This is a genomic window from Acetivibrio ethanolgignens, from assembly GCF_001461035.1.
In the GTDB taxonomy this organism is placed as follows: domain Bacteria; phylum Bacillota; class Clostridia; order Lachnospirales; family Lachnospiraceae; genus Velocimicrobium; species Velocimicrobium ethanolgignens.
The window spans coordinates 1-42211 of the sequence record NZ_LNAM01000149.1; the positions used below are offsets into that span (position 1 = coordinate 1).

Annotated in this window: 38 protein-coding genes and 1 other annotated feature; of the genes, 32 read left to right on the forward strand and 6 right to left on the reverse strand. The window is 42.4% G+C overall.

The features are described from left to right. Positions 1–196 precede the first annotated feature (196 nt). From ASU35_RS07875 to ASU35_RS07975, 21 genes are all read left to right on the forward strand, one after another. Positions 197–709, forward strand: a complete 513-nt coding sequence (locus ASU35_RS07875) for a nitroreductase family protein (RefSeq protein ID WP_058352483.1) — start codon at positions 197–199, stop codon at positions 707–709. A gap of 282 nt (positions 710–991) precedes the next feature. Beyond that, positions 992–1585, forward strand: a complete 594-nt coding sequence (locus ASU35_RS07880; protein ID WP_058352484.1) for a GNAT family N-acetyltransferase — start codon at positions 992–994, stop codon at positions 1583–1585. A 209-nt stretch (positions 1586–1794) separates the two neighbouring features. Continuing rightward, on the forward strand, positions 1795–2058 hold the full coding sequence (locus tag ASU35_RS07885; RefSeq protein WP_058352485.1) for a YabP/YqfC family sporulation protein: 264 nt from the start codon (positions 1795–1797) through the stop codon (positions 2056–2058). Positions 2059–2074: 16 nt separating this feature from the next. After that, the gene (gene yqfD / locus ASU35_RS07890; protein WP_058352486.1) at positions 2075–3307 is read left to right on the forward strand and encodes a sporulation protein YqfD; all 1233 of its coding nucleotides are present in this window, start codon (positions 2075–2077) and stop codon (positions 3305–3307) included. After that, a complete protein-coding gene (locus tag ASU35_RS07895) occupies positions 3282–4301 on the forward strand; it encodes a PhoH family protein (protein ID WP_058352487.1) in 1020 nt (339 codons plus the stop codon). Before yqfD ends, ASU35_RS07895 begins: the two co-directional genes overlap by 26 nt. Beyond that, on the forward strand, positions 4298–5515 hold the full coding sequence (locus ASU35_RS07900; RefSeq protein WP_058352488.1) for an HDIG domain-containing metalloprotein: 1218 nt from the start codon (positions 4298–4300) through the stop codon (positions 5513–5515). The genes ASU35_RS07895 and ASU35_RS07900 overlap by 4 nt, the downstream gene beginning before the upstream one ends. After that, positions 5512–6009 (forward strand): rRNA maturation RNase YbeY, encoded by a 498-nt coding sequence (ybeY, locus tag ASU35_RS07905; protein WP_058352489.1) that lies wholly within the window; start codon positions 5512–5514, stop codon positions 6007–6009. The genes ASU35_RS07900 and ybeY overlap by 4 nt, the downstream gene beginning before the upstream one ends. A gap of 25 nt (positions 6010–6034) precedes the next feature. Then, positions 6035–7117, forward strand: a complete 1083-nt coding sequence (locus ASU35_RS07910) for a DUF3048 domain-containing protein (protein ID WP_058352490.1) — start codon at positions 6035–6037, stop codon at positions 7115–7117. Positions 7118–7180: 63 nt separating this feature from the next. After that, the gene (locus ASU35_RS07915) at positions 7181–7783 is read left to right on the forward strand and encodes a BofC C-terminal domain-containing protein (RefSeq protein ID WP_058352491.1); all 603 of its coding nucleotides are present in this window, start codon (positions 7181–7183) and stop codon (positions 7781–7783) included. A 12-nt stretch (positions 7784–7795) separates the two neighbouring features. Further along, the gene (locus ASU35_RS07920) at positions 7796–8980 is read left to right on the forward strand and encodes an aminoacetone oxidase family FAD-binding enzyme (RefSeq protein ID WP_058352492.1); all 1185 of its coding nucleotides are present in this window, start codon (positions 7796–7798) and stop codon (positions 8978–8980) included. Between the two features lie 22 nt (positions 8981–9002). Next, complete coding sequence (locus tag ASU35_RS07925) at positions 9003–10634, forward strand: NAD(P)/FAD-dependent oxidoreductase (RefSeq protein WP_058352493.1); 1632 nt, start codon at positions 9003–9005, stop codon at positions 10632–10634. Further along, positions 10618–11454: a glutamate 5-kinase gene (gene proB, locus ASU35_RS07930; RefSeq protein ID WP_242861231.1), complete on the forward strand. Its 837-nt coding sequence runs from the start codon at positions 10618–10620 to the stop codon at positions 11452–11454. The genes ASU35_RS07925 and proB overlap by 17 nt, the downstream gene beginning before the upstream one ends. Next, complete coding sequence (locus ASU35_RS07935; protein WP_058352495.1) at positions 11454–11675, forward strand: DUF896 domain-containing protein; 222 nt, start codon at positions 11454–11456, stop codon at positions 11673–11675. Before proB ends, ASU35_RS07935 begins: the two co-directional genes overlap by 1 nt. A gap of 6 nt (positions 11676–11681) precedes the next feature. Next, positions 11682–12257: a 5-formyltetrahydrofolate cyclo-ligase gene (locus ASU35_RS07940; RefSeq protein ID WP_058352496.1), complete on the forward strand. Its 576-nt coding sequence runs from the start codon at positions 11682–11684 to the stop codon at positions 12255–12257. A gap of 58 nt (positions 12258–12315) precedes the next feature. Then, on the forward strand, positions 12316–13206 hold the full coding sequence (locus tag ASU35_RS07945; protein WP_058352497.1) for a M14 family zinc carboxypeptidase: 891 nt from the start codon (positions 12316–12318) through the stop codon (positions 13204–13206). A gap of 118 nt (positions 13207–13324) precedes the next feature. Then, complete coding sequence (locus ASU35_RS07950; protein WP_058352498.1) at positions 13325–14785, forward strand: AAA family ATPase; 1461 nt, start codon at positions 13325–13327, stop codon at positions 14783–14785. Positions 14786–14788: 3 nt separating this feature from the next. After that, the gene (gene miaB, locus ASU35_RS07955; protein WP_058352499.1) at positions 14789–16231 is read left to right on the forward strand and encodes a tRNA (N6-isopentenyl adenosine(37)-C2)-methylthiotransferase MiaB; all 1443 of its coding nucleotides are present in this window, start codon (positions 14789–14791) and stop codon (positions 16229–16231) included. Then, entirely contained in the window at positions 16228–17241 is a 1014-nt protein-coding gene (locus ASU35_RS07960) for a S66 family peptidase (RefSeq protein ID WP_058352500.1), read from the forward strand. The genes miaB and ASU35_RS07960 overlap by 4 nt, the downstream gene beginning before the upstream one ends. A 17-nt stretch (positions 17242–17258) precedes the next feature. Further along, positions 17259–17933: a response regulator transcription factor gene (locus tag ASU35_RS07965; RefSeq protein ID WP_058352518.1), complete on the forward strand. Its 675-nt coding sequence runs from the start codon at positions 17259–17261 to the stop codon at positions 17931–17933. Next, a complete protein-coding gene (locus tag ASU35_RS07970) occupies positions 17930–19327 on the forward strand; it encodes a sensor histidine kinase (RefSeq protein WP_058352501.1) in 1398 nt (465 codons plus the stop codon). The genes ASU35_RS07965 and ASU35_RS07970 overlap by 4 nt, the downstream gene beginning before the upstream one ends. Before the next feature lie 69 nt (positions 19328–19396). Beyond that, on the forward strand, positions 19397–19996 hold the full coding sequence (locus tag ASU35_RS07975) for a PepSY domain-containing protein (protein WP_058352502.1): 600 nt from the start codon (positions 19397–19399) through the stop codon (positions 19994–19996). 45 nt (positions 19997–20041) lie between these two features. Here ASU35_RS07975 and ASU35_RS07980 read toward each other — a convergent pair whose 3' ends face one another. From ASU35_RS07980 to ASU35_RS07990, 3 genes are read right to left on the reverse strand one after another with little or no spacing between them, the layout of a single operon-like run. Next, on the reverse strand, positions 20042–20815 hold the full coding sequence (locus ASU35_RS07980; protein WP_058352503.1) for an ABC transporter ATP-binding protein: 774 nt from the start codon (positions 20813–20815) through the stop codon (positions 20042–20044). Further along, positions 20793–21671 (reverse strand): ABC transporter permease, encoded by an 879-nt coding sequence (locus ASU35_RS07985; RefSeq protein ID WP_058352504.1) that lies wholly within the window; start codon positions 21669–21671, stop codon positions 20793–20795. The genes ASU35_RS07980 and ASU35_RS07985 overlap by 23 nt, the downstream gene beginning before the upstream one ends. A gap of 27 nt (positions 21672–21698) precedes the next feature. After that, positions 21699–22703: an ABC transporter substrate-binding protein gene (locus tag ASU35_RS07990; protein WP_058352505.1), complete on the reverse strand. Its 1005-nt coding sequence runs from the start codon at positions 22701–22703 to the stop codon at positions 21699–21701. 71 nt (positions 22704–22774) lie between these two features. Continuing rightward, positions 22775–23020: a binding site (T-box leader), on the reverse strand. Positions 23021–23161: 141 nt separating this feature from the next. Between ASU35_RS07990 and ASU35_RS07995 the strand changes: the two genes are divergently transcribed. From ASU35_RS07995 to ASU35_RS08035, 11 genes are all read left to right on the forward strand, one after another. Next, on the forward strand, positions 23162–26344 hold the full coding sequence (locus ASU35_RS07995) for a DEAD/DEAH box helicase (RefSeq protein ID WP_058352506.1): 3183 nt from the start codon (positions 23162–23164) through the stop codon (positions 26342–26344). A 246-nt stretch (positions 26345–26590) separates the two neighbouring features. Further along, positions 26591–26845, forward strand: a complete 255-nt coding sequence (locus tag ASU35_RS08000) for a hypothetical protein (RefSeq protein ID WP_147525404.1) — start codon at positions 26591–26593, stop codon at positions 26843–26845. 268 nt (positions 26846–27113) lie between these two features. Next, positions 27114–27257, forward strand: a complete 144-nt coding sequence (locus ASU35_RS19215) for a hypothetical protein (protein ID WP_156059384.1) — start codon at positions 27114–27116, stop codon at positions 27255–27257. Positions 27258–27453: 196 nt separating this feature from the next. Next, positions 27454–27720: a hypothetical protein gene (locus ASU35_RS08005; RefSeq protein WP_058352508.1), complete on the forward strand. Its 267-nt coding sequence runs from the start codon at positions 27454–27456 to the stop codon at positions 27718–27720. A gap of 31 nt (positions 27721–27751) precedes the next feature. Further along, positions 27752–28249 (forward strand): tyrosine-type recombinase/integrase, encoded by a 498-nt coding sequence (locus tag ASU35_RS08010; RefSeq protein WP_058352509.1) that lies wholly within the window; start codon positions 27752–27754, stop codon positions 28247–28249. 51 nt (positions 28250–28300) lie between these two features. Then, the gene (locus ASU35_RS08015; RefSeq protein WP_058352510.1) at positions 28301–28594 is read left to right on the forward strand and encodes a hypothetical protein; all 294 of its coding nucleotides are present in this window, start codon (positions 28301–28303) and stop codon (positions 28592–28594) included. 557 nt (positions 28595–29151) lie between these two features. Next, positions 29152–29724: a tetratricopeptide repeat protein gene (locus tag ASU35_RS19720; RefSeq protein ID WP_058352511.1), complete on the forward strand. Its 573-nt coding sequence runs from the start codon at positions 29152–29154 to the stop codon at positions 29722–29724. Beyond that, a complete protein-coding gene (locus tag ASU35_RS20705; protein ID WP_423229976.1) occupies positions 29678–29818 on the forward strand; it encodes a helix-turn-helix transcriptional regulator in 141 nt (46 codons plus the stop codon). Before ASU35_RS19720 ends, ASU35_RS20705 begins: the two co-directional genes overlap by 47 nt. A 74-nt stretch (positions 29819–29892) precedes the next feature. Continuing rightward, on the forward strand, positions 29893–36765 hold the full coding sequence (locus ASU35_RS08025; protein WP_058352512.1) for an InlB B-repeat-containing protein: 6873 nt from the start codon (positions 29893–29895) through the stop codon (positions 36763–36765). 86 nt (positions 36766–36851) lie between these two features. Next, entirely contained in the window at positions 36852–37757 is a 906-nt protein-coding gene (locus tag ASU35_RS08030; protein ID WP_058352513.1) for a hypothetical protein, read from the forward strand. 207 nt (positions 37758–37964) lie between these two features. Beyond that, entirely contained in the window at positions 37965–38858 is an 894-nt protein-coding gene (locus tag ASU35_RS08035; protein WP_058352514.1) for a Fic family protein, read from the forward strand. 72 nt (positions 38859–38930) lie between these two features. Here ASU35_RS08035 and ASU35_RS08040 read toward each other — a convergent pair whose 3' ends face one another. From ASU35_RS08040 to tyrS, 3 genes are read right to left on the reverse strand one after another with little or no spacing between them, the layout of a single operon-like run. Continuing rightward, on the reverse strand, positions 38931–40037 hold the full coding sequence (locus ASU35_RS08040; protein ID WP_058352515.1) for a DUF362 domain-containing protein: 1107 nt from the start codon (positions 40035–40037) through the stop codon (positions 38931–38933). A gap of 15 nt (positions 40038–40052) precedes the next feature. Further along, positions 40053–40901, reverse strand: a complete 849-nt coding sequence (locus tag ASU35_RS08045; protein WP_058352516.1) for a hypothetical protein — start codon at positions 40899–40901, stop codon at positions 40053–40055. 13 nt (positions 40902–40914) lie between these two features. Beyond that, complete coding sequence (gene tyrS / locus ASU35_RS08050) at positions 40915–42147, reverse strand: tyrosine--tRNA ligase (protein ID WP_058352517.1); 1233 nt, start codon at positions 42145–42147, stop codon at positions 40915–40917. Between the last annotated feature and the right edge of the window lie 64 nt (positions 42148–42211).

The following is a 42211-nucleotide window of genomic DNA, read 5'->3' on the forward strand; positions in this document are numbered from 1 at the left end:
CAGAAAACGAGGTAAAAGTCAGTAAAATTAAGTGTTTTAGCTTAATCAGCAGACACTACCTAAAAAGTGCATTCTTGCCTTTTGAAGAGATTTCTTTATAATTATAGCTGAGGTTAACCTAAAGTTCAACAGTATGCAAAAGAGTTGCTTATATTTTATTTTAAAAGCTTTGGAAGCTTTGGAATGGAGGATTTCTATGTCATTTTTAGAGACAGCAAAACAGAGATATTCAGTTCGCAAGTATATGGATAAGCCAGTGGAAAAGGAAAAGGTGGAACAGATTTTAGAGGCAGCCCATGTGGCGCCTACGGCAGCCAACAGGCAGCCGGTGAAGCTCCTTGTGGTGCAGAGCGAGGAAGGGCTCTCTAAGGTAGGGAAAGCAGCTAATATTTATGAAGCTCCTTTGGCGGTTATTGTATGTGCCGACCACAGTAAGGCATGGACCAGGCCTTTCGATGGCAAAAAGACCACCGATATTGATGCCGCGATTTTAACAGATCATATGATGCTGGAAGCGACGGAATTAGGCTTGGGAACTTGCTGGATCTGTTACTTTAAGCCGGAGGCTGTGAAGGAGGAATTTGGATTGCCGGAGCATCTGGAACCGGTTAATATTCTGGCAGTTGGATATGCCGATGAAGAGCCGGTGGACAGCGACCGCCATGGAAAAATGCGGATGCCGGTGGATGAGCTGGCAGAGCATCGCTAAAAATTCTGCTTTTATAAGAGGAAGAATATGGTTGGAAAGCATTAAAGATTAGAGAATACCGGAATAGGATGATGAAAGGAAATCCTCCCTTTTTGTGTATGATGCAAAAGGGGAGGATGTTTTGCCTTCTTGACGAACAGAAGTATGGACAATATAATTTTGATAATATGATTTACGGATAATAAAGATAGAGATAGAATTAGGAAGAACGCATTAATATGAATTTAATAAAAAAGTGAGAAAAGCGTGCTAACAAGAGAAAAACAAAGATAAATATGGGGGATGAAGGTTATGAAAAACAATGATTTTGAAATAAGAGTTGCAACAGAAGAAGATGCCAGAGAACTCTTAGAAATGTATTCCTATTATGTCACCAGCACGGCCATTACCTTTGAATACGAAGTCCCTTCTGTAGAGGAATTTGCAGGAAGAATCTGCCATGTCCTGGAAAAATATCCGTATCTTGTGGCGGCGTCAGAAGGAAAAATCGTGGGTTATGCCTATGTAAGTCCTTTTAAGGCGAGAGCCGCATATGACTGGGCAGTGGAGACCTCTATTTATGTACATAAAGATAAAAAAGCCATGGGAATCGGAAAAGGGCTTTATGAGGAACTGGAAAAGATTTTAAAAAAGCAGAATATCTTAAATCTGGAAGCCTGCATTGCTTACCCGGATACAGAGGATGAATATCTGACAAAGGACAGTGTGAAATTCCATGAAAAACTTGGATACCGTATGGTGGGGGAATTCCATCAATGCGGTTATAAATTCAACCGCTGGTATAATATGGTCTGGATGGAGAAGCACATCGGGGAGCATAAGGAAGGGCAGGAGCCGGTTAAGAGATTTGGTGAAGTCAGAAGTGAATTTTTCTAATTCAACCGCCAGTTGAAACCCCTAAAAAACCACGTTATTGTATCTGGAAAGAAAGGCTGCTATAGTTAGCTCATAAGCTTATAAAATCGAATGCATTCTGGAAGGAGTTCTCAATTTTGAGAATCCGGCAGGAAATGGAATGTTTGACACAGTACACATTTTTTTACGACAGCATATAATATTAAGAGTATCCTGTTTTGGGAGGCTTTATGGAAAAGATTTCCGATATGATACCATTACCAGGAGATATTCTAGCAGGAGCACCGATTCTGACTGTTGTTGGACACAGAGAGCTTTTTCTGGAGAACTATAAAAATATTATCGAATATACTGGAGATACGATACGGATACAGACAAAAACAGGAAGAATACATATTGAAGGGAAGGCCTTGAATATTAATTATTATACAGAAGATATTATGAAAATTACAGGGACGGTCTATCAGATAAGCTACGGAAATCCGAAACCATGAAATAAGAGGTGACAGGGTGTTAAAGCGATTTGTAACCTGGTGTCTTGGATATGTATGTGTTATTATTTACGGATACTTTCCAGAACGCTTTTTAAATCTGTGCAATGCCAGAAAAATAAAACTTTGGAATGTGGGCAGGACAGAGAAGGGATATATTCTGTCTATGTCGGTTAAAGACTATAAAAAGCTTCGGCCGATTGTAAGAAAAACGAAGACAAGACCCTGGATTTTAAAAAAAAGAGGGCTTCCCTTTGTACTAAAAAGGCTTCGGCCGAGAGTGGGACTCTGGGCGGGAGCTCTTTTGTTTGCAGCACTGATTTATGGATATTCCCAGTTTATCTGGTCAGTGGAGATATCGGGTCAGTACAGCCATACCAGCGTAGAGCTTAAAAAGTATCTAAAATCTCTGGAGGTATATCCAGGGACAAGAAAGGCTTTGCTTGACTGTACTGGAATTGAAGAATCCTTGCGAAAGGAATATAAGGATATCGGCTGGGTTTCAGCAGAAATCCGGGGAAGCAAAATGCTGATACGAATCCGGGAGACAAATCTTGCGAAGGAAAAAAAGAAAGAAGGAGCTCCAGCTCATCTGATTGCTCCAGCATCAGGGGAGATAGCCTCTGTTATTGTCAGAAAGGGAACCTTGACCGTACGAAAGGGAGATAAGGTAGAAGCAGGAGATATTCTTATTAATGGTGTCGTTGACATTGTGGGAGACAATGAGCTTCTTTTGCGAAAGGAAGCGGTAGAGGCAGACGGTGATATTTATTTAAACACCTGGATTTCTTATCATCAGGAATATCCTTTGAAGTATAAAAGGAAGGAATATACGGGAAAAATAAAGAAAAAATATACTATCCGGTGCCTGGGCTATGAAATTTCTTTCGATAATCCATTAAAATCTTTGGAAAATTGGACACAGTATGATATAATAGGTAAAAGGAGCATTTTGTATTCGCCGGTAGAGCTTGTGACAACGGAGTATCGGGAGTATAGAAAAAAAGATGCCGTCTATTCTGAAAAAGAGATTACGCAGATGGCAAAGGACTGGTTTACTGTTTATCTTAAAGAGCTTGAAGAGAAAAAAATAAAGGTTTTAGATAACCAGGTAAAGCTTACAGTGACGGCGGATAAATGTATTGCTGCTGGCTCCTTATATGTATCAGAGCCGGTACAGACCTATCGGAAAATTACAGACAATGAGTGGAGGAATATAGAAACCGATGAGTATAGTAGAAACAATAATTGATATACCAGCAGAGCATGAAAGAAATGTGTTTGGTGACATTGATGCTTATTTAAAGCTGATAGAAAGGACTTTAAATGTAACTCTTGTTTCAAGGGATGGACAGCTTAAGGTTCTAGGGGACGGTATTCGTGTTGCTAAGGCAAAAAGCGTATTTGAGACACTTTTAGAGCTTTCTAAACGGGGAACCCAGATACAGGAGCAGAATGTAAGCTATGCACTCTCTCTGTGTTTTGAGGACAAGGAAAATTCCCTTCTTTCAATAGATGAGGATTTAATCTGCCATACGATTCAGGGCAAGCCAATCAAGCCAAAGACTCTGGGACAGAAAAAATATGTTGATTTAATCCGGGAAAAGATGATTGTATTTGGAATCGGACCAGCTGGTACCGGAAAGACTTATCTGGCTATGGCTATGGGCATTAAGGCCTTTAAGAATGACGAGGTCAGCCGGATTATTCTGACTCGTCCAGCCATTGAAGCAGGAGAAAAGCTGGGCTTTCTGCCGGGAGACTTGCAAAGTAAGGTAGACCCTTATTTGCGGCCCTTATATGATGCCCTGTATCAGATTATGGGACCGGATAGTTATGCCAAAAATGCAGAAAAGGGGCTAATCGAGGTGGCTCCATTGGCTTATATGCGAGGACGTACTCTAGACAATGCCTTTATTATTCTGGATGAGGCACAGAATACCACACCAGCCCAGATGAAGATGTTTTTGACCCGTATTGGCTTTGGCTCCAAGGTTATCATCACTGGTGACCTGACCCAGAAGGATTTACCAGGGAATACAGGCTCCGGTCTTGAAGAGGCAATTAAGGTTTTAAATAAAATAGAGGATATTGGCTTTGCATATCTGACCAGCCAGGATGTGGTGCGGCATCCTCTGGTACAGAAAATCGTCAAGGCCTATGATGCTTACGAGTCTAAGGAGCTTAAGAAAAAAGAGAGAAGAGCCGTTGAAAATAAAAGGAAATATAAGAGGACAGAGAGATGAGGCTTAAAAAAGAACTATTCAGCATTTTTCTGATTTTAGCAACCCTTTTGGGAATGGCTGGCTTTGCTTTGACGAAGGATACGGTATGGACAGAGCTTATTAAGCCGTATGGTATGACGATGGCTTTGCTTTTTGTATTTACCAGCTTTTTGCGAAATGATAAGCTTTCAGATATTTGGAACAGAAACCAGATGCTTCTCGGGTGTATCTGTTATCTGTTTTCTGTATTACTAATCAGTCTTTTGCCGGAAGCCTATCTTTTTAACTGGTGGATTGCCGGACCGGTAGTTGCGGCATTGTATATTCATTTATATTTTGGACTTGCAATGCAGGGCATTTTGACGCTTCTTTTGTGCGGGCTGTATGGCTACAGCATTGAAAATTTAATATTTTATGGAATCATTGGAACGATTCTTTGTGTACTGACAAGATATATGACAACTCTGATAAGTTTTTTCTATGTCCTGATTATAGCACTTTCGTCGAATCTGACTTTAATTTTTATTATGAATAATCTGGCATGGAAGCAGTCGACCAGTAAAAGTGCAATATATTCACTGTTTTCTACTTTGGTTGTAGTAGCTGCTGCTTATTTACTGCATCATGGTGTGAAGGAAGAACCGGTACAGCTGGGAGAAAGGGTGGAGAAGGCAGAGACAGTACTGGCAGAAGAGACTTCACAGGAGGAGAGAATTTTAGAGATACTTTCTGAGAGTTTTCCGCTTCGTAAGAGGCTTTTGGAGTATTCCGAGAGCTTATATGCCCATTCCTTACATATCAGCAGCTTGGCACAGGAGGCAGCCCTTTGCATTGGCTGCCGTGATAAGGTGGTACAGGCTGGCGGCCTTTATCATGAGATTGGAAGAATTGCTGGAAGAGACTATATTGAAGAGGGGGTAAAGCTAGGAGTAGAGTTTGACCTTCCTCAGCCGGTAATTGATATTATCCGCCAGCACAATTCCAAATATGAAAAGCCACAGAGTGTAGAAGCCGCAGTGGTTATGATTACAGACAGTATTGTTTCTACCATTGAGTATATGGAAAAGGAACAAAAAGGGAAAAATGTGCAGGTATCTGCAGCGAAGATAATTGAACAGATTTTTGATATTCGGTTTAAAAAGGGCACCTTGGATGAGTCTGGCATGGATATCCGCAATTATAAAAAGCTCAAGGAATTTTTTCAAAATGAGTATAGTAAGGGAGCAAAAGCATGACAATACAAATTGAATGTGAATGTAAGGAAACACCGGAGTTTGATTATGAGGAACTGCTTTGCAGAGTTATTGAGGCGAGTCTGGATGAAGAGGGCTGTCCTTATGAGGCTGAGGTTAATGTGGTTCTGACAGATAACGAGGAGATTCACAGAGTTAATAAGGAATTCCGGAATATTGACCAGCCAACTGATGTGTTATCCTTTCCGATGCTTGAGTATGAGGTTCCAGGCAACTTTGATTTTTTAGAGGAACGTGATGACTGCTTTCATCCGGAGAGCGGAGAGCTTTTGCTGGGGGATATCATAATTTCAGTGGAGCGGGCTTTGGAACAGGCGGTAGAATATGGACATTCTCTGGAAAGAGAGATGGCATTTCTGACAGTCCACAGTGTTCTTCATCTATGTGGCTACGACCATATGGAGGAGGAGGAACGGCTAATCATGGAGGAAAAACAACGGCTGATTTTAGATAAGCTGAGAATCACTCGTGATTAAAAATGTAGAACAAGGAGAAGGATGTATGAAAAAATTTAGTGTGAGATTTTTGGGAACTATCCTTTTAGTAGCGGCATTGACCGGCTGTCAGAAAAAGGAAGAAAGCAATACGACAGCGGAGGTAGCACCGGTAGCGACAGGGCAGGAAGAGCTTCCTGCAGAGACACCGAAGCCGGAGGAAAACCATGAGGGAGAGGCTCAGAGCCTTCTGACCGGATTGTGGATTCCTAAAGAGGAGGCTTCCTTACGTCCCTATGCAGTTATGTTCAATAATATTGAATATGCAAGCCCGCAGAGTGGCACCTCTGAAGCGTCTATCCTTTATGAAGCTTTGGCAGAGGGCGGTATTACCCGTCTGATGGGAATTATTGAAAAGCCTTCCTCGGAGCGGATTGGATCTGTCCGCAGTGCCAGACATTATTTTGTCAGCGTAGCTGAGGAATATGATGCGATTTTCGTTCATTATGGACAGACAAAATATGCTTTGAGTAAAATTTCCGAACTGAAGGTAAATAATTTAAGCGGTCTGGAAGCTATTGGGACAACAGTGTTTTACAGGGACAAGAGTATTAAGGCTCCTCACAATGCCTTTGCAAGTGCAAAGGGAATTTTTGAGGGAACGAAGAAAAAGGATTACCGTACGGAATATAGAGAGGATTTGTGTAAGCATTTTAATTTTTATGAGAAGGATACACAGCTAGAAGGAGAAAATGCTAATCATATAAAGCTTGGTTTTTCCAGCTCTGCGAATCCATTTTTTGACTATAATAAGGAAGAAGGCTTATACTATAGAGGGCAGTTTGGTAAGGAACATATAGATGCTAATACGGGTGAACCGCTTGCCTTTAAAAATATTATTGTCCAGCTGGTAGAAGAAAAAAATATTGATTCCAATGGTTATCAGACAATTAATTTTGAAAATGCCACCGGAAAGGGTTATTATATTACGAATGGCAAGGTACAGGAGATTACCTGGGAAAAGAATGAGTCCGGTAAGGCAATGAGGTATCTGGATACCGATGGAAGGCTGTTAAGCATCAATCCGGGTAAAACCTATGTGGCCCTGTATCCTACCTATCGGATGGAAAATTTAAGTATTAGTGAATAGGAATAGATAAGAAAAAACTGGAAATAATAGAGACTATCCAGCTTACAGAAATGAGGTTATAGCATGAAACGGATAGTATTCTATGTTTTTAGTTTTTTTCTTGCTGTAGGAGTACTGACAGGTGCTTATTACTATAGCTATCAAAAGGCAGCAAAGCATGCCAGGGAGAATACAAATATTATAGAGGCTGAGCAAATAAAGGAGGCCGACACTAGAAAGCAGGATATTGTCTGGCCGGATACGGAATGTGTTCTGGAAATCTATGACAAGGGAACTGGTCAGCAGGTGAAGGGAAAGCTCTTTGATAGAGAGGATATTCTTGGAAAAAACAGGGAAGAGCTGATAGAGTATCTTTCGGCATATATGGAAGAGCTACCGTTAGAGGAGTTTCAGAAGGGACTTTTATCCTATGAGCTTTTGTCCTTTTCAGCAGACAGGATAGTGCTTCGGAAAACCTATGACAGCGGACAGGTCGGCTATGAGTATTATATTGCAGTCTTTGACAATGAGGTTGTAGTGTATTATAGTGATAAAAAGACAGTATATGAATATACTGGGATTTCTGTAACGAATCTTCCGGAAATAGAGCTTAGAAAGCTGAATTATGGTATTTACGTTAAAAATCAGGAGGAGCTTTATGGAATTCTGGAGAACTATTCGAGCTAAGGAGGAGTTTTCATGGCAGCCACGAGGGATGTAATCGTAGTCGGCGGTGGTGCTTCCGGTATGATGGCAGCTATCTGGGCGGCAAGACAGGGCTGCCAGGTAACCGTACTGGAAAAAGAAGAAAAACCAGGACGAAAGCTTTTGGCAACCGGCAATGGAAAATGTAATTTTACAAATGAATATCAGAGTATGGATTGCTACTATAGCCAGGACAAAGAAACGGCTGCCAGCATTTTAAAACAGTTTGATAAAGAAAAAACCGTGAATTTTTTCCGGGAGCTGGGGATATTCCCGACAGTGAAAAATGGGTACTATTATCCCCATTCCGGACAGGCTGAGTCTGTAGTACGGCTTTTTTTGCAGGAGCTTTCACGGCTTAAAGTAAAAGTAAAATGTGGCGAGCAGGTAAAAGCTATTTCTGGCTCCATAGAGAGTGGGTTTTGTGTTAAAACAGCTACATATGCCTATGAAGGAAAACGGGTTATCCTAGCGGCAGGAGGCAGGGCTTCGTCCATTCTGGGAAGTGATGGAAGTGGATACAGACTGGCCAGGGAGCTCGGACATAGTGTCACTAAATTGTATCCGGGACTTACGGGGCTTTTATCAAAGGAGCTGTTTTTCCCTAAAATCTCGGGGGTAAGAGCTCAGGCAGAGCTTATTCTCTTGATAGAGGGCGAAGCTGTGAAAAAAGAGACAGGTGAGGTTCAGCTGACATCCTACGGGCTATCTGGTATCCCGGTATTTCAGCTGTGCCGTACTGCCTGTGAGGCTCTAGAGCAAGGGAAGAGAACGGAGCTTCTGGCAGATTTCCTTCCTGAGCTTACAGAGGAAGAATTTTTAGAATATATCGAAGAATTAGGAAAAAGGAACCCAGGTCTTGAAAAAAAAGAGCTGTATGCAGGAATTTTTGATAGAAAGCTGGCACAGGTACTGGCAGATAAGGGCATCTATGGTGGAAAGGTTCTTTATGTACCAATTCATGGGAGCCGTGGTTTTGAGCAGGCCCAGGTAACAGCAGGCGGTGTTTCTCTTACAGAGGTCAGTGAAGCTACGATGGAGTCTAAAAGGGCATCGGGTGTCTATCTTACCGGAGAGCTTTTGGATGTAGATGGTATCTGTGGTGGCTACAATCTGCAGTGGGCCTGGTCTACCGGGTATCTGGCAGGCCTTTGGGCAGGGAAAAGCATAGACAGATAGGAAAGGCTTAGGAGGAAAATAAATGATACGCATATCACAGCTTAGGATAAGCATAGATAAGATAGATACCAGTGATTTTGTAAGGGAGCAGGTCGTTGTCAGAAATGCAGTGCGAAAGCAGCTTAAGCTGGCATCAGAAGAGCTATTGGACTGTTATATTATAAAACGTTCCCTGGATGCCCGGAAAAAAGAGGATATCCATTATAGCTATGTAGTAGAGGCTTTGGTAGCAAATGAGGGAAAAGTTTTAAAAAATAAACGATTAAAGGGCATGGAACCGGCAGTGAAAAAGGAGCCTGTGGCCTTTACCTTTGGTGAAGAAACGCTTTTACACAGACCAGTAGTAGCCGGCTTTGGGCCAGCTGGGATGCTTTGTGCCCTGGAGCTTTCCAGAGCAGGCTATCGACCCATTGTAATAGAACGGGGCGAGTGTATAGAAAAGCGAGTGGAGAAGGTAGAACATTTCTGGCAGACCGGAGAGCTGGATGCAAACTGTAATGTCCAGTTTGGTGAAGGTGGTGCAGGAACCTTTTCTGATGGCAAGCTTAATACAATGGTAAAGGATAAGTTTGGAAGAGGACAGCATGTACTTAGGATCCTTGCTGAATTCGGTGCACCTCAGGAAATCTGCTATATGAACAAGCCACACATCGGTACAGACCGATTGAGGCAGGTAGTAAAAGGAATCCGTGAAGAAATCCTTCGCCTAGGCGGAGAGATACGCTTCTCCACCCAGCTTACTGATATCCGGGTAGAAGAAGGAAGTCTTGGAGCTATTGAGCTTAATCATGAGGTATGGCTTGACTGTCAGGTGCTGGTGCTGGCTATTGGTCACAGTGCTAGAGATACCTTTTCCATGCTTTTAAAAAGGCAGCTTCCGATGGAGGCAAAATCCTTTGCGATTGGAGTGCGAATCGAGCATGAGCAGGAGCTTATTAGCAAGGCCCAGTATGGTGAGGCTTATCGACGACTCCCGGCGGCAGATTACAAGCTGACTCATCAGGCAGCTAATGGCAGGGGCGTCTATTCCTTTTGCATGTGTCCTGGCGGCTTTGTTGTAAATGCCTCTTCAGAGCCGGAGCATCTGGTGGTAAATGGTATGAGCAATCATGACAGGAGCGAACGGAATGCAAACTCAGCGATGATTGTAACTGTGACACCAGAGGACTATGGCGGCGAAGGTCCTCTTGCCGGAGTAGAATTTCAGAGAAAATGGGAAAGACAGGCCTTTTTAGCTGGAAAAGGAAAGGTGCCGGTGCAGACCTTCCGGGATTTTGAAAATAATGTACCTTCCGTTACTCTTGGCAGGGTGATACCAGATTTAAAGGGAGACTATGAGCTTTCTAATGTCAGGGAATGTCTGCCGGATTATGTGGCAGAAACGATTATAGAGGGTGTACATGCCTTTGATAAAAGGATACAGGGCTTTGGAGACGGAGAGGCTGTTGTCTCAGGCGTGGAAACCAGAACCTCATCTCCGGTACGGATTCTCCGTAAGGAGGGACTTCAGTCTGAGATAAATGGCATTTACCCTTGTGGAGAAGGTGCTGGTTATGCTGGCGGTATCATGTCAGCAGCTATGGATGGACTGAAGGTTTTTGAAGCAATTGCAGGAAAATACAGAAATGAGGATAAAGATGAGAAGTTTAAATGAAAAAAAACGAATTGTAGTAAAGCTAGGAACCTCGACCTTGACCCATGAGGCTACCGGTGAGCTGGATTTAATCAAAATGGAGAAGCTGGTGCGGATTTTGACAGATCTTAACAATCAGGGAAAAGAGATTGTTGTCGTATCCTCCGGAGCGATTGGTGTAGGAAGAAAGGCTATTGGTCTTAAGGAGCGACCAAAGGAGCTTTCAGTGCGTCAGGCTTGTGCAGCCATTGGACAGGCAAGGCTTATGATGGTATATCAGAAGCTGTTTATTGAATATAATCAGATTACCGCACAGATTTTAATGACAAAATATACTATGATAAATGACAGAAACCGGATCAATGCACAAAACACCTTCCGGGAACTGCTACATATGGGAGTGATACCGATTGTCAACGAAAATGATACGGTATCTACCGATGAAATTGAGTTTGGTGATAATGATACACTGTCAGCAATCGTAGCGGCCTTGATTGGGGCTGATCTTTTGATTCTCATGTCGGATATTGATGGCCTGTATACCGATGATCCAAGGAAGAATCCAGAGGCAGAATTTGTAAAGGTTGTAGAGCAGATTGACGATAAGCTGATTCAGATGGGAAAGGATACCAATGGAAGCCTTGGAACCGGGGGTATGGCGACAAAGATATCCGCAGCACGGATTGCAACGGATTCCGGTGCAGATATGGTGATTTCCAATGGTAATGATATTATGAATATCAGCCGTATTATGGAGGGTGAAGAGGTAGGTACGCTTTTTAAGGCATGTAAGAATCAGGATTTCAGACTATTAGATTATATTCAGGAGGGTCACAACTAATGGATGAGGCTATGATTAAGAGAATCAATGAATTATATCACAAATCAAAGAATACAGGGCTTACTTCAGAGGAGAAGATAGAACAGGCAGATTTACGAAGTGAGTATATTAAGGCAGTTCGTCAGAATTTAAAAAGCCAGTTAAATAATATTTCTTTGTTAAATCCGGATGGAACGATTACGGATTTAAGTGACAAAGACCCGGATAAGAAAAGAGAATAGTAGAAAATGGAGAAAAAAGAAGTTCGCAGGAAGTACAGACAGTATCGGGATGGACTTACAGAAAAGGAACGTAAACAAAAGAGTTTAGCTATAAAGCAGGGGCTTTTTGCATCTGAAATGTTTTTAGAGGCAGAAGCATTGTATACCTATGTTTCCTATGGTACAGAGGTCGAGACAAAAGGGATTATCAAAGAAGCACTGGCAGCCCAAAAGCGTGTTTTTGTGCCAAAGGTATATAAGGAACGCCGAATGGAGTTTTTTGAAATACATTCCTTGGAAGAGCTGGGATCTGGGTTTCGTGGAATTTTAGAACCGGAAGAGCAAATAGACGCACTGGCTTCTCCGGAGCTTGCAAATAAAGAGCTGATGCTTCTTCCGGGACTGGCTTTTGATATGAGTGGAAACCGTCTTGGCTACGGTGGAGGTTATTATGATGCCTATCTGGCACGTTTCTCAAGGCACTGTTTTTTCCGGCTGGGGCTTTGCTTTGAATGTCAGCTTTTAAAAGAGGCTTCCTGGCAGATAGAGGCAAGAGATGCAATGGCCGATACTATCCTGACGGAAAATGGATTTATAAGATAAGCACTCCATACCTTCTTTTTGCGTATACTGCGAGAAAGAGACTTTGAAAGAGGTCTGTATGGAACGAAATCTATATAGCTATGAACAGCTGAAAAAGAATTGTGAGGAGCTGTCAAAGCAATATAAGGGCTTTATAAAAAAGGTAAGCATAGGAAAATCCTGGGACAATAGAGAGATTCCCATGCTTATTTTAGGCTCTGGCAGGAAGATTGTCTTGTTAAGCGGTGGTGTCCATGGAAGAGAATCTATTAATCCGGCTGTTCTTGTCCGAATGGCAGACCGCTATGCCTGCCTTACCAGAAACCATTTGTCTGCCAGGAACATTTGCTTTGAAAGCTGGTTTCAGGAGCATTCCCTTCTTATTGTTCCACTGGTAAATCCGGATGGCTATGAAATTGCCCTCAAGGGCTTTGCTGCAATAAAAAATAGTCGGCTCCGTCTTAAGTGTAAGGAAAAAGCCGTTGCTATGAAAATTCCGGCATCGGAATGGAAGTATAATGGCAGGGCAGTAGACATTAACCGGAATTTTCCGTGTAAAAGCTGGATACAGGAAAGTATCGGTGATATACCGGCCAGTGAACGGGAAACAAAAGCATTGATGCAGGTTTTTCAAAAATACAGACCAGAATTATATCTGGACTATCATTCCAGGGAAAGAAGTATTTACTATTACCGGCAGGCAAAGGAAGCGGCGTATAACGAGCGGCAGAGGCTTTTGGCGGAGGAGCTTTCTCATTTCACAGGTTATCGTCTCAAGGAGCCGGGATTGGAAATTGAATCCGGAGACAGAGGGGGAAATACGGTTCACTATGCCTCGGAATATGGTAACTGCCCGGCATTTACCATAGAAACTGTATGGGAAGAAGAAGCTTTTCCTCTGAGAGCAGAGCTTCAGGAGGAGGTTTTAAGAGAAATCTGGCTTACTCCTTTTATTAGAATTAATCATTGACGGAATAAGCTATCCATAGGTATAATGAAAAAGCAAAAATAGAGATTTTTGTTATAATGGTATGTATGGTGGGTGGTGAAACCAGAAAACTTCATAACTTGAAAGGAAGTGCTTCATTATGAGAATAGTTGATAAAGATAATTATAATGAGTATATACAGTCAGATAGAGATACCTTTAATGAAAGTTGGAAGCAAAGAGATTTTGTAAGTGATGTTAAGGATTACGTACAAAGTAGTGTTAGAAAGGTGTTGATTGTAAGTGGGTTACGTGGTACCGGAAAAACAACTGGTATTATTCAGGTACTTAAAGATGTAGATGGTGTGTACGTATGTGCAGAAAAATCAAATGATGTAGATGCAAAAGGATATAAGGAATTTATTTTGTCCCGTCCAGAAAAAGTCATTATGCTTGATGAATATACCTGGATTAAGAATCGCAGAGAATATGAACTAGATGAGTTGCTGGATAATTTAGTAAATCATGGAAAAAGAGTAATTATTACAGGAACGGAATCTTTGAGCCTTGAAGCATTAAAGTCAGGACCTCTTATTCATAGAGCAATAACGATTCATACAACATTCTTATCATTCAATGAATATTGCAGACTTAACGACATGCCTATGTCGTTAGAAACTTGCGATTTATATCTTAAGCAAGGTGGTGTATTTGAAGAATATGCAACTTCAAATTTTTCTACAATGGCTTCGTATATTCAGAATGCTATTATTGACAATCTAAAGGCGTATATTGTAGAAATAATGCCTGGATTTGATATGGCTAAAATAAGTAATATTGTATATTCAATTTTTTATAAATCTATAAAAGATATAATGGATACAAAAATTCCAGTTAGGGATAATTCAATTAAGTCTTTAGATAATCTTACAAGATTAGGAATTGAAATAGAAGATACGTTAGCTCCATTCGATGTTGCACAGGTAAGTAATATTTTAGAGCAGGCGGGTGTTATCGTTAAAATTCCTAATTTAGTTCCCAGAAAAGAAAAAGCGGCAAGTTTTGGACTAAGTAAAGATGAGAGGACATATATTGTTAATCCTTCATTAACATGGCAGTTATTATGTAGTATTTACGATGAAAAAGTTCTGGGAAACGATTTGCTTGGATTTGTGTATGAGTCAACATGCATGGTCGATATGTATCATCATAAACTAGCAGACGACAAAATTTATTTTTTGGAAAATAATCAAGACGGAAGGAACTATGAACTAGATTTTGTTATTACACAGTCAGAAGGTTCCGGACATCAGATTTCATATTTATTTGAATGTAAACATGCTGCTGTAATTAATTTAAATACAGAAAAGGGAAAAAAGTGGACGATTGCAAATGGTATAGCTGAACATATCATTAATGAGATCTTTCCCGAGGGAGAAATCGGAGGAAAGTATATTATTCATCCTGGGGAATGTAGTCTTCAAAATGTAAATGAAAGTGAAGTGTTAGTGATTGACCAAGGGGAGTATCTACGTAATTATTATAATTTCGAAGACAATAAAAGAAAAATTGCTTCAGGTCTTGTTGAATCAAGGCTACCGAAGCTAAATAAAAGGAGATAAAAAATGTTTGAAATAAATATAGATGAAATTGATTTAACAAAGCAGCCGCCAATAGAAGAACCACAGCGCCAATATTATTTTATGGCAAAAGCCAGGAAGCTGGTTAAAGAGTTGGAGCAAAAGCTTGGTCGTAAACCAAGTTCCCATGTCTCAACCTTTGGCTGCCAGATGAATGCCAGGGACTCTGAAAAGCTGACCGCCATATTAGAAATGATTGGCTATCAGATGACTGAGGAGGAAACTGCCGATTTTGTTATTTACAATACCTGTACCGTTAGGGAGAATGCAAACCAGAAGGTATATGGACATCTGGGCTATTTAAAGAAGCAGAAGGAGAAAAATCCACATATGCTGATTGGCCTTTGCGGCTGCATGATGCAGGAGGAAGCAGTCGTTGAAAAGCTGAAGCATAGCTACCGGTTTGTAGATTTGATTTTTGGAACCCATAATATTTTTAAATTTGCTGAGCTTTTATCAAACCGTCTGGAAAGCAAGGGTATGATTATTGATATCTGGAAGGGAACAGATACGATTGTTGAGGATTTGCCAAGTGAGAGAAAGTATCCCTTTAAAGCAGGTGTTAATATTATGTTTGGCTGCAATAATTTCTGCAGCTACTGTATCGTACCTTATGTCAGAGGCCGGGAGAGAAGCCGGAATCCAAGGGATATTATCCGGGAAATAGAAGGCCTGGCAAAGGATGGCGTTGTTGAGATTATGCTGCTGGGACAGAATGTAAACTCCTATGGAAAGACTCTTTCAGAGCCAATGAGCTTTGCCGAGCTTCTGAAAGAGGTAGAAAAGATAGAAGGTATCGAAAGAATCCGTTTCATGACCTCCCATCCAAAGGATTTGTCCGATGAGCTGATTGAAGTTATGAAAAATTCTAAAAAAATCTGTACCCATCTTCACCTTCCGGTACAGTCAGGAAGCAGCCGGATTTTAAAGATTATGAACCGGAAGTATGACAAGGAGCATTATTTAAAGCTGGCGGAGAAGATAAAAGCAGCAGTTCCGGATATTGCCTTGACAACAGACATTATTGTAGGCTTTCCAGGGGAGACAGAAAAGGATTTTGAAGAAACCATGGATGTAGTGAGAAAGATACGCTACAGTACGGCATTTACCTTTATTTATTCCAAACGAACCGGTACACCGGCAGCTAAAATGGAGGAGCAGGTGCCGGAGGATGTGGTAAAGGAACGGTTTAATCGTCTGCTTACCGAGGTACAGACAATCGGTGCCGAAGAGGCAAAAAAGGCAGAGGGAAAAGAGGATTATGTTCTGGTAGAGGAAGAAAACAGCCAGCTTGCAGGCTATATGACAGGACGCTTAAGTAATAATATGCTGGTACATTTTCCAGGCAGCCAGGAGCTTTTAGGTAAGCTTATTAAGGTAAGACTTAAGGAATGTAAAGGATTTTACTATATAGGAGAACGTGTATGAGATATCCTGAATTTTTAAAAAAGGGCGACAAAATTGGAGTGACAGCACCCTCCGATGGTAATAAAAAGGAAACTGATTTTATCCGTCTGGATAACGGAAAGGACAAGCTGGATCGGCTGGGGTTTCCAGTCATAGAGACGGCTTCTGTCAGAAAAAGTGAAAGGGGTAGAAGTGCCGATGGGAAGACAAGGGCCGAGGAGCTTATGTCTCTTGTAGAAAACCCGGAGATAAAGGCAGTGATTTCTGCTAAGGGCGGCGATTTCCTATGTGAAATGCTTCCTTTCCTGGATTACGAAAAAATCAGCCGGAATCTGAAGTGGTATCAAGGCTTTTCTGATAATACCGGCCTTGTATTTCCAATTACGACGAAATGTGATATTGCAACCATCTATGGCAATAACTTTAATGATTTTGGCATGGGTGAATGGCATGAGGCTGTTATTAATAACTTTGAGATCCTGCAGGGGAACCTCGTGGAACAGGAAAGCTTTGATTTCTATGAGGATGGCTTTTATGATAAGGTAACCGGTCTGGAGGGGTATCAGGAGGATAAGCCGGTAGAATGGAAGCTTGCGGGTACAGCCAGTGAGATTACGATAAAGGGACGGCTTCTGGGTGGATGCCTTGATGTACTTTTAGACCTGGTAGGGACAAGCTATGAGGATGTTGCCGGCTTTAATGAACGGTATGCCAAAGATGGCGTTTTATGGTATCTGGAAAGCTTCGATTTAGGAAGTGAGGCGATGGTAAGAGCCCTGTGGCACCTTCGGGAGGCTGGATGGTTCTCCCGTGTTAATGGCTTTGTTTTTGGACGGCCCTGTATGTTCCATACTTATACCGGTACGACCTATGAGGAAGCCGTTTTGTCTGTGCTGGGTGACTTAAACAAGCCGATTATTTTTCAGGCAGATATTGGACATAAGGCACCACAGTTTACAATTATCAATGGAACCTATGGTACAGTATGGTGCAGTGGTGGAAAAGGAAGGCTTCGGATGGAGCTTCGATAATGGAGGGAAAATCTGGTATGAGGCTTTTATTAGCAGAGGATGAGAGGGATTTAAACCATATTTTAACAAAAAGGCTGACGAATGATGGCTACTCCGTAGACAGTTGTTTTAATGGAGAGGAAGCCCTGGAATTTTTGAATGTGGCAGAATATGATGCGGTAATCTTGGACATTATGATGCCTAAGGTTGATGGTCTGGAGGTATTGAAACGCATAAGAAGTGCCGGGAAGGACACGCCGGTTATCTTTCTGACGGCAAAGGATGCTATTGAGGATCGTGTCCTTGGCTTGGATAGCGGGGCTAATGATTATCTGGTGAAACCATTTTCTCTGGAGGAGCTTCGGGCCAGGCTCCGGGTTTTACTGCGAACCCAACGTGGTGCTGTAAAAAATGAGCTTATAGTTGCTGATTTGGTGCTGGACTGCAATACACAAAAGGTTACCCGGGGTGGAAAGGAAATTGTTCTTTCAGCAAAGGAATATGCCCTGCTGGAGTATATGATGCATAATGCAGGGGTGATATTATCCCGGGAAAAAATTGAAAACCATATCTGGAATTTTGATTATGAAGGCGGTACCAATGTTGTGGATGTATATATCAGCTATCTCAGGAAAAAGATAGATGAAGGACAGGAAAAGAAGCTGATTCACACTGTCCGCGGCAGAGGCTATGTACTACAGGAGGATATATGAAAGGATGGTCCATTCGCTGGAAGATAACGCTTTGGTTTTCCACAGCTATTGTTTTAGTGACAGCTTTGGCGGTTTTTTCGGAGCTGACAATCAGTGGTTCTGTACTACAAAAGGGAATACGAGACCGGATGATTGAAATTGTCGAAAACAATGTTGATGAGGTTGAATTTTATGAAACTCATGATGCTACGGAGGAGGATACAGATTTATATATTGATTATGGGGAAGGCTTTCTGGAAATTGATGATGATTTTCTGGACGTTGTAAATGGCGTTTATACAGCTTTGTATGAGGAAAATAGAACCCTTTTGTATGGAGAAAATCCGGTAGCAAGGGTTTCTGAAAATCTGGCTTTTTTGAATGGGAAAATTCAGACGGTAACGGACAAAGGGATAAAATATTATGTCTATGACCGTCATCTGGAGGGGAAAAATCTGGAGGGGCTGTGGCTTAGAGGAATTGTTTCTGAAGCGGATGGAACAGAACAGATTCATTTTCTTGCCAGGCTTTCACTGATTTTACTTCCCGGATTCTGTTGCCTAGCTGTAATCAGCGGCTATTGGGTTGCCGGCTACTGTCTGCGGCCGATTAATCAGATACAGGCTACGGTGGACAGTATCCGGGAAGGTGATGATTTAGGCAGAAGAATCAATATAGGAAAGGGAACAGATGAGCTTCACTGGCTGGCAAATACCTTTGATGAGATGTTTGACCGTATTGAAACTGTTTTCCATCAGCAAAAGAAGTTCACCTCCGATGCTTCTCATGAGCTTAGAACTCCGATTTCCGTTATTTTATCCCAGTGCGAATATTCATTAGGCGAGCCGCAGAGGCAGGAGGAGTATATTGAGGCTCTGGAGCTGATTGAAAGACAGGGACGGAAGATGTCTGTTATGGTGAATGAGCTTTTGACAGTGACCCGCTTAGAGCAGAATAAAGGTAATGTTGAAATGGAGCTCATAGACCTTTCCCAGCTGACAGAAACGATTTGCCAGGATATGGCTTTGATTCGTGAAAAAGATATTTGTCTGGAAAGTGATATTGAACGAGGTATTTCTATACAGGGAAATATATCACTGCTTACAAAGCTTTTAAGCAACCTGATTGTAAATGCCTATCGATATGGAAGGCCAGAGGGTCATATTTATGTCCGATTGACTCAGGTGGAAGATGAAATTCAGCTATCTGTGGCTGATGACGGTATTGGAATTGCCAAGGAGGAGCTTCCGCAGATATGGAACCGGTTTTATCAGGCAGACACTTCCCGGGGCAGTCAGGGAAGTGGACTGGGGCTTTCCATTGTAAAGGAAATCTCTTCTCTTCATCATGGAAAAATGACGGTAGATTCGAAGCTGGGAGAAGGCAGTGTATTTATTTTTCATTTGAAAAAATAAGTAGCTTCTAATGTTTCTCTAATCTTTCTTTGCTATAATGCAGATAACAAAGAAAAAGGAGGCTATTTTATGAAGAATAGAAATAAGAAAGTTGTAACAGGTGTTTTATTAGCAATGGCTCTGTTTGCTTCAACAGCAGCATTTCATGGGGAGGCATCTGCAGCTCCTGTGGATGCAAAGAGTATGGCAACGGAATCAAATGCTTCATCAAAGACAACAAATAAGAAGAAGGTTATTGGTACTTCAGCAGCAAAAAAGAAGGCTTTATCAGATGCGTCTTTAAAAGCAGCTGATGTAACCTTTACTAAGGCAAAGCTTAAAACAGATGATGGAATCCGTTATTATGATATTGAATTTTACACCAGCAGTGCAGAATATGAGTATGAGGTTCATGCCTACACCGGAAAAATTCTGGAAAAGGATGTAGAAAAGGTAAAAAAGACAACAAGTAAAAAATCCTATATCGGTGTGAGCAAAGCAAAAGAGATTGCTCTAAAGGATGCAGGACTCACTGCTTCTAAGGTTGATTTTGTTAAGGCAAAGCTGGATAAGGATGATGGCAGACGGGTTTATGAGGTTGAATTCTACCAGGGAAATATGGAATATGATTATACCATTGACGCCTATACCGGAGAAATCCTGGAATGGGATACAGAGTATGATGATTAATTGAAATGATGAAAAGAGAAGCCGGAGAAAGCTCCGGCTTCTTCTTTAATTTCCAAGCTCAATGCTGATTTCATTAAATTTATCTAACACCTCATTTAATTCTACCTTCTGCTTTTCTTCGCCATCCTTATCCATAATGGCTTCACCCTGATGCATCATCAGAAGGCGGTTGCCATATTGGAGGGCAAATTTCAGGTTATGGGTTACCATAATGGTGGTAAGCTTCTTTTTTTCAACAATTTCATTAGTAAGCTCCATAATATTGTCAGCGGTCTTTGGGTCCAGGGCAGCAGTATGCTCATCCAGAATCAGGATGTCATGGGGTGTGAGAGTAGCAGTAATAATAGCCAGAGCCTGCCGCTGGCCGCCGGAAAGATTCTTTACCTTGTCATTCAGACGGTTTTCCAGTCCCAGATGGAGCTGTTCTAACTGGGTGCGGTAAAAGTCAAGCCTATCCTTATTAATGGCATGGCCAAAGCCATAGGCCTTACCCTTGTTGTCAGCAAGAGCCATATTTTCCAGAATGGAAAAGGAGCCGCAGGAGCCTCTGGAAGGGTCCTGGTAAACTCTGGCGATATAGGAGGCTCGTTCAAAATCCTTAACCTTTGTAATATCCTTATCATTTAAAAGAATCTGTCCGCTGTCAGGAATCAGGGTTCCACACAAAAGATTCAGCATCGTAGATTTACCGGAGCCGTTGCTTCCAATGACAGAGATAAAGGCATCCTTTTTTACAGTCAGATTAAAATGCTGAAAAAGTATCGTTTCATCCGGAGTACCGGGATAAAAGGTCTTATTAATGTTTTCCAGCTTTAGCATAATTTTTTCCTCCTTTTTTTGCCATGTCATTTCCTACTAAAGCAGCAAGGAAGATAAAGGCCATTAATAATTTCAGATAATTTGGATTAAAATTCAGGTTCAGGGCGATGGATAGGCAGGCCTTGTATAAAATGGAGCCTAAAAATACAACCGTAGTTCCTTTTATCAAAGGAAGCTTGCCAAAAATGGAAATACCAATAATAACAGAAGCAAGTCCCATGACCAGCATACCATTTCCGGAGTTTACATCAAAGCTTCTCTGCTGCTGGCACAGAATGGAACCGGCAGTAGCGGCTAATCCATTACAAAGCATGAGCCCAAGGATTTTTACCTTTCCAGGGTTTTTACCCATCATGGTAACCATGGAAGCATTATCACCAACCGCACGAAGTAAAAGACCGGATTTTGTCTTTAAGTACAAATCCAAAAGCATCTTGATTACCAATGCACAGAGAAAAATCAATAAAAGTGTATTAGGTGCTGCAGTAAAAATCGTAGTTTTACTGGCAATTGGAAGAATAGCCTTGCCACCGGCCAGCATCAGATTGACAGAATACAGACCGGTCATGGTAATGATACCAGCCAGAAGGTCCTTGATGCCGAATACAACATGAAAGATACCAGTCAGAAGGCCAGCCAGACATCCGGCAACAAAAGCGGCAGCAATGGCAAGCCATGGATTGGCTCCGGCTGCAATCAGCATAGCGGTGACAGCAGAGCCTAAAGGAAAGGTGCCATCGACCGACAAATCCGGAAAATCCAGAATACTGTAGGTGATGTAAATACCCAGGGCCATGATACCGTAAATCAGGCCCTGTTCTAAAATTCCTTCAAAGATTGATAAAAATACTTCCATGGGAAAAATCCTCTTTTCTTGTTCGTTTTATTCGTCAGCAGCTAAATAGCTGATATTGCTTTTATATTCTTCTGGAACGGTAATTCCGTAGAAAGCAAGGGCTTCCTGATTTGCTACCGGAAGAGAGTCCGAAATAACTTCTACCGGAATCCCAGCAGGATTTTCGCCCTTTAACACTCTTGCTGCCATCTTACCAGTTTTCTCACCTAAAGCAAAGTAGTCGATGTTCTGGGCAGCGACACAGCCCTTCTTTACCTGCTCTTCCTCGGAACCAAATACCGGGATACCAGCATCCTGGGCCTTTGCAAGAACAGTTTCCAGATTGTTGACTACATTGTTATCGGTAAAGTTGTTGATAACATCGCATTTAGTAACGAGAGTATCCATAGCAAGAGGAATTTCGCTCTGGTTGCTGACACCAATGGCTTCGATTGTAAAGCCATATTTCGGAGCAAGCTCCTTAAACTTTTCCAGATGGGTAAGAGAATTTACTTCGCTGGTGGTATAGAGAATACCAATGGTTTTAGCCTCTGGAAGAAAGTCACGAATCATTTTCATCTGTGGCTCTAATGGAAGAGCATCGGAGGTTCCGGTACAGTTGGTGCCAGGCTCCTCTAAGGAGGCTACGATTTCAGCGGCAACCGGGTCAGAAACAGCGGTGAATATAACAGGAATCTGGCTTTCCTGTGTAGCGTTGAAGGCCGCCATAGCAGTAGGAGTAGCGATAGCTCCGATTAAGTCGTATTTTTTGGAAACAAAGGTTTCACTAATCATCGTTGCATTGCTTGGTTCGCCCTCTGCGTTTTTATAGTCGATTACAAGATTTTCTCCCTCTACAAAGCCTTCAGAAGCAAGACCGGCAATAAAGCCCTCCCGGCAGTTGTCCAGAGAGCCGTGAGGTGCAATCTGGGAGATACCGATGGTATAGGCAGGGGATGCCGTAGAAGTGCTGCTGGCGGTCTGGTTTCCACAGCCGGTAAGGGAAGCTGCACATAACATAGTAGCGAGTAAGATAGCGATTGATTTTTTCATAAAATTGTCCTCCATTCTTGTTGGACCGTTGAATAAGGTAAGATGGTGAAATAAAAAAAACTCCTATCCCTGTATGGGACAAGAGTTATATCCTGCGGTACCACCCAAATTGACAGCCTGTGCTGTCCACTTAGTTCTTATGCTATCACATAAGCTCATTGATAAAGGGTTGAGTTCCCTGCAAAGCCTACTTGGGAAAATCCGGTTCAGTCTGCCCTCAAAAGTCCATTCCAATCATGCCTGTATGCAACCTCTCAGCAACGGCCGCTCTCTGTAATACGGTGTATCATTGTACTCGTCTTTTTCAACGGTTTGATTTGTTAAGTTGGTATTCATTTTATGCGACTTAGATAGATTTGTCAACCCTTTTTTGAAAGTTATGTGATTTTATTGAAAATTTCTTTGAAATTTGATATAATATCGTAATATGAAAAAATAAGAAAAGCAGGTGAAAACAGGTGCTACAGGTGACAAAGGAGCGAATCAGGCAGGTAACCGGGGATGAGGTCATCTATTACCGGGGAGCCAGGTATTTCAGGGCAAATGCAGTATCAAATGTGACCTGGTCGAAAATAAATAAGCAGTACCGTGCTACGGTAATGGGACAGAATCCCTACCGGGTGGTAATCCAGGTGAAAAATGAAAGGGATTTTTCCTGTACTTGTAATTGTCCGGATTATATTAAGAGAAATAAGGTATGCAAGCATATTGTTGCAGCCCTTCTTTTTATTGCAGATTATCAGGAACGTTCGGAGAAGGAAAGCTGTGGCACAGAGGGAAAACGGGCCTTTCAAATTGTAGAATATTTCAATAAACAGGATTTTACACCTGTTTACGGTGAAAGCTTTGAGTTGAAGCCTTGTATTACGTTGCCGGCGATTTTTAAAGGGAATACAGGCAAAGCCTTTCTTTCACTGCAGGCAGGAAGCCGGCGTCTTTATAAGGTCCAGAATATCAAAAAGTTTCTGGGTGATTATTATTCCGGGGAAAATATTGTTCTTGGAAAGGAATTCAAGTTTATTCACGGAGAAAGTACCTTTGATAAGAAATCCCGTCCGATTATAGATTATCTGATTGAAATCCTGGAGATTCAGGAGGCCCTGGGAAAGAGCTATTACAATAACCTGTTTTTAAAGTCTGAAATGATATTTACCCAAAAGATGCTTTATAAGCTCCTGGAACTGATGGGAAAGGTGCCATGTCAGCTGGTTCTAAATGAAAAGGCCTGCGATAACGTTACGGTACAGAGGGGAAATCCACCGATTGGATTTCTGGTACGGACGGAAAAGGAGGGCATTCTCTTTGATTACCGGGAAAATAAACCGGTAATTCCTCTGGCTGATGATGGAAGCATGCTTCTTTATGAGAACGTAATCTATTTGCCGGAAAAGGCTTTTTTAAAGAATTTTCTGCCCTTTTACAGCAGCCTTGGCGGTAGCCGGGAGCCATTGATTTTTAAGGGTGAGGATAAGCAACGTTTTTTAGATATTGTACTTCCGAAGCTGTATGATACGATGGAGCTTACGATACCAGATTCCATGCGTGAAAATTACATTGTTGAAAGTCTTGATGCTGCTATTTACCTGGACCGACAGAAAAATGCAGTCAGTGCCAGCGTAGAGTTTTCCTACGGAAGCTTCAAGATTAACCCATTGAGGCCTAAAGTACCGGATGGCATTATTCTGGTGCGTAAGAAGGCAGAGGAGCAAAAGCTGTTAGAATGGCTGGAGGAGGCTCATTTTCTGCCTTATAAAAACAGCTATGTGCTGAAGGAGGATGAAGCGATCTATGATTTCTTGTCCAAAGGAGTAGGCGAGCTTTCCGGACTGTGCACAGTTTACTATTCCGATAATTTTAAAACGCTTTCGATTCAGTCAACAGGACGGTTAAACAGCAGTGTACGGCTTTCGGAAGGCTCGGATCTTTTAGAGCTTAACCTTTCCTATGAGGCAGTGCCAAGGGATGAACTGCGGGAGGTATTTCATTCCTTGAAGCTGAAAAGGAAGTATCATCGCTTGAAGGATGGAAGCTTTTTAGATCTTACGAGCGAAGAGGCAAAAGCTGCCATAGATACCCTCCAGGAGCTGGATATCAGCTTAAAGAGCCAGAAGGAGGATATTTTTGAGCTTCCTAAGTATACCGTCTTTTATTTGGACAAGCTGTTAGAAAATATGGCTTCAGTGGCTTATGAGCGTGATGAAAAGCTAAGCTCTCTGTTAAAGGAGGTAGAAGACCCGGAGACAAAGGAATATCCTATACCGGAGGGAATTAATGCAAGCCTCCGACATTATCAGGTAACAGGCTATCAGTGGCTTTCTACGCTGGCCTATCATGGGCTGGGCGGTATTCTGGCGGATGATATGGGCCTTGGAAAAACTTTGGAGTCTATTGCGTACATGAAATCCCGTCCAGGAAAGCTTCACTTTGTTGTATGTCCGACCTCCTTAATTTATAACTGGGAGGAGGAATTTCATACCTTTGCACCGGATATGAAGGTGCGTGTGGTCAGTGGAACCCCGGAAGAGCGGAAGGAGCTAATTGAGACGGCAGAGGATATGGATGTGCTGGTTACGTCTTACCCATTGCTTCGGAGAGACTGTGAACATTACCAAAAGCTTTCTATTGATTCGATGTTTATTGATGAAGCTCAGTTTATCAAAAATTCGATTTCTCAAAGTGCCCGAAGTGTAAAAAAGATACTGGCGAAGCATCGCTTTGCCCTAACCGGTACACCGATTGAAAATTCCCTGTCTGAGCTTTGGTCGATTTTTGATTATATTATGCCAGGCTACCTGTTAACCTATCATAAATTTTCAGAAAAATATGAAAAGCCAATTATCAGGGAGGAAAGTAAGGAGGACTTAGAGCGGCTGACGACCCGCATCAAGCCCTTTATCCTTAGGCGTATGAAAAAGGATGTTCTTACGGAGCTTCCAGATAAGATAGAAACCCGTATGGTTACGGAAATGACAGAAAAGCAGAAGCTTATCTACCTGTCCTATATGAATAATGTCCGGGAAAATCTGGATTCCCAGAACCAGATACAGATATTGTCCGCTCTGACGAGGCTTCGTCAAATCTGCTGCCATCCATCTACATTTGTAGAAGACTATAGTGGAGACAGCGGAAAGCTGGAGCTTTTGATGGAACAGCTGCCGGGGATTCTGGAAAATGGTCATCGCGTTCTGATTTTCTCCCAATTTACTACGATGCTTTCTATTATTGGAGAGCGGCTTAGTGCTGCTGGTATTTCTTATTTTTATCTGGAGGGAGCAACCAAATCCGATGACCGGATTGATATGGTAACTCGGTTTAACCAGGGGGAGCGGGAGGTCTTTCTGATTTCCCTAAAGGCAGGTGGCACCGGTATCAACCTGACCGGGGCCGATACGGTTATCCACTATGACCCATGGTGGAATCCGGCGGTAGAAGACCAGGCCACCGACCGTGTTTACCGTATCGGACAAACCAGCACCGTCCATGTAATTAAACTGATTACCAAGGATACCATTGAGGAAAAAATCAATAAGCTGCAGGAAAAGAAAAAGCAGCTTTCGGAGTCGGTTATTGAGGCAAGAGAGGTATTCATCAATAAGCTGACAAAGAAAGAGATAGAGGAGCTGTTTTGTAAAGAAATTTAAATGACAGAGTATATTTTATAATCAGGAAAGAGTACGTGAATCTCTATATGCAGCTTCAAATAGTTTCAAATCTATTCTTACAAGTGGAGAAATGGAACTGTTACATCAGGCACAAGGCAGCTTAGACAGGCTGTCGGTGTAGTAACTTGGGCAAAACTAAATGATGGAGGCACAGAAGTGTTTGACATAGTGAGTGTAGCAGAAGCACTTGCATTCTATGCACCTTATATCAATAAGTAAGGATAGATGATGTCAATCGGCAAGACTGGACTAAAACTCACCATTGCCATAGCAGAGTGTACCTATGAACAGGCGACACTGTATGGAGAACGACTGGAGATTATGGCTTACAGTCCGGAGATAGATGCTGAGTTAAAGATTATCTGTTTTCCGACATTTCCGGGACACTGTGGATGTATGTTATTCCCATTGGACGAGATACACTATGCACAAAAACAGGATGAGCTGTCACAGATATGGAAGAATTACCTGCTACGGTAAGAATATAATCTGTGACGAATTGTATAAAAGGACAAAAAAATGTCATTTCATCACAAAAATGTGGTGGGATGACATTTTTTAAGAAAAATTTGAACAAATAGGTACGTCCGACAAATACAATGGTGGAAGAAAATTCAAATCGTATTGCAGAATCTACAGGGATTATGCAAGACTATACAACGAAGTTGAGGCAATAGTCACTAAGTATTATCCGGAAGGTTCCGGAAATGGTTTCTTTAATTTTACAGATGAAGAAAAATTCTATGAAATGCTAAATGAAGCCAGACAAGAAGCCGGATGTGCCTATGTATCAGATACACCGGATACAACAGAAGAAAATGATTTAATCCAGTTTTACAATGAAAAGCATGAAAAATTAAGTGACAGTACTTACAGACAGAGATTCTTGTAGAATTTGGATTATATTGTAATAGCAAAATGTCAGGCGTATTTTGGAATTGGTTTCAGGGTACGCCTGATATCATATAAGTGCAAATAGTGTTTGTGCTTCAGTCAGAAAGGTCTGAGAATGATTCAGATAACAATACGGTAAGATTTATGGTGTATGGTATGATTGTCATTTCCCGTGTCGGAAGGAGACGGAAGAAATGGAAGATAAAATTACAGCATATGGAAACTACCTGGCTGTCACAGAGAAAGCAGACAACACGACTGCAATCTATTTAAGGGAGGCAGCGGCTTTTATACAATACATTGGGGACAAAACTGTAACCAAGACACTTGTATTGGAATACAAAGGTGAGCTGTTGGAAAAATATAGCAAACCATCAACAATCAATTCTAAAATCATAGCTACCAATGCTTATTTAAAATACATAGGGCAAGGGGATTGTACAGTCAAGACAGTGTCTTGAAAATGTATTGTCGAGAAGAGAATATACTAAAATGCTGGATTATGCATTGGAAAGTGGCAGGAAAAAACACTACTTAATCATGAGGACATTAGCATTAACAGGATGCAGAATCAGTGAATTGACAGGGGTTACAACACAGGCTCTGGCAGATGGAGGTTATAAAATAAGGAACAAAGGAAAGACCAGAGACATCTATATTCCTGATAAATTAGTAAAGGAATTGAAGGAGTATTGCAAAGAGCAAAATATAAAGAAAGGCTGTATCTTCACTGGTAGAAACGGGAAGCCTATAACAAGAAACGGTGTCTATCGAATGATGCAAAAGATAGCTGATATGACAGGAGTACCACTAGAAAAGGCACACCCTCATTCCTTCAGACATTTGTTTGCATTGACCTATATAGATACCTATAATAATATAGGCGAGTTGGCGGACATACTGGGACATTCCAGTCTTGAAATCACCAGAATCTATCTATCTAGCAGTAGGGAGCAGAAGAGAAATAAAATGAATCGCTTGAATTTATAAAATCTAAGTAAGTATAGGCATGGGAAATGATAAACAAAAAGGAAGGGAACTATGTTAATTGACAACAGAAATTATAAGCTTTATGATTGCTTAGTGCAAAGCTATGTATGGAAAGAAGAAACGAATATCCTTATTCTTTCCTGTCAGTATCTGGACAGGGGTGCGACCAAGATCGCACTGAGAAAGGTATGCGATTCGGAGTGTCTGGAACTGTTGATAAATCATGTGATTGAATATGTGGTGTGTTCTTATGATGCGGAAAAGAAGGCCTGCTGTTATGAGATACACCTGAGAAGTCTGTCGGAGACAGCAAAGGTGTGGGCAGGGAGCATGGAATTTTTTTAAGAAGTATAACCTTAATACATGCCCATTTCATGGGGCAAACGGAAAACGAAAGTTGATAAAAGCACGATATTATATGCAATCGCAAAGAAAAAATATGTAGAAGTGCACGTACATAAAGATTACGTGTTTAAGACCTCAGCCCGGAGATAGATACCAATCTTAAGGTGATCTGCTTTCAAACCTTTGTGGGACATTGCGGCTGTATCTTATTTAATCTTGATGAAATGAAATAAAAACGGTATTGCATATGCTGAAAACAAATGATATAAGGCCTCTAAAATGTATAAATTTAACAAAAATATCAAAAATCATCTTCAAATCAAAAAAGTCTATCCCTTTGGCTAGTTTACTTTTTCAAACCTTATCGTGTATAATATAGAAAAGTATGTATATTAACATTGAGGGTTTCACCCAGTATCAGCAAAAAGGAGGTTGATATATTTGCGCCAGGAAGACGATCATTATGTGCGTCCGCAGGCCGCATGGGAGAGAATGAGGGCTGCCAAAAACAGTCATCAGACCGTATATGAAAAAAAGAAAATGCCCGGATAATTTTCGTGATCGATGATTTGTATGTATTAGACGGAAAAGGGCTTGTAAACATTGCCCTTGCAGAGAGCTATTTTGAGAAAGGCGGGGAGGACTATGAATTGGCGCTTCTTGCCGGAAACGGAAGGATGCAGGCAGAAGCCGGAGGAAAGACCGAACTGGTCTTTGTGGCGGCAGGGATTCTCACAAAGCTGTCTATCTTAAATAACCACATGGATGAAGCAAGGGATATGTTAGACAGCTTTCAGAACAAGGCAGAAAAGGAAGCTCCGAAGCTTCTGCCAAATATCGGTGCCATGCAGGCAAGAATGGATTTATACACCGGAAGGATGGGAGAAGTGATGGAGTGGCTTGAAAAAGCCCCGGATGAAGATGAGGAGTTTAACGTCATGGAACGCTACCGGTATCTTACGAAGGTGCGGGTATATCTGGCAACCGGCCGGAAGGAAAAGGCAGAGGATTACCGCTTTGTGCGGATACTCACAAAAGAGGGGGCAGCACTTTTGGAACTGCTTAAGGCTGCAGGCGGAAGGCATGTATGTGGAACAGATCGCAAGGCAGCTTGGATTGACCAAGTCTAGCGTGAAATACTACAATCAGGAAACATACAAAAAGCTGGGCGTAAACAATAAAACCGCAGCAGTGGCAGAAGCCAGAAGCCGGAGGCTTTTGTGAAGAGATTGAGAAAAAACATAAAGCATAATGTCGGGCTTTGTACGAAAAGCCCCTCAGGAATGGAGGAGATTGCAATGAAAAAATTATGCAGGAAAGGACATCTGAAAAGAAGCGGGAAGCGGTGGCTTGCCCTTCTTATGAGTGTCTGCCTGATTGGAACGATGATTCCGATTACAGCAAGGGCAGAGAATGGCAGCACAGATACCGGACTGTGTGAACATCACACAGAGCATACAGCAGAGTGCGGTTACGTGGCACCTGCCCGGGGACACGAGTGCGAGCATGTGCATGACGAAAGCTGCGGCTATCAGGAAGCTGGTGAGTGTACCCATGTACATACAGAAGAATGTGGGGAAAACGGAGAGAGCTGCGCTCATGTGCATGATGACCAGTGTGGGTATGCTGAAGGACATGTGTGTGAGCATGTGCATGACGAGGAATGTGGTTATGTGGAAGCTTCCGAAGGAAGTCCCTGCACATTCGCCTGTGAGATCTGTGGAAAGGAAGCAGCAACTGTGCAGGCAGAGAGTAAACTCATCACCGACTGGGAATGGGTAGATGACTGGGAGATTATCCACCCGGATAGCGGAAACGTTTTACTGCCTTTTGCCAGTGCGGAAAATGTCGCTTATTTTGACAATATTGTGGAGATGCTGCCAAGCGCTATTCAAGCCGATGGTGAGGAACTAACCCTTGGGGAATGGGTCTGCGAGGACTACCCTATGGAGAGTGGTGCTTATGAGGGCTGGTATGTCTTTGAAACCACGCTGCCCGATGGCTATACCCTGTCCGACGACACCAATGTTCTTTACTTAACCGTGGTACTGGGCGACCCGGAGGGACATAAGGCGGCTGATAAGGCGGCTGTATACGCTTATGAACCGATTATTAATACGCTGAAGCCGGGAAGCACCTTTGACGTATCTAAGGTGCCGATGGGGTATTTGACTCCGCGTGAATATCAAATGAATGAGAGCGGTGAATATACGCTTACCGGACAAAACGTCAATGAAACCACGATGCGCTTTGTAATCAATAAATCCTGCACTATCATTCTGGATAATGTGAAAATCATATCCGGTCTGACCTATGAGGATGATGGCAAAAATATGTTTATGAGCGGAAAACACGGAATTTTTGAGGTTGCAGAGGGTGTCAGCGTAGACTTTGTTTTCCGGGGGAGTAACGATATACAGAGCAAAAGATATTATAAATCACTTGATATAAATGCAATTATGCTCGGACAGGGCAGTAAAGTGACCTTTTCGGGACCGGGAGTATTGGATCTAAAGGGGGGGATAGCAGGAAAATTTTTAGGGAATAACAGTGCTGCCCAAGCCACTGTCGTCATGAAAGGTGGTCGAGTGGATGTGGTAGGAATTGGAAGTTATCGGTTTACAGATTACAGAGGCGGAGGCGGATATAAAAGTGAGGTGATAAACGGAACGATTGAACTACAGTACCAGGGCGGTAGTTTTCATAATAGTGTAGATGATGCGGAGGATATTGCTGAACGAAAAGATGATATTTTGCTACGCACATCATACTGTAAGGGAGATAACGGAAGAGTTCGAATCACGGGGATGAGCAACAGCAGTATCAAGCTTAAATCAGGAGCAGCCGGAGAATTTATGGAAATGGAGTGCTTTGGCGATACCGTTTATTTCTATCATGACCTGAAGCTGAACGTCGTTACAGACTATTATATCATCGACGGAGACAATTACCGACATTTCCGACACACAAATAAGACCGTTCGGGATGACGCAGTAGAGATAACCGATGACAGCACCATTGCCGGCGCGGCAGGAACCGTGCGTGTGGGCGGCTCTACCGTGAGCAATGCGACCCTTACCTTTACGAGTGATTTGTTTACCGGAAGCTGCACGACAGGTGAAAACGGAGCGTACTATAAAGCGATGCCTCAGGGTACCTATCAGGTGACCATTACGCCGTCAGGCTCGGATACCGCATACAATTTGGGAACGATTACCCTAAATCAGGAATCGAAACAGACCTATGACTTCGGTTTAACAACCTTGACCGGTACCGTGAAGGATGGTAATGGCAGCCCCGTTGATAAAGCATTGGTTCGCTTTGGGGAGGACGGAACTTTGGCCTACACCGATGCAAATGGAAAATATACCATTTATATGCTCCAGAATAAGTATGCGAGCGGAACACAGGTTACCGCGTCTGCACAGACCCTCCTGTATTCCAAAGTAACAGAGAATGTTACTTTCAATACAAGTGGCATGACGCAGGATTTTGTACTAAAGGATATCGTTACAGGAGATACGCTGAAGGTGAGCAGCGAAGCGGATCTTGTACTACTGGCGGGTTTTAAGAAGCAGCTTAATGAAAAGACCATTGTCCTGACGCAGGATATCGCATTAACCGGACAATTCAAGGGTATTACATTAACGGGTAAGACCACTATAACGATTCAGGGGAATGGTCATACCATTTCCAATATGACCACACCGTTGTTTGTTAATCAGACAACTGATAAGAACAGTCAATATCTTAAAGGTGAGGTAACGGATCTGCATTTGCAGGGTGATATATCGTGGAATGGTTATGCTTTAGGTGCTTTGGCAGAAAGGGCTCGTTATATTACGATAGATGGCTGCTCTTTTACAGGCAGCATTACATCAACCTATGAAGAAAAAAGAGGATGGTCAATTGGCGGCTTGGTTGGACAGTTCTACGATGGCACGATGAGGAATTGCTATGTTTCTGTTTCTCTGATGAAAAGCAATACTGTACTATATTCAGGCGGTCTGTGCGGAGATGCGGATACGAGCAGTAATGATATTGAAAACTGCTATGTCCGAATCGGCGACTATGCTGTCAACAAAAGCTCTAAGAGCGGAATACTTGGAATCTATAAAGGTACAGTGAAGAACTGTTATGTCGTTGTCACCGGCAGTGAGATGCCCCAAAACGCACTGGGCAAAGTTGCTCCTAATGCGACTCCTACCGTCAATAACGTATATGCGCTGGAAGGATGCGCCAATGATTATACCAAAGTGACGAAGCTATCGGCTGGCGTAATGTCTGCGCAAGCCGGAACCACCGTTGACGGTAAAAAGGCACTGGTGGACCAGCTTAATACCAATGTGTCCACAAGCAATTCTTATAAAAAATGGTACAACGGCACCGATGGCTATCCTTGCTTCACGATTCCGACTTACACCATTACGTTTAATGGTGGTACAAAGGGTACCGGAAGTCAGGAAGCTCTGACCGTGAAAGCAGAAGAATCGGTGACCCTGCCGGGTGTGGTTTATAAGAATATTGATTATGTGCAGAAAGGCTGGGCAACGAGCGACGGTGGTACAAAGGCTTATGACCTGAGCGAGAGCATTTCACCTGCGGCAAATATGACGCTGTATCCTTACTGGGAAGCAAAGCCGGCAGCTGAATGCGAAGCGCCCATAGGTCTGACTGCAACGTATGGAGATACATTAAGCAATGTTTCTTTGCCGGATGGTTTTACATGGAATGCACCGGAAACTTCGGTAGGAGCTGTTGGCACAAATACCTTTACAGCAACCTATACGCCGACAGGAGAGGCAGCGGAAAAATATGTAAAGAATACTAATGTGCAGATTTCGGTAGAAGTTAAGAAGGCACTGGCAACGTATACGACTCCGGTAGGCGCAGCTTCAAATCTTGCCTATAACGGTGCTGCGCAGAAACTTGTGACAGCCGGTACCACGTCACACGGTACGATTGTTTACAGCTTGACAGAGACCGAAACATATACAACTGAGATTCCTACGGCAATGAATCCGGGAAATTATACCGTATTCTATAAGATTCAGGGCGATGCCAACCATGAGGACAGTGAAGTCGGAAGCGTGACGGTACCCATTGGGAAAGCAAATCTGAAAGATGCAGTGATTACACTGGGGGATGCTCTTACCTATAATGGCAAGGAGCAGACGCAGAGCATTGCAAGTGTAACCGTTGGAACCATGACGCTTGGAGCCGGTGACTATACCGTTACGGGTAATACAAAGTCAGCTGTCGGAACCTATACACTGACAGTCACGGGACAGGGTAATTTTGAAGGAAGCAAACAAGCGGAATTTAACATTGCAAAGAAAGCAGCTGTTTCGGTACCGGATATAGATAAGAAGTATGTCTCTACAGTCGGCTCAAATGGCGCTGCGGCAAGCATTGATATTGCAAGCTTACTTCCAAATGACAGGGGTGCGACGACATATACTCTTGCGGAGAATACAGCCACTTATGTAACCGATAAAGCAGTTAGTACAGATGGAATGCTGACATATAAGGTAGGCACAAACGGAAACATCGGTAATAGCACAACACTGACGGTGACTGCCGCGTCTGCAAATTATGAAGACATTACTGTAAAAGTAAATATTCAAATTGTGGATAAATATATCGTAGCAGAAAAGGAAGATGCCAAGGTAGCTATTACGGGAAGCAACACATTGATCTATGGTCAGACGCTGAGTACATTGACATTAAATACAAGTGCAGCCAAATTTGTAGAGCAGGAAAATCCTACGAAAGAAGTAACAGGAACCCTTGCATGGGAAAATCCTGCTGCGGTATTAGATGCCGGAACCACAACTGCCACATGGGTATTTAAACCAAATGATGCGTCTTATGCAACCGTGAAAGATACCGTTGCCATTACGGTAAACAAAGCAACACCACAGGTAACTAACCTGCCAACCGTGGCAGAAAGAACCTATCACCCGACTGTAGGCCTTACGAATAGTGACCTGACAGGCGGAACAGTTACCGGTGTAGATGGTAATCCTCTTGGCGGTGAATGGAGCTGGCAGTCATCCGGTATCATTCCAATCGTAAACAACACCGGATATGTGGCAGTATTTACACCGTCAGACAGTACAAACTATGAAACAGTGACACGAACCATTACAGTAACGGTTACTAAGGCAACACCTTATATAAAAACAGCACCGATAGCGGCTGCAATTACTTATGGGGATACCCTTGGTGCTTCGACGCTTTCCGGCGGCACCGTGCAGTACAGCATAAGAAATACCGCAACCGTTTCCGGAAGCTTTGCATGGAGAGATAGCAGCATGAAACCGAGTGTCTCTGCTAGCAACACCATGAACTATTGGGTAGTATTTACCCCTTCTGATGTGGATAACTATAATACCGTAGAAACAGATATTACCCTGATTGTAAACAAGGCGGGGAATGCACCGAATAAGCCTTCATCGACCATGAACGTGGCAAATAGCTGTGAGAAGGCAAGTGACGTGACCTTACCGACCGGCTGGGTATGGCAGGATGCATATAAGGATACTGCGCTTACCGTAGGCACAGCAGTAACCGCAACTGCAATTTATAATGGAGCGGATAAAGGAAATTATGAGAATGAGACAATATCCGTAACCATTACAAGGTCAGCCTGTGATCATGCGCATACAGAGGTCAGAAATGCAAAGGCGGCTACCTGTAAAGAAGCCGGTTATACCGGGGACACTTACTGCAAGGATTGTGGCGAACTGCTTACAACAGGAAGCATCATACCTCTTGCAGACCATCAGGGTGGAACAGCTACCTGTACCAAAAAAGCAGTCTGCACCGTATGTGGTAAAGAATATGGAACGCTTGATGCAAATAACCATGTCCATACAGAAATCAGAGGAGCAGTAGCGGCAACCTGTACCGCAGGCGGCTACACCGGAGATACTTATTGTACCGATTGTGGTGTCAAGATAAGGACGGGAACAGCAACCCCTGCCCTTGGACATAACTATACAAGCAAGGTAACAACAGAACCGACAACTGATAGGGAAGGTGTCAGAACCTACACCTGTGACCGCTGCGGACACAGCTACACGGAGAGCATTCCAAAGCTTCCGGAGGAGGAACATGAGCATTCCTATTCCGATTCTGTGACCAAAGAGCCGACCTGTACCGATACCGGCATCAGAACTTATACCTGCTCCTGCGGGGACAGCTATACAGAGACAATTCCGGCCCTTGGACATAACTATACAAGCAAAGTAACAAAAGAGCCGACAACAAGCAGTGAAGGTGTTATGACCTACACCTGTGACCGTTGCGGGCACAGCTACACAAGAGCGATTGCAAAATTGCAGGATAACAATAATAATAATCCGACAGACAATAATCCGGGAGAAAACAATCCGGGAGAAAATCAACCGGGAGGAGAAAATACACCGGATATCGGAAAGCCGTACATCAAAGATGAGACAGGCAAGGAAGGCTGGGAGGTCATCAAGGCTGAAGTGGATAAAACACAAGATGGCGATACAGTAGTTGTAGAAATGAATGGTTCATCTGTTGTTCCGGGTGATGTACTGGATGAAATCAAAGGAAAAGATGTTACCATTGTCTTTGATATGGGTAATGGAATCACATGGAGCGTAAACGGTCAGAGCATTACGGCTGACAGGGTCAGTGACATCGACTTTACCGTAAAGACCGGCACCAATACCATTCCGGTAGACATCATCAATAACGTAACAGGCGAGCGCTACAGCACGCAGATAAGTCTTGCTTATGATGGCGAGTTTGGCTTTACGGCAGTGCTTTCCATCAACATGGATGCAAAGAACGCCGGACTTTATGCAAACCTGTTCTACCATAACGAAAAGACCGGAGAGATGGAGTTTATCTGTTATGACGAGATCGCAGCGGACGGCACGGCAGAGCTTGTCTTTACCCATGCTTCGGATTATGCCATTGTAATTGATACCGAGCCGATGGATAAACCTGAGCAGGTTACCGAACCTGAATCAGAAAGTCAGTCTACAGAAGCTGAATCTACACAGACCGGCGCAGAAGTAAATGACGATGCATGGAATCCTTGGTGGATTATTGTAATCGGTGTAGTGGTAATTGTAGTGGGGTTATGCGTTCTCTTTGTAGTGAAGAAGAAAAAAGAGGACACTGAGTAAAAAATATGGTTATTGGGAAAAGGAAATGCAGTGAGATTTTCTTTTCCCTGTAAACCGCTGACTTAGAAAAAGGAGGTTTTTAAGAAATGAGTGAAAAGGTAATTGATTTTTCAGAAGTTCTGAACAGAGTAGAAAGAAAATTTGCCTTATTGAAAGATGATTCCACGCAGTATGCTAATGCGGTAGCTTTAATGAATGCTTATATGATAAGCTTGAGAGATCTTTATAAACCGGAAAAGGCAGATTTTAACCATGAGCCTGATTTATATGATAGTATTAGCAAAAACTATGAGGATATTCAAGCAACAGCAACAGAATATACGACATATATTTATGGACAATTACTATCTAATCCGCAGAAAGCTTTGAGGAGTTTAAGTTCCATCGACAGAAAGTTATCGACATCGATTGAAACAATACAGAAAATTATTGATGATCCTGATATGTCTGAGGATAACCTTAATAATAAAATTGATGATTTGACAGATTATTTCAGTGAAATTATTCAGATAGCGAACGAGGAAATTGTTCTTTTAGGGTATTTATTAGAAAATTTGCAGAAATTTAAAGAAACAAAAATAGAAAATGTGGCAGAAGATATTACTCAGATTTTGAAAGGAATCAATATTACAAATTACAAATTTAAGGATGCATTGGAGGCACTGGAAAAGTTAAAAAAGGATGTAGAAAAAGAAGAAAATGGTGTAATAGAGAAACTTACAGCTTCTGGTATAGGCCTCGTTTCCTCTCTCATTGTTGGAGTTCTGGGTGTTTTATCTTCGTCTATAAGTGGTGGTACGTCAATTATTATAACAATGGCCATAATAGCAGGTATCATTGGTTCAATAGGTTCGATTGGAGGTATCGGATACAATATTTATAAACTGATAGTAGAAGAAAATGAACTTAAGAAGATAACTGCTGAATTGGATGATTACGAGGAAGATATTCTTTTGATTACAAATTGGAAAGATTTCCTAGTACATAGTTAGCTTTAAAGGATATGACCTATTTATTGGGAGATGGAATGATAATTGTTAAAAAGATAGATTAAAATAAAAATAATAAAAAGCCAGAAGACAAATAATCACATCTTCTGGCTTTTTATTATTCCGTTAACTGAAAAATATTATTCCGATGGTATTGATATTATTCCGATAATTGAGTATACTACTTGTGAAGAGAGAAGGTGTAAACTTATGTATATGACAGTAAAGCAGACTGCAGAGAAATGGGGCATTTCAGATAGAAGAGTACGCATATTATGCTCGGAAGGTAAAATTCCAGGAGTTACCCGGGAAGGACGAAGCTGGATGATTCCGACAGATGCAAAAAAGCCAGAGGATGGACGATTTAAAACAGTGGAAAGCTTGTTGGATATTATAGACAGAAAGAAAATAAAACTGGATTCCAGACGCCCTTTGACAGAAGGAGAGGTAGAACGACTGACGGAGGAATTTATTGTAGAATATACCTATAATTCCAATGCGATTGAAGGAAACACATTGACCTTACGGGAGACGGATATGGTACTAAGGGGATTGACCATTGATAAAAAGCCCTTGAAAGATCATATAGAAGTGGTAGGGCATAAAGAAGCTTTTGATTTTGTGAGAGATTTGGTAAAAGAGCAGGTACCTTTATCGGAAAGCATTATTAAACAAATTCATTATCTTGTGTTAGCAGATAAGAAGGAGGATAGAGGCATTTACAGACGGATTCCGGTCAGAATTATGGGTGCGAAACATGAACCGGTGCAACCATATCTGATTCAACCCAGGATGGAGCAGCTGCTGGAATCATACAGAAATAGTACAGAGCATATTATTCCACGGCTTGCACGATTTCATATTGAATTTGAGGGAATTCATCCTTTCATCGATGGAAATGGACGGACAGGACGGTTGCTTGTAAATTTGGAGTTGATGAAGGCCGGCTATCCGCCGATTGATATTAAATTTACAGATAGAATTTCTTATTACAATGCATTTGATGAGTATTATGTAAAGAATAATCTTGGTGCAATGGAAAAGCTGTTTGCTGGATATATCAATGCAAGATTAGATAGTTATCTGATAATGTTGAAAGAATAAGACGAAAGAGTGCTGTTATTGTAGTGTTTCAGTTTAAGGGCTAACAATAACAGCACTTTTATAATTCACTCTTTAAATTTCTATAAGCTCATACTCCGAACTTCCCAGTCCCATCTTTTCTGCATGCTCAATAGCCACATGCCAGTTGGTAACCGGAGTAGTATCCGTAAAATGGTCATGATGGATATGTTCCCGCTCAGAAAGAATACTGCCTGCCATAACCGGCTGTTTGTTAACTGCATCGGCACAGGCCTGGTCAAGGGCCACCGGGTCAAAGGAGGCAAACATTCCGACATTTGGTACAATAGGTACATCATTTTCTGCATGGCAGTCGCAGTATGGAGATACGTCAACTACCAGACTGATGTGGAAGCTTGGACGGCCATGAACAACGGCCCAGGTATATTCTGCAATTTTCTTGTTCAGGATATCATTGGATTCGTCTCCAGCCGGCTGAACAGCGTCCATAGGACAGACACCGATGCATCTGCCGCAGCCGACACATTTATCATGGTCAATAGAAGCTTTGCGGTCAGTAATGGAAGGTGCATCATGAGCACAGATTTTAATACATCTGCCACAGCCAATACAAGGCTCCTGCTCTACATATGGCTTTCCGGCACTGTGCATTTCCATTTTTCCGGCACGGGAGCCGCAGCCCATACCCAGATTCTTTAGGGCACCGCCAAAGCCGGTAGCTTCGTGTCCTTTAAAGTGGTTTAAAGAAATTACAATATCAGCATCCATAATGGCCTGACCAATCTTGGCTTCTCTTACATATACACCGCCTTCGACAGGAACTAAGGCTTCATCGGTTCCCTTAAGACCATCTGCGATAATAACGTGGCAGCCGGTGGAAAAAGGAGAGAAGCCGTTCTGATAAGCGGCATCAATATGGTCAAGGGCATTTTTACGGCCTCCGACATACAGAGTGTTGCAGTCGGTCAGGAATGGCTTGCCGCCCAGCTCCTTAACTACTTTAGCTACAACAGCAGCGTAATTAGGACGTAGAAACGCAAGATTTCCAGGTTCTCCAAAGTGGATTTTGATGGCAGCGTATTTTTTGTCAAAATCAATGCTACCAATACCGGCAGTTTTAATCAGCCGTTCCAGCTTTTGAGGAAGATTTTCATTAAAGGAAGTCCTCATATTTGTAAAATAAACCTTTGACTTTGCCATTGCAATTCCTCCATTCTAATTATCAAAATGATTGTTATAAAATTCTTCTGTTATTTCATCCAGAAAGGCTTCATCCATAGAGCCAAACTGGTCTGTAACCGCTTTTTTGATATAGGTTATTTTATTTAAAAAGTTAATTTCATCGGAAACAGTCTCATCCTGTACCGTAAGAAGATCAGTCTCGCGGATATTATTTTCCATCCATTCCTTAACCTCTTCGGTAAAGCGATTTTCCTCTGCAATCTGTCCCTTTGCTGCCTTCGCACTTCTAAAGGAGCTTCCGCTGACGAAAAGGCAGCCTAAAAAGATAATAGCTGCTGCCGTATAGGAAACCGGATTTCCAAAGATAGAGAAATAACCAAAAATATTAAGTACGGTAAAAATGAGGCCTGCAATACCAACTACAAGAAAAGTCCAGGCAGTGGAGGAGAGATCCTTGTATTTGTCCTCTTTTTTTACATATACAGAGGCTGATTCTCGGAGATTGTATATTTCCTCCTCTGGTTCTGCTTCAGAAGCAGACTCTGTATCAGCCGATGCTGTTTTCGCTACTACAGCCTCCAGTTCCTTTTCTGTTTCTGCAAGGTAAAAGCCAGTGTAAAGCCGTTTGGCTTCCTTTTGCTGGGAAACAGGAACCGATACGCTGTACTGGCTGGATTCTTCGACAAAGCCAAGCAGGGCACCTGTAACACCGGAATACTCTAAAAAGTCATGAAAACGTTTTGCCAGCTCTTCCTTATCTGTAAGAAGAACAGCAACCTGTTCTTCCTTTTCAGTAAATTCCTCTACGAGGGGAGTGCCGCAGTCTGCACATACGGTAATTCCCTCGCGATATTCCATTTTGCATTTTGGACACCAAGCCATATGGATTCCTCCTTTATTCTGCTTTAAACAGATGGTAGGTCTTTTTACCCTTCTTTACTAACAGAGCACCGTCTGCATTAAAATCTGCAGGGGTAAACTTGCGGGCAAAATCAGTACATTTTTCTTCATTTACAGAAACACCGCCCTGCTCAATATTTCTTCTTGCATCAGAACGGGAGGAGGCCATTTTAGCGTCTACTAAAAGGGTAATCAGGTCAATACCAGCTTCAAAATCAGCCTGTGGGTAAGTAGTAGTAGGCATATCCTCAGTTTTCATGCTGCCGCCAAACAGAGCTCTGGCAGCATCCTGTGCTTTTTTCGCCTCTTCCTCACCATGAACAATCTTGGTAATCTCGTAAGCTAATACTTCCTTTGCCTGATTGATTTCAGAGCCCTCTAAAGCTCCTAAACGACGAACCTCATCCATTGGAAGGAAGGTAAGAAGTCCAAGGCATTCCTCAACCTTAACATCCTCGATATTTCTCCAGTACTGGTAGAACTCGTAAGGAGAGGTCTTTTCAGGATCAAGCCATACAGCACCCTTCATGGTCTTGCCCATCTTGATGCCCTCACTGGTAGTTAAAAGCTTAAAGGTCAGACCATAAGCTGGCTTTCCTTCCTTACGGCGGATTAAATCAACACCGCCCAGAATATTGGACCACTGGTCATTACCGCCCATTTCCAGAGTACAGCCATAGAGCTTGTTTAATTTCCAGAAATCGTAGGACTGCATCAGCATGTAGTTGAATTCGAAGAAGGTAAGCCCTTTTTCCATACGCTGCTTGTAGCACTCGGCAGTCAGCATTTTATTTACGGAGAAGTGTACGCCGACCTCTCTTAAAAATTCTACATAGTTCAAATCCAGCAGCCAGTCTGCATTATTTGCGATAATCGCATTGTCATTGTCAAAGCTGATGAAGCGGGAAAGCTGCTGATGGAAACGCTCGGCATTGTGCTGAATCGTTTCTCTTGTCATCATGGTACGCATATCGGATTTACCAGATGGGTCACCAATCATGGTAGTACCGCCGCCAAGTAAGGCGATAGGACGGTGGCCGGCTCTTTGCATGTGCATCATGGCCATAATGGTTAAGAAATGGCCGGCAGTCAAGCTGTCAGCAGTTGCATCGAAGCCTATATAAAAGGTAACTTTCTCCTTACCTAATAATTCTCTGATCTCATCCTCGTGGGTAGCCTGCTCAATAAAGCCACGTTCCACTAAAATGTCATAAACATTCTGAGACATTGTTCTTCCTCCCTATTTAGTCAAGTGTTTTTTCCTTAAAAATCAAGGTTTTTTTATTGTTTAC

Bases quoted from the DNA above. Each gene is read 5' to 3' on its own strand.
- ASU35_RS07875 (WP_058352483.1), top strand. From the start codon at position 197: ATGTCATTTTTAGAGACAGCAAAACAGAGATATTCAGTTCGCAAGTAT.
- ASU35_RS07880 (WP_058352484.1), top strand. From the start codon at position 992: ATGAAGGTTATGAAAAACAATGATTTTGAAATAAGAGTTGCAACAGAA.
- ASU35_RS07885 (WP_058352485.1), top strand. From the start codon at position 1,795: ATGGAAAAGATTTCCGATATGATACCATTACCAGGAGATATTCTAGCA.
- ASU35_RS07895 (WP_058352487.1), top strand. From the start codon at position 3,282: ATGAGTATAGTAGAAACAATAATTGATATACCAGCAGAGCATGAAAGA.
- ASU35_RS07900 (WP_058352488.1), top strand. From the start codon at position 4,298: ATGAGGCTTAAAAAAGAACTATTCAGCATTTTTCTGATTTTAGCAACC.
- ybeY (WP_058352489.1), top strand. From the start codon at position 5,512: ATGACAATACAAATTGAATGTGAATGTAAGGAAACACCGGAGTTTGAT.
- ASU35_RS07910 (WP_058352490.1), top strand. From the start codon at position 6,035: ATGAAAAAATTTAGTGTGAGATTTTTGGGAACTATCCTTTTAGTAGCG.
- ASU35_RS07915 (WP_058352491.1), top strand. From the start codon at position 7,181: ATGAAACGGATAGTATTCTATGTTTTTAGTTTTTTTCTTGCTGTAGGA.
- ASU35_RS07920 (WP_058352492.1), top strand. From the start codon at position 7,796: ATGGCAGCCACGAGGGATGTAATCGTAGTCGGCGGTGGTGCTTCCGGT.
- ASU35_RS07925 (WP_058352493.1), top strand. From the start codon at position 9,003: ATGATACGCATATCACAGCTTAGGATAAGCATAGATAAGATAGATACC.
- proB (WP_242861231.1), top strand. From the start codon at position 10,618: ATGAGAAGTTTAAATGAAAAAAAACGAATTGTAGTAAAGCTAGGAACC.
- ASU35_RS07935 (WP_058352495.1), top strand. From the start codon at position 11,454: ATGGATGAGGCTATGATTAAGAGAATCAATGAATTATATCACAAATCA.
- ASU35_RS07940 (WP_058352496.1), top strand. From the start codon at position 11,682: ATGGAGAAAAAAGAAGTTCGCAGGAAGTACAGACAGTATCGGGATGGA.
- ASU35_RS07945 (WP_058352497.1), top strand. From the start codon at position 12,316: ATGGAACGAAATCTATATAGCTATGAACAGCTGAAAAAGAATTGTGAG.
- ASU35_RS07950 (WP_058352498.1), top strand. From the start codon at position 13,325: ATGAGAATAGTTGATAAAGATAATTATAATGAGTATATACAGTCAGAT.
- miaB (WP_058352499.1), top strand. From the start codon at position 14,789: ATGTTTGAAATAAATATAGATGAAATTGATTTAACAAAGCAGCCGCCA.
- ASU35_RS07960 (WP_058352500.1), top strand. From the start codon at position 16,228: ATGAGATATCCTGAATTTTTAAAAAAGGGCGACAAAATTGGAGTGACA.
- ASU35_RS07965 (WP_058352518.1), top strand. From the start codon at position 17,259: ATGAGGCTTTTATTAGCAGAGGATGAGAGGGATTTAAACCATATTTTA.
- ASU35_RS07970 (WP_058352501.1), top strand. From the start codon at position 17,930: ATGAAAGGATGGTCCATTCGCTGGAAGATAACGCTTTGGTTTTCCACA.
- ASU35_RS07975 (WP_058352502.1), top strand. From the start codon at position 19,397: ATGAAGAATAGAAATAAGAAAGTTGTAACAGGTGTTTTATTAGCAATG.
- ASU35_RS07980 (WP_058352503.1), bottom strand. From the start codon at position 20,815: ATGCTAAAGCTGGAAAACATTAATAAGACCTTTTATCCCGGTACTCCG.
- ASU35_RS07985 (WP_058352504.1), bottom strand. From the start codon at position 21,671: ATGGAAGTATTTTTATCAATCTTTGAAGGAATTTTAGAACAGGGCCTG.
- ASU35_RS07990 (WP_058352505.1), bottom strand. From the start codon at position 22,703: ATGAAAAAATCAATCGCTATCTTACTCGCTACTATGTTATGTGCAGCT.
- ASU35_RS08000 (WP_147525404.1), top strand. From the start codon at position 26,591: ATGATGTCAATCGGCAAGACTGGACTAAAACTCACCATTGCCATAGCA.
- ASU35_RS19215 (WP_156059384.1), top strand. From the start codon at position 27,114: ATGCTAAATGAAGCCAGACAAGAAGCCGGATGTGCCTATGTATCAGAT.
- ASU35_RS08005 (WP_058352508.1), top strand. From the start codon at position 27,454: ATGGAAGATAAAATTACAGCATATGGAAACTACCTGGCTGTCACAGAG.
- ASU35_RS08010 (WP_058352509.1), top strand. From the start codon at position 27,752: ATGCTGGATTATGCATTGGAAAGTGGCAGGAAAAAACACTACTTAATC.
- ASU35_RS08015 (WP_058352510.1), top strand. From the start codon at position 28,301: ATGTTAATTGACAACAGAAATTATAAGCTTTATGATTGCTTAGTGCAA.
- ASU35_RS20705 (WP_423229976.1), top strand. From the start codon at position 29,678: ATGTATGTGGAACAGATCGCAAGGCAGCTTGGATTGACCAAGTCTAGC.
- ASU35_RS08025 (WP_058352512.1), top strand. From the start codon at position 29,893: ATGAAAAAATTATGCAGGAAAGGACATCTGAAAAGAAGCGGGAAGCGG.
- ASU35_RS08030 (WP_058352513.1), top strand. From the start codon at position 36,852: ATGAGTGAAAAGGTAATTGATTTTTCAGAAGTTCTGAACAGAGTAGAA.
- ASU35_RS08035 (WP_058352514.1), top strand. From the start codon at position 37,965: ATGTATATGACAGTAAAGCAGACTGCAGAGAAATGGGGCATTTCAGAT.
- ASU35_RS08040 (WP_058352515.1), bottom strand. From the start codon at position 40,037: ATGGCAAAGTCAAAGGTTTATTTTACAAATATGAGGACTTCCTTTAAT.
- ASU35_RS08045 (WP_058352516.1), bottom strand. From the start codon at position 40,901: ATGGCTTGGTGTCCAAAATGCAAAATGGAATATCGCGAGGGAATTACC.
- tyrS (WP_058352517.1), bottom strand. From the start codon at position 42,147: ATGTCTCAGAATGTTTATGACATTTTAGTGGAACGTGGCTTTATTGAG.